Below are 57,671 nucleotides of genomic sequence, written 5' to 3'. Positions count from 1 at the left end.
GCGCAGATTTGTCCAGCTTCGAATCCATTGTTGCGGCTGCAGCCTCGCCGATCGTTCATGCCACGTCGGATCGACACCTATTCCGATGCGAAGGGCTGGACAGCATTCGCTGCCTGATCTCGTGTTACGATCGCGTGTCCTTGAAAGGGGGAACCTGGGCAAACACCGGCATCCCGTTCGGGCGGGCTCTCAGTCGCCGCATGATCAGCGCTCTTTGCGCGAGCGCCCGAGAGGGAATACCGTCAAACCGCTTCGGCCCGCATCACCGGTCGTGTGCTGCGCGAAGACGATGCCCCCCAAGAACGACCGCTTTTCCATGGGCCAGGGCCAGTTCGATATGAACATTCTTGCTGCGGTCATCGATGGCTTCGCTCGCGCGCCTTCGTTCTTGCTCAGCCCGGTCGCGATGATAGGCAACTCTTCCAGTCTCAGTCATCGACCCCTCGTCCCAATCCCACAATATATTCATTAACCAACATACGTGAGAGGCATGCCGAGGTTCCCTGTCATCGGATCTTTCAGTGATCGCAGCGGTCGCGATGCAGGAATTTCAGATCATGGAGCCATCGCCGAGGAACGGGAAAGAGCATAAGTCGCTGCGGGTGCCACAACCGGTCGGTTTCGACAGTTTAGGAACGACCAACGTTGAGCTTGGCGGTGACGATGCTACAGCACAGTGATCCGCTAAACCTTTGGAGTCCGATGACCGATCTCCCCGCACGCGAGAAGCAAAGATTGGCTGCACTCGCAGAATATGACCTGCTGGACACTCCGCGCGAAGCGGCGTTCGACGAGATCGCCGAACTGGTGGCGGCGATCTGCGACGCGCCAATCGCGATCGTGAATCTGATCGGGGACGGCCGCCAGTTCTTCAAGGCGGAAGTCGGGCTTGGCGTTCGTGAGACGCCGTTGGAGACGTCTTTCTGCGGGCGTGCAATCCTCGAGGATGAATTCCTGCTCGTCCCCGATGCGACAGACGACCCACGGTTCGACTGCAATCCCCTGGTCACGGGTGAGCCGCATCTGCGCTTCTATGCTGGCGCCCTGTTGAAGTCCCCTGATGGCTTTCCGATCGGCACGCTCTGCGTTCTGGACTATCGCCCCCGCGACCTGACCGAGGTTCAGAAGCAGACGATCCGCGTCATGGCGCGACAGGTCATGGTGCAGTTCGAGCAGCGTGTTGCAACGGGACGGCTGATTGCAGCCGAAGCGCGCCAGCGGGCGATCGTCGACAGCGCACAGGACTTCGCCATCGTAGCCTGCGATCTCGAAGGCCGTATCATCGAATGGAGCTATGGCGCGGAACGGGTGCTGGGCTGGTCGGAAGACGAGGTGATCGGTCAAAGCGTCTTCCTATTCTTCACGGATGAAGACCGCGCGGCCGGGGTTCCGGTGCAGGAGATGGCCTGCGCCCGTGAGACGGGGCGGGCCACTGATGAGCGTTGGCACGTGCGCAAGGGGGACAAGCCTTTTTGGGCCAGCGGTGAGTTATCCCTGCTCCGGGATTCGGCCGGCCGCCATACCGGTTACGTCAAGGTTCTGCGTGATCGTACTGAAGAGCATCTTGCCGGCGAAGCGCTCCGGAAAGCGCAGCAGCGCTTCCAGACAATCTTCGACACGGTCGATGCGGCTTTCGCCATCGTCGAGGTCAAGTTCGACGAGGATGACAAAGCCGTCGATTACCGGTTTGTCGAAGCCAACCCCGCCTTTGAACGCCAGTCCGGAGTCAACTTGCGCGGCAAGTGGGTCACGGAATTCGCACCTGACCTGGAGCAATTCTGGTTCGAGACCTACGGGCATGTGGCCAAGACCGGTGAAGCAACCAATTTCGAGAATTATGCCGAAGCATTTCAACGCTGGTTCGACGTACGGGCAGTACGGGTTGGCGATCCCGCAGATCGACAGATCGCGATTATTTTCAACGACGTGACCGCCCGCCGAGAAGCGGAGGAACGCCTGCGTGTCAGTGAATCCGTCGCGCGTCAGAACGTCGAGCGGGTGAAACTCGCGCTGGAAGCCGGCGCCATCATCGGCACCTGGCACTGGGACCTGCCGAGCGATCAGTTCACCGTAGACGAGGCATTCGCGCGTGCCTTCGGCCTTGATCCGGCGCTCGGCCGATCCGGCATCCCGCTCGCGCAGATTACAGCAACGGTACATCCCGACGATCAGGCAGGGCTGACGGAGGCCATCAACGCGGTAATCGCCCGCAGTGGGTCCTATGCGCATCAATACCGGGTCCGCCGTGCTGACGGTCGATATTACTGGATCGAGGCGAACGGTCGGGTTGACCATGCACCCGACGGAACGCCGCTGAGCTTTCCCGGCGTCCTGATCGACGTCGAGGAACGGCGGAGCATCGCAGCGGAGCGCGACCGTGCTGTCGCCGATCTGCGCGCGCTCGCCGAAACGCTCGAGCAGCGCGTTGCCGAGCGAACCGCCGACCTCGGCCAGGCCGAGGATGCGTTGCGCCAATCGCAGAAGGTGGAGGCGATCGGGCAACTCACAGGTGGGGTGGCGCACGACTTCAACAATCTGCTGACGGTCATCCGGGGTTCCATCGACCTATTGCGCCGGCCCGGTCTCTCCGACGAACGCCGACAGCGCTATATCGACGCGATCTCCGACACCGCCGAACGCGCGACCAAACTGACCAACCAGCTGCTCGCATTCGCGCGCCGCCAGTCGCTCAAACCCGAAGTCTTCGACGTCTCGGAAAGCGTGCGGACGGTCAGCGACATGGTGCGGACGCTGACGGGGGCACGCATCAAGGTATCGCATCGGCTGCCGACGGAGCCTTGCTACATCGACGCGGACCGCAGCCAGTTCGATACCGCGATCGTCAACATGGCGGTCAATGCGCGCGATGCCATGAACGGCGCGGGCGAGCTGTCCATCGTGGTTGCGGCAGCATCCGGCATGCCCGCCATACGGTCCCATCCGGCCACGCCGGGCGAGTTCGTGACGGTCTCCTTGACCGACAGCGGTCCCGGTATTCCAGCCGACAACATTGAACGGATCTTCGAACCGTTCTTCACCACCAAGGGGGTAGGCGAAGGGACAGGCCTTGGCCTCAGCCAGGTCTTCGGTTTCACGAAGCAGTCCGGCGGGGGCGTCGTCGTCACAAGCGAGGAAGGCGAAGGCGCAACGTTCACCATGTTCCTGCCCCGGGTCGACGGGCTGGACGGCGGAGCGGCCGAAGAAGGCGACAACTCCCTGCCGCTCGGCGAAGGCGCCTGTGTGCTGGTCGTCGAGGACAATGCCGAGGTTGGCATGTTCGCGACCGAGGCGTTGGGAGAGTTGGGCTATCATACGGTCTTGGCGATGGACGCCTCCAAGGCACTCGCCGAACTGGCGACAGATGCAGGCAGGTTCGACATCGTCTTCTCCGACGTGATGATGCCCGGCATGTCCGGTATCGAGCTGGGTCAGGAGATCGGCCGCCTTTATCCAAAGCTGCCGGTCGTGTTGACCAGCGGGTACAGCGAGGTTCTGGCGCAAAGCGGTACGCACGGGTTCGAACTGGTGCATAAGCCCTATTCGATCGACACATTGTCGCGAGCCCTCAAAAAGGTGTCACGCCGTCGATGAAGCGTAAGCGGTCGCGCAACCGGACGGTTGTGACATTGCGCTTGCTGCAAAGAGAGCAATCGCAGGAACCGCAGTTGATCATCGTTGGATGCCAGCCATTTTTCAACGGTGTCGCCAAGCATGAACGAACGTCCGCAACCGGTCGCGGCCAGGCATGGTCGATCAGTCTACGCTGCCCGGCATTCACCCGCGGCACGCTCAGTGCCGGCTCAACAAGGTTTGCAACGTGCGTCCAACGTCTTCGGCCGAGAACGGCTTGTTGAGGACGGGATGGCCGGCGAACCGCTCCGGCAGGACGGTGGCGCTGTCGTAGCCGGTGGTGAAGACGAACGGGATCTTGCGATCTTGCAGGATGGCAGCAGCATCCCACGACATTTCACCATCGAGATTGACGTCGATCAGAGCGGCATCGATCGCCGCCTCGCGCGAAAGCTTCAAAGCTTCCGGAAGCCGCATCGCGGGACCGACGATGTCCCAGCCCAGATCGATGACCACATCCTCGATGAGCATCAGCACCATGGCTGAATCTTCAACGATCAGGATGCGCGGCGGGTTGTCGGTAGGAATGTCGGTGACTTTCGCAGGAGCATCATGGGCGATAGAGGCGTGGGAGGCGGTGCCGCCAGACTGCGCCACCGACGCGGGCATGACGATCGCGCACGCCACCCCGCCCGGGTCGAACGTCAGAGTTGAAGATCCGCTCGTTTCCAGCGCCAAGGCCCGCTCGATCAAGGTCGATCCAAAACCGCGCCGTGTGGGCTTGCTGACCGGAGGACCGCCGCTTTCCTGCCATCGCAGCTCCAGTCCAGCCTGTGGGTCAAACTGCCAACGAATGTCGACATGACCGCCGGCGGCCGACAAGGCCCCGTATTTGCCGGCGTTGGTGGCAAGCTCGTGGATCGCCAACGACAGCGCCAGTGCCGCTTTGGGGAGAAGCATCACATCCGGACCGGTGATCGTGACGTTCGCATGCTCCGCCCGATACGCGTCCAGCTCCTGTTGGATCAGCACGTCGAGCGACACGCCTTCCCACCGGCTTTGCGTCAGCAGACTGTGCGCGCGCGACATTGACCGGATCCGCCGGTCGAGCCCGTGGGTGAAAGCAGCAAGCGAGGACGCACTCCGGCTCGTCTGCGCCACCATCGCCTGAATACTGGCCAAGGTGTTCTTCACCCGGTGGTCGAGTTCGGCCATCAGCAATTGTTCCTGCTGCCAGGCGCGCAGCCGTTCGCGTGCGGCAGCATCGATCCGCCGCAGGACGACCTCCAGCAGCGACACCCGCAGGTCGAACGCGGCATCGTTGTCGGACGGCGACCAGGGGGTCGACCGGCCGCGCACGGTTTCGGTCCACGCCTCGAAGGATTTTCGCGGCGTCAGCCGGATGCCGTTCGGACCGACCTCCATGGGCTTGGTCGGATCGCCGCCCCATTGCACGGTCTCGACGACCTCGGGCCTGAACCACAGCACGAAGTCGCGCGGTTCGCGCGAGACGGACACGGCAAGCAACCCGGAGGCGATCTCCGCATAGGCCTTGGCCGGCGGATAGTCTTCGCCCAGCCGATCCGTGGCATACACCCCTTCGAACGTGCCCATGCGCAGGGTCAGCCAGTCTGTCAGGGCCGCGATTTGGGCGTCATCGGGTGTATTGCCGAGCGCGGTAATGCCGCTGTTGACCCGGATGGCGACGCCGCCACGGGTCTGCCCCACCCGCAGCGCAAGACCACCCGCCTCTATGTAGTCGAGCAGCTGCTGCTGCTGCGCGACCAGCCCGGCCCCGTAATCATCCTCGCTCGCCAGCGCGTGCATGATGCCGGACAGTGCCTTGCGGGACAGCAACCGGGCCTCGAGCTGCTCGGCGCGCAGCCGCACTTCCAGTTGCAGCGAGAACATCGATCCGAACAGCTCGCAGACGCCGCGGAGATGACGCGGCAGGCGGCGCGGCGTATGATGGTGACAGGCGATCAGCCCCCAAAGCCTGCCTTCGAAGATGATCGAGATCGACATCGAGGCGTCGACGCCCATGTTGCGCAGATATTCCCGGTGGATCGGCGAAACGTCACGCAGGGTCGCGTGGCTCATGTCGAGCGGCAGGCCGCTGCGCGGATTGATCGACGGCAGCAGCGGCGCGGGCGTGTAATCGACTTCGGTGATCAGACGCAGCCAGCTGGTCAAATACAGCGTGCGGGCCTGTTTCGGGATATCCGACGCTGGGTAGTGCAGATCGAGGAATGGCGTGATGTCGTCGTGCCGGGCTTCGGCGAACACCCAGCCTGAATCGTCGGGCATGAAGCGATAGACCATCACCCGGTCGTAGCCCGCGACCGCCCGCACCCGCTCGGCAGCCAGTTGGCAATAGGCCTGGAGATCGGGAGCGTCGCCAAGTCCGTCGAACATTTCCTGGACGCAGGCGAGCGGATCGACGGCATGACGGTCGCTCAGGTCGGCATCCTCGACCTCAATCACCAGCGCGCCATCGCTCAGATGGACGCTGGCATCGATCGCGCGGTCGGGGACGACCCGCAGCAACGGATCCAGCAGGTGACGCGGGCGCGCGAGGCTGGAGCTTTGGAGCAACTCGCGAAGCCGCTGAAGCTGCTCGGCATTCAACACGTCCGCCAGGCCCTGCCCGGTCAGCGACGCTGCATCCCGGCCGAACAGACCGACGGTGTCGCCTGCGACCTGCTCGACCAGCATCGTTGCAGGATCGACCACGAGCATCGCACCATGGGGGAGGATCGAGCCGGGAATATGGATCGGCTCGCGATCGCAGTTGGTCAGATCGACGGCACCGTCCATTTGCTGCGTCATGCCGGCATCCATTCCTCATACGCCGCAAACATCGACACCGCCGCTGCCGTTGCAGCAGGTCGGTCCTGCACGGCAGCGTCGGGTAGGTTGGTGTCCAGCCCGACGGCACACCGGCTCCAGTCACCGGCACTCAGTCCTGGTTCGGGGAGGCCCCAGACAAGGCAGCCGATCAGTCCACCGCCGACACCGAGCATGGGGTCGACGACGGTATGGAAACCGTATGTGTGGCCGAGAAGCAGACGATATTCGTCCCGGTCGGCCGAGCTTGCCGCCCGACGCGAAAGCACGGGATGATGATGCCGGCGTTCGTGAATGTCGCCCGTGGCGGTTCGCAACCCGGAGCGGCCCCTCGGTGTCGGCACGCTGCCTTGGCGAGCAGGCATCGGGGCGTTCGGATGCTTGCCGCGCCGGGCGGTTCCGACCGCAGCGGACGCCTGTAACACTGACGCGCGCATTGGATTCCTCGATCAAGACGTACGGTCGATGATTGCCGTGGCATTCCTCGACGTCGCCGTATCCACACCATATTTTCGAAATCTTGCCTAGCGAATGTTGCTTATCGGTTTGCCGCTTCAACAATCATTGCAATTATTCCCGCAGCGCCGTGCTCATGCCCTCGAACGAATATGTCATAATTTTTGACATTTTTACGTACAAAATTCTCATCCAATTCAAAGCATTGACGGCCAGATACATCGATCGCACAAATGAATGCTCGTAAGCTCTCGCAAGGCAGAAAAGGAAAAACTATGTACCCAACACGCATTCCCGGCAACGAACCCGACCCTGCGATATGTCTTCGGTGCCAGGCTTCAAGACGCGACCGATAACCCGGCGGCGCATACGCTGCCTGACGATGATGCCGGTAACGTTGATGGCGTCGAGCTCACACGTGACGCTTGGTCGGCGACTGCGGAAAATTGGCTTTGGGGAGGCTCGGCGCTGATGCGTTCCCTAAAGGACCGGATTTCGAGAAGCGACACGGTTTCCCGAAACGCACTTCGCATCGAGAAATACGATACCCCGTGCTAGACCCGACCGGTTCGCAAAGGTCTGGACCAGTCGGTACGGGCATTCGCCTCGGCATCACGGGCCGCTTGTTCCCAATCATAATCGACGGACAGAAACTCTACCGCCCAGCCATCACCTTCGTTGGACAAGACGGCATAGCGCGCATGCGGCGATCCGCTTTCCACTAGGTGAGCGTGGGGTCGGTCATCGTCATATGCCGGAAGACCGACGCTTCCCGGATTTATGATCATGCGCCCGTCGTCGAGCGTCATCACCCGCTGGAGATGCGTATGGCCGCAGAGGATCACGGCCGCATCGACAGTTCCCGCACGGTGTCGAACTTCCTCGCGAGTGGCCTGACGAAGCCCCGCCTCCGTCACCGTCTCTAGAAAATAGGTCAGGTCGCTGTCCGGCGTGCCATGAACAAGCAGCACATCTTTGGACAGGCGCATGGTCGTGGGCAATGCCGTCAGCCACGCACGCTGTTCAGCGCTCAGCTGGTCGAAGGCGTGGCGATCGGACAATCCCATGCGCTCGCGAGGCTGCTCCGAGATCTGACGTTCGTGATTGCCGCGTATAGTGGGCAATCCCAGAGGCATCAGTCGATCGGCTGTTTCCCGCGGGAATAGGCCCCCTGAGCAAATGTCCCCGAGGTTCACGATCTGGTCCACGTGCCGGGTGGCGATGTCGCCGAGAACTGCGTCGAGGGCAGCGACATTCCCGTGAATGTCGGAAATTGCAGCGATCTTCATTACGGACCTATAACGATCTCGCCGTGTGATCGTAACCCCCGCGCTTCGGCAACGACAAGCATGAGGCCGGCTTCGGAACTGTCAGCAGCTTGGCGCCCCCGGCGGCACGGATTACTGGTCCCAATAGATCGTCTCGAAATCGCCGACCGGAGCTAGAGAATCGGGAATCATCGTACTAAACGGGCGGCCGCTCTCGACGATGCGAATTGCTTGCCAGAGCGTCCGGTCTTTTGACGTTGGCAGCCCGGCCGTTTGCAGCCGGGCAGAGCGGGGCGATGCGGGTTTACGCTAATCGCCCAACCACGCGGCGGTGATCTCGCCGCTATGCCCCTCCGGCGCCAGCACCGCGCGCAGCGCTTCGAGCATAGGCGGCAGCGCCTGCGTGAAGGCGTAGGGCGGGTTGACGATATACAGGCCCGCGCCATTGTAGATGCCGGACTGATCGGCATCGTACAGCCAATGCTCCACCCCCAGCACTTTGGGGATACCGAGCCTGCGCAACTGCCCCGTCCACCGCGTATGCGTGGCGCGGTCCTTCAGCGGATACCAGATCACCGTCACGCCATGCGCCCATTTGCGATGCGCGGCGGCGAGGGTCGCGGTGATACGGTCGCGGTCATCGGGCTGCTCGTACGGCGGGTCGACCACCACGACGCCACGCGCGGTCCGGGGCGGCAGCATCGCCAGCCAAAGCTCATAGGCGTCGCGCTCATGCACCGCAGCGGGCGTGCCGCGCATCACCCCGCGCAGGGTATAGGCGTCCTCGGGGTGCTTCTCGTTAAGGATCAGCAAATCCTGCGGGCGCAGAAGCTGCGCGAGGATCCGGGGCGAGCCGGGGTAGAATTGCGGTTCGGCCCCGGAATTCACCGCCTGCACGGCGGCGCGGTAGTCGTCCAGCAACGGATTCGGCTCGGCAAAGGCCCGCAGCACGCCCTGTAGGGACTCGCCGGTGCGTTGCGCGTCCTCGCCGGCAAGGTCGTACAGGCCGCAGCCGGCATGCGTGTCGATCAGCGTCAGTGCGCCCGGTTTCTGCTGCAGGGCCCGCACGAGCGCGATCAGCAGGCTGTGCTTCACGACATCGGCACTGTTGCCCGCATGGAAGGAATGGCGATAATTCATTGTGACGTAAGACCCTGACGCTCTGCCTGCATGCGGGCCGCCGGGCACGATTGCCGGGCGCGAGGTGACCGAAGTAACCGGTCCGGTGCCATTATAAAGTCGCGCGGAAACCTTCAACGCCGTTCTGATCATGGCACGGGCCACACGCCCTGGCCTTGTGTCGGACGATGATGATCCCGTCGCGATAATCGGTTATCGATCGTCGACGATGATGGATGGCATTGCAGATATGGCGCTCCGGCATGGCGATCGCCGCGCCCGGGCTTATGAACGGAATGAACCGGTGATCCGGTGCATCCAGGATGCGATCACCGCCTATCGCCGCGACGGCGGCGATCGCGACGGTCGCCCGACGATTGGCGCGCTGATCGCCGCGTGCAGTGCTTCTGGTCTCACGGCGGCCCGTGGCGGTCCGGTGACGCGCTATACGATCTGTCAGGCGCTGAAACTGACAGGCCTGTCCTGATGCGGGTCGACACGGGCGAAATGCACGAAGCGGCCGCGCAACGTACCGGCGGCCTCGTCTGTTCTCGCCGTTATGCCAATCGATCCTGACCAGACCGCCACGATCATCACCAGCCGGGCCATCCGTGCCGGCCATGAGCAGGATTTCGAACGCTGGGTGGAGGAACTGAACCGGCACGCCCGTGCGGCGCCGGGATATCGGGCTGCGATCCGGCTCGGTCAGACGGCGGGTTTTCAGCACCTGCTCTTTCGCTTCGACGATCGCGCCGCAGCCGATACATGGCATGACGACCCCAAGATGCGCGCGCATGTCGCTGTCGCGGACCGCTTCTCCACCGCGCTCCGCCAGCTCGAAACTGGCGACGGCGTCACCTTCGAGCTGCCGAGCGATGCGAGTGCCAGCAAGTGGAAGCGGTTCGTGACGACATGGCTGACGGTGTTCCCGGTCCTCCTCCTCATCAGCATGATGGTTCGCACGGTGTTGAAGGACGCACCGCTGCCGCTGCAACTCCTGCCCTCGTCCCTGCTGCTCACCGCGACCCTGCAGTGGATCATTCTCCCGCGCCTGCAACGCTATACCCGTTTCTGGCTGTTGCAGGACAGCTCGGGCCGGTTGCAGAGGTGAGGATAAGGCATGACGGCGCATTGCCGGACATCACGCGCGCCCTCACCCCATTCCCCAGCTTCGTACATTCATTCATCGTTGGGCTGACCGCTTCCGGCCTCTAGTCCCTCGTCATACGCGTCGTGATCCGGGAACGGATAAGGCCATCAGGCAGGCTGAGAGCGGATCATTTGTCCTTCTTCCAGCCGAATGCCGACAGCATGATGTCGAAGAGCCGCGTGTTGGGCATAAAACCCCGGACCTTGTCCGCACCGGGGCCGCTCGCCGCGACGACGACCTCTTCGCCGGTATGGCCGGGTTCGACGCTGATCACCGACTTCGCATCGGGATCATATTGCGTCGCGAGGGGCATCGTGCGCTTGCCGCCGGTCATCCGCAGGCCGAAGCTGTGGTCCGCGGTGAACAGGATCAGCGTGTCCTTGCCGGCAACCGCGCTGATCCGGCGGATCATGTCGTCCATCTCGACGACATGCCGCAGGCCTGCCTTGGGGTCGTCGGTGTGCATGTCCCATTCGACCATCAGGAAATAGCCCTTCGGGTTGCGGGCGAGCTGCGCGACGGTCGCCTCCACGGCGGGAAGCGGCGCGAAGTCGGCATCGCGCAGCACCGCGGTCCGGGGTGCCTGGGCGACCAGCGCGGGATCCTCGCCGAAGCGGTAGCCGGCGGTCCTGAACGCCTGTTCCGCGCTCGTGCCCGGGCCGGCGAATGTCGCGACGGCGTCCGCACGGCCCTTGCCGATCAGGATATCGACGCCGTCGCCGAAGCGGGGCTTGAGCATCTGGCGGAATATCTCAGCCTTGTCCGCGCGCGCGGCGACATGCGCAAAGGTCGCGGCCGGGGTCGCATCCCAGATGTTCATGTTGGTGACGACACCCGTCGACAGCCCGCGCTGCTCGGCATATTCGAGAAGGGTCTTGACCGGCATCGCGCGGCCGCCCGGTCCAGAAGGCGTCGTCGATACCATCGCGTTGTTCGTCTTGTTCCCCGTCATGATCGCGGTCATCCCGGCCGCGGAATCGGTCACCCATCGATCGAGCGCGGACGTATCCGACAGCGCGACGTTGGGCATCGACTGGATGAACAGCGATTGCGGCCGGTCATGCGCCAGGATCCCAGCGGCGCCGAGCGTCGACAGGCCGCCCGCATCGCCGAGGAAGAGGATGACGTTGCGCGCCTCCTGCGCTGCAGCGGGCGTGCTGCAGACTGTGAGCATCGCGCCAGCAAACGCCGTGCCGCCGAGGAATTTGTAGAACGCGGTTTTCATTGCAGAGGTCCTTGCATCGGGGCCGGTGCCGGGGGCGTTGCCGGGTCGTATTGCGGATTGGTCGGGTCGTGCGGACGGGGATCGCCAGCGTCCGGTCTTGCGCTCTCGATCCACGCCGGAACGAGCAGGTCACGTTGCAGCGATGCACCCGCCGTGCTGCGGCGATAGACGAAGTCCCGTCCCTCACGGCTGGCCGGGTCTGCGAACACGCCGCGCTTTTCGAGGCCGACGAACCAACGATCTATCGGGCGGACTTGGGGCGCGGTCACGACGAAAAACTCTGAACCAGACTAAAGACGCCCATCCTCTAACCGCAGTAAATGTAAGTTTGGCGACACCTTGATCATATCAGTTGCCGCAACGTCTGTCGGCCTGACGATGATGATGACCCGGATCATCGCGAATGTACGCGCCGTCAGACGACACGTTGACAGCTCTCTGTGATCGAGTGCGATGATAGCTGTCGCCCGTATAATCGATTGGACAAATGTACCCGAGATCCGGCATTTTACGAGCACGGTGGTAAAACTCATTAGGAGAGGACGCCAAGATGGCCGATTACGAACAGCCTAAGGCAAGCGGTTGCCCAATGGGCCCCCAGGGTGGCGGCGAGGTTAAGGCCCGCTCGCTCCTCGGTCGCACGAACAAGGACTGGTGGCCCGACGCGCTGCCGATCGACATGCTGCATCAGCACGGCGTCTCTCCCGACCCTATGGGCGAAGAGTTCGACTATGCCGAGTCGTTCAAGCAGCTCGACTATGCAGCGCTCAAGGCGGACCTGACGGCGCTGATGACCGACAGCAAGGCCTGGTGGCCTGCCGACTATGGTCATTACGGCCCGTTCATGATCCGCATGGCATGGCATGCCGCCGGCACCTACCGAGTAACGGACGGCCGCGGCGGATCGTCGTCGGGTCAGCAGCGCTTCGAACCGCTCAACTCGTGGCCCGATAACGGCAACCTCGACAAGGCACGTCGGCTGTTGTGGCCGCTCAAGCAGAAATACGGCAAGAACATCAGCTGGGCCGACCTGTTCATCCTCGCCGGCAACGTCGCGATCGAGAGCATGGGCGGGCCCGTGTTCGGTTTCGCCGGCGGCCGCAAGGACGTCTTCGCCTCCGAGGGCGATACCTTCTGGGGCGCCGAGGAGATCTGGGTCAACGAGGGTGCGCAGACGCGTATCAGCGAGGACATGCCCGAGCTCGAAGGGCCTCTCGCCGCGATCCAGATGGGGCTGATCTACGTCAATCCCGAGGGCCCGGGCGGTGAGCCCGACGCGCTCATGTCCGCACGCGACATGAAGGCGACGTTCCAGCGGATGGCGATGAACTCCGAGGAAACCGTGGCGCTGACCGCCGGCGGTCATGCCTTCGGCAAGGCGCACGGTGCCAAGGCCGCACCGCATTTCAAGGCCCCGTCTTCGGAATCGGTCCACATGCAGGGCCTCGGCTGGCTGACCGACAGCGAGGAAATCGGCCAGGGCCATATCACGACCTCGGGCATCGAGGGCGCGTGGTCGAACAACCCGACCAAGTGGACCGGCGACTATCTGCGCCTGCTGTTCAAGTACGATTATGAGCTGACTGAGAGCCCGGCCGGTGCGAAGCAGTGGCAGCCAGTCAACCCGGAACCGGAGGACATGGCCCCCGACGCGCGCGACCCAAACAAGCGTGTGCCGACGATGATGACGACCGCGGACATGGCGTTGAAGGTCGACCCCGAGTTCCGCGAGATCGCGCTGCGTTTCCGCGACGACCAGGCGGCGCTCGACGACGCGTTCGCACGCGCGTGGTTCAAGCTGACGCACCGCGACATGGGGCCACGGGTCCGGTACCTTGGGCCCGAGGTTCCCGAAGAGACGCTGATCTGGCAGGATCCGGTCCCCGAAGGCACCGTACCGTCGGACGCTGACGTCGCGGCATTCAAGGACGCCGTGCTGTCGAGCGGGCTGACGATCGGCCAGCTGGTCAAGACCGCCTGGGCTTCGGCATCGAGCTATCGCCGGTCGGACCACCGCGGTGGGGCGAACGGTGCGCGCATCGCGCTCGCGCCGCAGAAGGACTGGCCGGTCAACGAGCCCGAGCAGCTCAGCCATGTTCTGGCAAAGCTGAACGACTTGCGGGGCAGCATGTCGTTGGCCGACGCGATCGTGCTGGCGGGTTCGGCAGCGGTCGAGAAGGCGGCACGCGACGCCGGGCACGACGTGGCGGTCCCGTTCCTTGGCGGTCGCGGTGATGCGACGCAGGAGTGGACGGATGTCGAAAGCTTCGTGTGGATGGAGCCGCAGGCCGACGGGTTCCGCAACTACCTGAAGACGCGTCACCCGGTGAAGACCGAGGAGCTGCTGCTCGACAAGGCTTCGCTGCTCGGTCTGTCCGCGCCCGAAATGACCGTCTTGGTCGGCGGCCTGCGCGTGCTCGGCGCGAACTTCGGCGATGCGCCCGACGGCGTGTTGACCAAGCGGCCGGGGCAGCTGACGAACGACTTCTTCGTCAATCTGCTCGACAATGACACGTTCTGGGATCTGGTCGACACGTCGAGCGACGAGAAGTTCATCGGCTATGATCGCGGTGGTCGTGAGAAGAAGTGGCAGGCGACCCGCACCGACCTGGTCTTCGGCTCGAACTCGCAGTTGCGCGCGACGGCCGAAGTCTATGCCGAGAACGGCCACGAGGAAAAGTTCGTGCGCGACTTTATCCATGCCTGGGTCAAGGTCATGAACGCCGACCGCTTCGACGTCACCGCCAAGCCGGTATCGTCGAACCAGGCGACGTAAGCTCCGTCGGTGGGTGGATAGGCCGTGTCGATCGGGGGAAGTTTCCGAACGTACACGGCTTATCCGCCACTGGCCTGAGTTATAAGATATAGACTCTGATCATTCCGTGCCCTTTAGCCATGGGCTTCCAGGTCGCACTGCAGCCGCCGTTATCGCAGTTATAAGGGTGGCTGCTTGTGCCCTTGGCCCCAACGGCAGAGCGACCCGCGCTGAATAGCGTATGAGGCAATCCCGGTCGAAATCGTACGACCTGTGTACTAGTCCCGACGGCTGGGTGCATGGACCCGGGCCCGCACATTCGCGACGCGTTCGCCTCCCTCAGCTCCTACCATTCGATAGGGGCACCGACTTTCAATCCCGACCTTTGCGACGATCGCTTCCGAACACCGTCTTAACGATCCTTGTCGGCATACCGACCGGTTGGTATGCCGACACTATGACGAGTCGAGGATCTTCCAATAGCGCTCGCGACAAGCTGCTGGACGCAGCCGTGACGCTCATCCGCCGCAACGGCTTTGCGGCCACCAGCGTCGACCAGCTGTGTGGAGCTGCCGGGGTCACGAAGGGCGCCTTCTTCCACCATTTCGTATCCAAGGAAGCGCTGGGGGTGGCCGCCGCCGGCCACTGGCTGGCGATCACCACGCCGCTATTCGCCGATGCGGACTATCATCGCGCACCCGCGGCACTGGCGCGCGTGTTGGGCTATCTTGACCTGCGCGAGGCGCTGATCGACGGCGGCACTGACGCCTTCACCTGCCTGGCTGGCACGCTCGCGCAGGAGGTGCATCAATCACACCCCGCGATTGCGCGCGCTGCTGAGGCGGCAATCGTCGGCCATGCGCGCACGCTCGAAGGCGACGTTGCCGAAGCGCTGGCTGATCATGGCGTTGCCGACGTCGATGCAGCGAGCCTCGCGCTCCACTTTCAAGTGGTGCTCCAGGGCGGTTTCGTCGTCGCCAAGGCAACTGGTGATCCGCAAGCGGCGCGCGAGAGCGTGCGGCACCTGAAGCGCTACGTAACCCTATTGTGCCGAGGAGAGAAACGATGAGCAATATTCGTGAACTCAGCGTCGAGCGCCGCATCGCTGCCCCCGTCGAGGATGTCTGGCGGACAATGATCGATCGCTTCGAGGAATGGTTCTGTCCGCGACCGTGGCGCGCCGAAGCACGCGAGATCGAATGGCGGCCCGGAGGCCGTAGCCTGGTGTTCATGCATGGCCCCGACGGTGAGGAGATCCTTAACGAGGGCGTAGTCCTCGACTATGAGCCTAACCGCCGCTTCGTATTCACCGATGCTTTTACAGCGGGCTGGCAGCCCAGTGGGCCGTTCATGGTCGGCCTGTTCGGGATCGCGCAAGACGGGGACGGCACCCGTTTTACCGCCGCGGCACGCCATTGGACCGATGAAGCGTAGGAGCGCCACCGGTCGATGGGCTTCGAAGCCGGCTGGGGCGCGATGGCCGATCAACTCCAGACGCTGGCCGAGGGAGGTGCGCTGTAACCGCCATTTCTGTGTTCCATGCTTTCGCAGGTGTTAGAGGACCGCCTGGCAAGCGTGGGGCGGGCGGTTCTCCCGTGATCGCAAAGTTCGCGCTAGCGGGTGAACAAAAAGCCCACCGCGATCAGAAATGTCGCGCCTTCCAGCAGCCCGACAAGGACGTTCCAGGTCGCGCGCACCAGGCTGATCCCCAACACCTGCGCGAACCAGCGCGTTTCGACGATCCAGAAGTTCAGAATGCTCGATCCGACGAGCCAATGTCCAATCATGCGCGTCGCTTGATGGTGGTCCATCCCGAAACTGCTGCCGACGCTCAGACCCAGCGCAAAGACGGCCGCCGGATAACATTGCGCGTAAAATGGCTGCTGCAGGGAATTGCGATCGAGCTTGATCCTGCGTTGGCGCACCATGCGGGCGGCGAGGAAGAGTGGGAAACCCGCGAAAACGACGACGCGGAGGACCAGGGCGCTGGCATTGTCGTTGACCAGGTCGGCCAGACCATGATGATTGGCGATGATTTCGTCGGTCTGGCCCAACGCCGTAGCGACACTGTGCCCCAGCAACAGCGTGAGAGCCAGAAAAAGGGGCGGGCTAAGTATCGACGCATAGCGTTCATCGTCGGGCAGCGCGGCTTCGCGCTCGATCTCCTCCATCGTACGGATCGGTCGAAAGAGCGCCTGCCAAAGCGTAAGGGGGAAGAAGACCACCCAGCTCATCACTTCGTACAGAAGTTCGTCGAGCGAATTGAGCCACTTCATGAAGTCCATGCTGCATCATGTTCGATCCGGGCGTCGATCGCAACGGCCTGCCCTGTGCTAGACTCCGCCCCCTAGTGCTTGCCAAAGGCGCAATGTCGCGGGTCCTGCGGTATGTGATGAAGACCAGCACCGACCAAGCGGCTCTTCGGCCCAAGCGAGCATTCTCGCCCTCCAATTCCCAAGGGCATTCGGTGGCCGAACGCCGTTGACAGCGATGGACGCCGTCGCTCCCTTTTTATACAATCGTTCAACTGAGGATGAGGTGATTTCAAACGAACGGGAGAATCGCGATGCGTTGTCCGTCTGGCCTGTCCACGATCATGACCGCCCTTGTCATGGGCTCGGCATTTCCCATGATTGCCCACGCGCAATCCACGGGGCTCGAGGACATGGTAGGCGCCCGTGCAGGTCAGGCCGAGATGGAATTGCAACGACGCGGCTACGTCAACATCCGGGGCGAGCAAGGCGACGATCGCGTCTATACCTATTGGTGGAACGCCGATCGTCGCCAGTGCGTGAGCATTGCGACGATGGAAGGCCGCTACAATTCCATCCAGCCGACCACCTCCCCCGATTGCAGGAAGCCCGCGAACCTCCGCCCCGACCCCGGCTATGGTGGTCAGGCTGCGCCACGACCGCGTCCCGACTATGACCCCGATCTGGCCTATGGACGCTCGCCAGCTGGGTCCGGCGGCGGTCAGGATCGCTATCCTTCGGGAGGACCTGTTGTTGACGGCAGAAACGTGGAACTCGGGCTCGTGTGTTTTGGGGACGGATCGAAAACCGGCTTTGCGAACGGGACGACCTGGAACTGGAACCGTGATCGTGACCGCTATGAGTCCGGCACGTATACCGAAACCAGGAAGGAGGTCTTCGATGCCTCGCTCATGGTACAGACCTGGGCCGGTGGCGGACGTATCCGGCTACCGAAGTCGCTGATCCCGCCGATCAATTCCCGTGGCAATCAGGGATGGTGGGATTTGTACGACGTGACTGTCAGCCCAGATACGGTCCGCGCGAGTTACCGCCTGAACGGCCTGAACAAGCCACGGCTCGTGATCGATCGGCGCAGCGGCCGCATCACGGTCACGGGCATGAGTGATTATGGCTTTCGGGGCACGTGCGACCTGATCGGACACGAACCACGCCGCTTCTAGACTATGGCGCGGGCGGTGCGCTCCCAAATCGAACGGTCAGGCAGACCACGAACACGGACCATCGCGCACATCAGCCGCCATTGGCTCGGTTGGAAACCCCATGCTATCCGGCTCGCGCAACACGGGTCTGCGCGTACCCGCAACGTTGTTGGGGTACAGCGATGAAATTCAGGGCATTTCTGGCGCACATGGTGAAGGTCGCGGCAATCGCACTCGCGGTCAGCGCCGCGGCGCAAGCCCGGATCGGCCATGCCCCGTCGGCTGTTGCGGCCCCGCTTCGGTCGCCGATCATATCGTCGGAATTCATATATGCCGATGCGCCCTATCCGCAGGCGCATGCCTCGACGATCGTCGAACTGCCTGACCGGACGCTTGCGGCAGCCTGGTTCGGCGGTTCCGGCGAAAGCCAGCCTGACGTCCGTATCTGGTTCGCACGACGCGGCGCGACGCGATGGGAGACCCCGGTTGCGGTCGCTGATGGTGTGTCGGCGGACGGTCAGCGATTTCCGACCTGGAACCCGGTGCTGTTTCAGCCTGCAAACGGTGCCCTGCATCTCTTCTACAAGGTCGGGCCGAATCCGCGGGCGTGGTGGGGCATGGTCATCCGCTCGACTGATGGCGGACGACATTGGAGTCGGCCGCAGCGCCTGCCGGATGGCGTGTTGGGACCGATCAAGAACAAGCCCGTCGTTGCGCCGGACGGCAGCTGGGTGTCGCCGTCGAGCCGCGAGGAAGGCAGCGCAGAGGCCAATATCTGGTCGATCCGGATCGAGCGGAGCACCGATCGCGGGAGAAGCTGGCAGGTCGGCAACGCGGTGGCCTCACCGATGCACATCGAGGCGATCCAGCCGAGCATCCTGTTTCACCGCGACGGCCGACTGGAGCTGGTGGCGCGGATGCGGCAGGGTGCGCTTGCGATGAGCTGGTCACGCGACGCCGGGCGCAACTGGTCACCAATCGCGGCGATCGACCTCCCCAATCCCAATGCGGGTACCGATGCGGTGACGCTGCGCGATGGGCGCCAGTTGATCGTCTACAATCACAGCGCGCATCTGCCCGAGCGGCCGGGCGATGGCGCACGCTGGCCGCTCAACATCGGTTTGTCCGACGACGGCGTGCGGTGGCGCAACGCTTTAACACTCGAGAGCAAGCCGCTACCCGACGGCTATGCCTATCCGGCGGTGATCCAGACGCGCGATGGACTGGTCCACGTCACCTACACGCATAACCGTACCAAAATCCGTCACGTCGTGATCGATCCGACACAGCTGCGCTGAGTAGGAGGTCACGCTCCAGCCCCCCGTCACGAGGTAAGATCTTCCCGGCGCCGGTCGCTGAATGTGATCAACGCGGGGCTTGTTTTGCTTCGCACAGATGATCTGCGGACAGCTCGTGCGGAGCCGCCGGATCACCGCGCTGTTGTCGTCGTGGCTATTCGGCTACCAGCCAGCTGAAGGAGCGCTAAATGACGCAATGGACATGGATTTTGAGCCGGATCGTCCGGCAGGTCTGGTTCCGCGCAGCGATCATCAGCCTGCTCAGCGTCGCGCTGGCGATCCTCGCCGCTTTTGTCACGCCGTATCTGCCGTACACGTTCGATGCTGATATCGGGCAGCAATCTGTCGGTACGATCCTTCAGATCATGGCCTCGAGCATGCTGGCGGTCACGACCTTTTCGCTGACCGCAATGGTCAGCGCCTACTCCTCCGCGACGCAGCTGGCGACGCCGCGTGCAACCCAGCTGATGGTCAGCGATCCGACATCGCAGAACGCGTTGTCGACCTTCCTCGGCGCCTTCGTCTTCTCGATGGTCGGGATCGTTGGCCTGAACACCAGCGCCTATGGCCATGACGGCCGGATCATCCTGTTCGCAGCAACCGTGCTGATCATCCTGCTGGTGGTCGGCACGCTGCTGCGCTGGATCGGGCATATCACGGCGTTTGGACGGATGGCCGATGTGATCGACCGCGTAGAGGAGGCCGCGACCCAGGCAATGCAGGATTTTGCTGCACACCCTCATCTTGGCGGCCGTGCGGCTGTCGCCATCCCCGCCGATGCCGTCACAGTCACCGCGGTGCAGACCGGATATGTCACTCATATCGACATCACCGCACTTGGCACGATCGCTGACCGCAATGACCTGACGGTGTATGTCGATGTCCTGCCTGGCACGATGATGCATCCAGCTCGTACGCTTCTGCAGGTCTCGGGAAAGATCGACGACGGCATCCGGAGCGAACTGGTCAAGACGTTCACCATCGAACGGCATCGCTCGTTCGACCAGGACCCTCGACTGGGGCTGATCGCGCTGTCCGAAATTGCCAGCCGGGCCCTCGCACCGGCGACCAATGATCCAGGAACGGGGATCGAGGTTCTCAATGCCCTGCTTCGCGTGTTCCTCACGCTGAGCCCCGGCGCGGCGCGTATCGATAAGGAGCCGAACTCCCCACGGGTTCACATCGGCCAGCCGACCATGGAGGATATGCTTGGCGATGCCTTCGGCCCGATCCTGCGCGAAGGGATTGCAGAGGTCGAGGTATCGTTGCGACTGACGGCTACGCTTGCGGCGATGCACGCAAGCCTGCCGGCTGCGCGTCGGGAGATCGAGCACTGGGCCAATCGCCACGCGAAGCGGGTGGCGACGACCATGGAAGATCCTGACGACCTGACGGCATTCAATGAAGCCTATCACAGGCACTGGCCCGCCTGAGCCACGATCAGGCGGTATGCTGCCATCTGGTTCGACTACACCCATAGCCTCTGCCGACAACCTGACGTCATTCAAGGACATGAGCACGCATCACGTCCCTGTGGGCACGTGGCAGCCCCATCAACCCGGATCGCCGCGCAACCCTGTCGAAATACGGCGTCACCAGCAGATGCGGCATCGCCAGTGCCGCGACGCCGACAAAGAGTGACCGCACGCCCGGATGCAATGAACCGGTCGGCGATATTCACGCGACCGTCGTCCGCAGCGATCGCCCCGCCCGCGACACCGACGAGTGCGGTTGTGCCTAGCGCGACGGCGGCGATCATTGGACGTACAGTCAGGCGACGCTTGAATATCACGATCCATGTCCTTGTTCAGTTAGAAGCAGATGCTCCTTTCTGAACCCGGATGATGGGCGCAGCCTGTTTCGAACATTACATCCGTGCAATCTTGTCAGGATGCCTTGCGCGATATGGCAGCCGCAGCGCCTATGCGCCGCGTTCGCCTGTTTCCGCCGGAGATGAGTCCGTGTCGACCGACCATATCAGGCGCAAGCGACCGCCTGCACGCCCGGCGGCCGCCCTGCCCCCTCGCGCGACGATACCCTGTGCTATCGCTGTGCGCTGACGCAGGGTCCCGCCCAGCACGTCGACCGCCCGCGCGAACCGGGCGGATACCCAGGCTGCGTCGCCGAGCGCCTGATCGTCGATGACGCCGGATTTGATACCGACGTCCCGCAAGACGACATCGTTCGGCGGATTGAGACTGACATGCCAGTCGGCGACCACCGCGTCCGCACGACGTTCCAGATCACGATAGCCCGCAATGCCAAGCCCCGTCAGGGGCGCCGCCGTCGCGCGGATCGTTCGCGCCGCCGAATCCAGCTGCACCGATGAAACGGGAATGCCAGCGATCAGCGCAACGTCCGCGATCGCCCGATCGCGCTCGCGTGCGACGCGCAGCGCATCGCCGTTGCCCGCCCGCGCGATCTGCGCCGCCTCGACCGCGCCGGTCTCGGGCGAGATACGAACCTGGTCGACATGGACATCGACCGGCCGCGACAATCGTTGGCGAAGGTCCGCAGCGAGCTTGCGATCCGCCCCCGGTTCGATCCGCGGCGTCAGCATGACCGCGCGAACGCGGACCGGGTTCGCGCCATGGTCGATCTCGACCTGGCTCAGCCGCGCGCCGGGCGGAAAGTCCTCGCCCAGTGCATCGCGTACCTGCCGCTGGGCGACAGCCTCGAACGCAATGCGACGCAGACCGGCACCAAGGGGAATGGAAAGGACTCCGATCGCGACCGCGAACAGCACGAGCTGCCACCCGGTGTGGTGCGGCGACAGATGGCTGCCGAACCCGTAACAGCGCGCGACGAGTGCGGCGGTCAGCGCGATGGTGATGGCATTGGTGAGGAACAGCAACAGCGCGCCCGAGAACACCACCCAGTTCCACGTCGCGATGCCGAACCCGACCACCACCAGCGGCGGCATCAGGGCGATGGCGATCGCCACGCCGACGACCGTACCCCCGCGCCCCCGGATCAGCGCATAGCCGCCTGCGATTGCAGAGAGCAACGCGACGAGCAGGTCGAACAGCGTCGGCTGCGTCCGCCCGGCGATCTCGCTCGTGATCGTCTAGACTGGGGAGAGCAGGATCAGCACGACCGACAGCGCCACCGCGATGGCCGCCCCCAGCATCAACGCGGTCGCCGCGCGGCGTATCTCGTGGAAGTCGAGCGTCGCGATGCCGAAACCCAGGCCGATGATCGGCATCATCAGCGGCGACAGCAGCATGGCGCCGATCAGCACCGCGACCGAGGGCATCAGCAGCCCGAGCAACGAGATCGCGGCCGAAATGACGATCAGGAAGGCGTAGCGTCCCGACCACCCCGCTTCCTCGGCAATCTGTCGCAGGATGCCGTCATGGTCGACGCTTTCGGTGGCCTTGGCCATCCACGCCCGGGGGAGCGTTCCGAATTTTGCAGGGTTCAGGTGGATCGGGTCGTCTCCGTCATGGCGAAGGTCTTCGATAGACCATGGTACAGCTTCTCGCGGCATACCCACTGGCTGGCCGCATCGGCGATGAACGCGGTCGCGAACATCGGCAGCATGAGGCCGCGGCTCGCGGTCGTCTCCGACAGGATGATGACCGCGGTGAGCGGCGCGCGGACGACGCCTGCGAAATAGGCGACCATGCCCAGGATCACGATCGCGCTGGCGGGCTCGCCGGGGAAGATCTCGCGCAGCAGATTGCCGACGCCAGCGCCGACGGCGAGCGACGGCGCGAAGATGCCGCCCGGCAGGCCCGCAATCGCGGTCGCGGCGGTGGCGACCAGCTTGGCCGGCCCGAACCAGAGCGGCGCATCCACGCCGACGATCATCGCGCGCGCTGGGGCATAGCCGGTTCCCCATGTCAGCCCGGTCACGACGCCGAGTACCGCGACGACGCCCCCGCAGACACCGGCGAACGCGACGGGATGCGCGCGCGTCCACCCCGTCACGCGATTGCGGCTGACCGCCATCGCCAGGAGAATGCGCGAGAACAGCCCGCCGGTCATGCCACCCGCGATGCCCGCGACCGGCGCGACGATCAGCGCGGAGAGCAGCGGCATGTGCGCACCGATCGCGCCGAAATAGATATAGTCGCCCTGCACCGACTGCGCGACCATCCCTGCGATCACGATCGCGGCAAGGACGAGCAGCGTCACCCTCTGCTCATAGGCGGACGCGAGTTCCTCGATCGCGAACAGCAGCCCGGCGAGTGGCGTGTTGAACGCCGCCGCAACGCCTGCGGCACCACCGGCGATGAGGACCCCGCCCCGCAACGGCACGCGGACGAGACGGTGCGTAAATCCCATGACGGCCGCCGCCAGCTGGACGGTCGGGCCTTCCCGGCCGACCGATGCGCCACCCAGTACCGCGCCGATCGTCAGCACCGCCTTGGCCGCCACCGTCCGGATCGAGATCAGCGTCCTGGTGGCGTCGTTCGGATTGGCCTGCGCCGCGATCACCTGGGGAATCCCGGATCCCCGCGCGAACGGCGCATAGTGACGGGTCAGCCAGACCAGCCCCATGAACGTCAGCGGCGTCGTGACCAGCGGCAACCAATGCCATGTCTTTGCAAAGTCGCTGAAAACCTCGCCCGCCCAGTCGGCCGCCTCGGCAAACAGCGTCGCGACGATCCCGATCAGGATCGCCCCCGCCAGGATCGCACCCCGCGTCCGGAACTGCGTCGAGCGCGGCCCGCGCGCGCGCAGCAACGCCCGATACCGCGACGGCGTCCAGCGTTTGGACGGTAAGAGACGATTGAACAGGCCAGCCATCGGGCTCTTTTAGGTCACGGCGCCAGTTAGGCCACCCCTGACACCAAGCCGTTGAACCAGGACGTGGTGTATGGCGTCGACCCCATCTGTCAACTGAGCGCCCTCAGAATGCGTCATGCCACACCGCAGCAGATCAACCCGATGGTCGGCGTCGGGATGGAGGCTAAGGCAATATAGCTCGATACACGAACGCCGAAGCGGCGGGCGCAGAGGGAAGCGAGAACGGGAAATCGCCAATACCGCGGTATGTGCGGCCAACTCCAACGTCGTGCCATTCTCGAGGGGCGAGCGGACGTCACGATGCGGCCCTTCCACAGTCGCCCGATAGCGGTCTTATCCGGTGCCTCCTCCCTCAAGCGGACATTCTCGATAGGAGCGAAATGACACAGGTGCGAAGCTGCGCAAGACCGGCCGTTACGCCGACGGTCGTGATCTGGCTGCCTGCCGCAATGACTAAGCCTGACGCGCTTAAGGGTGAATACTTGACGGAGATGGGGCATGCCTGCCCTACAGACCACGAACGTGGCCTAACCTGCCAAGAATCGCGCTTGCAGCGGCCGGGATCAATGCGGCGGCGATTTGGCATCTCTGCCGTTTGCGAGGACGTGAGGCCCCCTAAATGGCACCAGCGCTTGCCAATGATCCAGCATGGAACGCCGCCAGCCCCGCTAACCGCCATCCCGGTCATTCCCGATGCAAAAAACCAGATGGCTTGCATCACGTTGAATTCCCATCATCGACAGCGCTTGAGTTATCGGCCGACATCTATGTGTGCCGGCCGTTCGACGGCAGCGCGTTATGGAACGTTATTATTCTTATACCAGGCTAGCAGATAGTACACGGTTCTGCATGACGCTGCATAACAACAGAGCAGCGGTCGTGCGTTCCCCTACGAGCGGACGCACAGGTCTCACCCCGATAGCGCTGCGATCACGACAAGAGTTGCATTGTCGCTGCCATCACGTTGCAGTGCGTTTTCGAGAATGCGGTCCGCCATGTCCCCGATCGCCGCGGGCATCGTCGCAAAATCGCGTGGATCAAGCGATCGCGAAACGCCGTCCGAGCACAGTAGAAGTCGATCGTTCGGCTGGACTAGTGTGGTGACGCTATCCAGCGCTACGGCCGGCGCAACGCCGAGCGCGCGCGTGACGACATTGGCTTGCGGATGACGGTCCGCCGCGGCTTCCGTCAGGACACCCGCGTCGATCATCTCCTGCACGACGCTGTGATCGTGGGTCAGCTCCTCTGCCCCGCCGCCGCTGCCGCCGCCGCGCATCAGATAGGCCCGACTGTCCCCCGCCCAGAAGATCGTCGCCTCACTGCCCTCGATCAACGCGATCACGATCGTCGCGCCGCTGGTCGCATGCACGTCGTAGATCGCGCGATTGGCATGCGACACCGCGGCGCGCACCGCTGCCGCGTTGATCGGCGCCGGATCATCCGCCAGTGCCTGCAAGACATCGACCACCGTTTCCGCGGCGGCGGCGCCGCCGCTATGGCCGCCCATGCCGTCGACGACCGCCCAGAGCCCACGGTCTGCCCGATCGAGAAGCCGATCCTCGTTGACGCTGCGCACCCGCCCGACATGGGATCGGTTTTGCGACACATAGACGGTTTTCTCAGCGAGCGACGGACCGCCGCGAGGTTTGCGTCGCAACAGGCTGGCGAGCTTCATGCGGGATCGCGGGCCATGGCCGTATCCGCGGCGTCATAGGCGAGGGCGAAGGCGCGATCGAGCGAGCCGGGTGCGGATGCCACGATCTGCCGTGTCAGGTCGGCATGACGGTCAGCGACTTCTGCCATCTGCAGGCTCGCACGACTTTTCAGCAGCGTCGCGCGGTCCGCGATCGCCGCATCGATCGATGCCGGCTCGAACGTGCCGATCGCCGCGCGCAGGCTCCCCTGCAGGCCTGCGAACGTGGCGACCAGATGCCGCTTCACGTCACGAAACGAGGCCTTCAGCGCCGCCGGGCCCGACAGGAACCCGGTCGAGCCCGCGAGCAGCAGGTCGATCGCCAGCCGCTGTGTCGGTGCCCATTTGAACGGATTATTGTCCGCACCGCTGATGGTCGTGCGCGTCAATTGATAGCGTCCGCGCGCATGGTCGCGCTCGGCCATCAGGTCGCCGATCCCCAGCACCATCTGCCGATACACCGCACCCGCCCGCCGCATGATCTCGGTCGGCTCCTCTTCGGAGAGCAGCGAACAGTCCAGCCCGGCGCCCTCGCAAAATGCCTCCAGCAACGACCCATCGCCCAGCGGTCGCGCCTCACCGGCATCGGCCCAGTCGCTCGGCACCTCCACCGACGATCCCAGCGGCGGCGTCAGCACCATGGTCAGCGCGCCATCGACTTCCAGGTCGCCATGCGGGGCCTGCGTCGCGACCATCTTGAACCGGCCGAGCCTCAGCGCGCTCGGCACCGGCAGCACCACGTCGACCGCATCGGGAAACCGTTGCCCGGTATCGGCATCGAATACGCCGTTCGCGCCGAGCGCCCGCAGTGTCAGCCCATCGCCGTCGACGCGCAGTTCACAATGCGCCCGCGACAGCGCGCAATCGGGGTCGGCGATCGGCCAGTCCGCCTCGGTATCGCGACCGATGCGGAGCAGACCCTCACGGATCAGCCGCGCATCAAGCGGCTGGACCATGTCGTCTCGGTCGAAAAGCTGGAGCATGTACATCGAACGGATCCTCAGGCGGCCAGACGGGCGGACGGCACGACGCGGGTAGCGCGCATCGCGATGTCGGCCTGCGCGCCGGTCCCCGCCAGATGCGGCTCGACTGCGGCGGCGGCGCGATTGAACGCGTCGAACGCGGCGCCGAATTCGTCGCGGCGGCGATGCGATATGCGCAGGGCGAAATCGGACTTCGCCGCCTCGTCCAGCGCCTTGCGCAGTCGGGCGAGCGGCCGGGCCACCATAGCGCCGCTCAGATAGCCGATCACCAGCACCACACCCATGATCACCAGCGACAGCACCGTCAGCAGCATCCGCGCATTGTCGATCGCGGCGTCCAGCGCGGTCCGGCGCAGCACCAGGTCGACCGTGCCGAACTCGGCCCCGGCATAGCGGATCGGCCGGACGAACCGCAGTCCTGCGCCCTTGCCCCGGTCGGGTGCCGCGGTCACGCCGGCGCCGCTGCCGATCGCCGCTTCGCCAACGGTGCGGCGATAGCGCGTGCCGATCAGCTTCGCGTCGTCTGCCGCGCGGACGATCCCGCCGGTATCGGCGACCACCATGTCGCGAATCTCCTGATCGCGCGAGGCCGAGGCGACGAAGGCCTGCAGCGCGGTCCAGTCCTGCTGCTCGGGCGCGAGGCCCGCATTATCGGCCGCCAGCACCGCGGTGTTGCCGGTGATGAACGCCGCGATCGAGCGACCCGACACGATCGCCATATGCTCAAGCGTGCGTTGCTGCCGCTCCAGGATCGACGACACGCTCGCGACCAGCGCGATCGCGGTTACTGTGACGAGCGCCAGCGGGAGCTTGATCTTCAGCGGCAGGCCACGGCGGCCGGGTGCTGCCTCGGCGGTCGCCGCGATCTCGCGGGTTAGCGCCTCGTACACCGCATGCCCGTCGGCGAACCGCTGCTCGGGCTTCTTCGCCAGAAGCTTGTCGATCACAAAACGCAGGCCCGGCGGGCAGTCCGCGGCGGAACGCGCGATCGGCTCGACACGCTCCTGCGCGATCTGGATGGCCAGAGTCGCCAGCCCCATGCCGGGAAATGCGACCTTGCCGGTCACCATCTCGTACAGCACCACGCCCAGCGAGAAGAGGTCCGACCGCTGGTCGACGGGGATGCCGAGCGCCTGTTCCGGGCTCATATAGCGCGGCGTTCCGATCATCTGGCCGACCTGCGTGCGCGCAAGGCGTCCTTCGGTGCCGGACACGTCGATATCGCCGATCCGCGCGACGCCGAAATCGAGCAGCTTGGCGGTGCGGCCGTCCGCCGACAGCAGGATGTTCGATGGCTTCACGTCGCGGTGCACGACGCCCGCCCTGTGTGCATAGTCGAGCGCCGAGGCGAGTTGCTGACCCAACGCCAGGACGCGTTCATAAGGCAGCCGGCCTTGCGCCAGCAGCAGCGTGTCGAGCGGCTGCCCCTCGATCAGCTCCATCGCGATATAGGCGACACCGTCCGCCTCGCCCACATCGTAGACGGTCGCGATATTGGGATGGTTCAGCGCACCCGCGGCGCGCGCCTCGCGCAGGAAGCGCTCGCCCAGTTCGGGGTCGCGACCATATTCCGGTTTGAGCACCTTGATCGCCACGGTGCGCCCGATCCCCGGATCGAACGCGCGGAATACGTCCGCCATCGCGCCCTCGCCCAGCCGACCGTCGATCCGGTAGCGTCCCAGCATCTCGGCCATCACTTACGCGCCTTCACGGTGGCGGCGATGCGCTCGGCACGCGTCAGGTCGCGCGCGATGACCGGGTTGCCGGGATCGAGCGCAGCGGCCCGGCGCAACAGTCCGACCGCGCGCACGACATTCCCCGAATTGAGCGCCGCCAGCCCCGTCGCGCGCGCCTGACGCGCGGCGACCCGATTGGGCGTGGGTGCGGTTGGCTTCGTCACCGCCGCCGGCCTGGGCGCGGCTGGCTTCACGCGGGTGGGAGCGGCCGGCACGGGTCGCGGCTCGGATCGCCGGGGCGGCTCGATGCGCGGGGGCTCGCCTGGAATACGGAGCGTCCGGCCAGCCGCCAGATCGGCAGGCTTGGCGATGTCGTTATAGCGGGCGAGCTGATACGCCTTCAGACGATTGCCCAGGAACCGCTGCGCCAGTCCCGACATCGTGTCGCCGTCCCGCGTGGTATAGGTGAAATTCGTCGGCCCCAGCAGATCCTTCGGATCGCGGTCGATCGAGTCGCGCAGCACCTGGACCGAAGGATTCATCGGATCGCGCTTCAACGCGGCGTTGATCCGCTTCTTCGCTGCACCACTATCGCCCTGATCCAGCAATAGCAGGATTGCGTCGATCTCGCTCGCCGACGTCATCTGCGGCGCAGACGCCAGCTGCGGTCCCGCCTTGGGCCCATGCGAACAGGCGGTAATCGCAAACGCGAGCGCCAGCGCGCCGGCCCGCGCGACCTGTCGAGGAGAGAAACTCATGCGGTAAGCCTTTCGGTGATCCGGTCCCGCATCGCGTACGGGTCGATGGCCAGCAACTTCGCGAGCCCGGCGGAATCGCGTGCGAACGCGACGAACTCCGCGCCCTTCAGCGGTGGCGAGAAATAATAGCCCTGGAAATGCGTGCAGCCGTGACGCAACAGCCACTCATATTCTGCGCGTCGCTCGACCCCTTCGGCGAGCACGCGGATGCCGAGCCCGCGCCCCAGCGCGACGATGCTCTGGCAGATCGCCTGGCTGTCGCGCAGCGTATCGACGTTCGTCACGAATTCCCGGTCGATCTTGATCTTGTCGAACGCCAGCGTGCGCAGCGTGCTGAAGCTGGAATAGCCGGTGCCGAAATCGTCGATCGCGATCCGCACGCCAGCCGCCCGCAACGCGTCGAACAGCTGGGTGGCGCGCGTACCGTCACTCATCGCGACACTCTCGGTCAATTCGATCTCCAGCGCAGCCGCCCCCAGCGAATGCCGCGCAAGCGTGCGTGCGACCAGTGCCGCCATGTCGTCGCGGTCGAGCTGATGCCCCGACACGTTCACCGCGACGCGCAGCGCGTCCAGGCCCTGTGCCTGCCATGACCGCGCCTCCCGCGCAGCGGCGTTGAGGGTCCACATCCCGATTTCATGCGCCAGCCCCATCGCCTCCATCACCGGCACGAACCGCGACGGCGAGACCTGCCCGAGGGTGGGATGAAACCAGCGGATCAGCGATTCCGCGCCCGACACCCGACCTTCCCCGGCATCGATCAACGGCTGGTATCGCATTTCCAGTTCGCCGCGCGCGATCGCCTGGCGAAGGTCCTGTTCCAGGGCATACCGCTCGCTGGCCAGGGCTGCGAGATCGAGGACAGGGCTGGCGACCGCGACCACGGCACCGGACTGTACTGTCAGTGACGCCAACGTGCGGGACAACATCGCCTGCGCGTTCACGCCGTCCGCCGGCATCCTGGCCTGTCGAACGCGAATTTCGGGCAGGATTTCCCGGTCGCCGTCGATCACCACGTCGCCCAGCGCGTATCGCAGCACATCCAGTTCGGTCTGCGCAGCATCCTCGACGATATCCGGGCCGAACCAGATCGCGACGCTGGCGCGATCGACATGCGCAATCAGTCGTTCATCGGGCAGCATCCGGGTCAGCCGGTCGACGATCGTCAGCAGCAGGCGTTCGCCCAGTCCCGGGTCAAACGCGCACAGCCGATCGAAGTCCATGAATCCGATGACACCGAGTACCCCGCGCCCGTCCGCCATCACTCGCTCGATCAACGGCTCGCGGGTCGGCAAGCCGGTAATCGCGTGGCGATGACTGGTGCGATGCTCGACAGCCTTCAGTCGATCCGCGATGGTCGCTATGCTTTGTGCCAGCCTTTCACCACGCGAGGCCGTCGGAGACGTCCCGGCGAGAATTTGCAAATGCCGGATCAGTCGCGACACCCGGCAATGCTGGGCAATCGAATACGCCATTGCTGCGAAAACGAGACAGACTGCAACGGACGCTATGGCGGCAACACTGCGATCGACGAACCGCCACGTGACGATAGCCGCCGCTATTGGTAGTAGCCCGACGCACCAACGCTGCGCAGGCGGAATCGCCGTTGAAAACCCCATAACGACCTGAATAGCGGCCATTATCATACGGATGTGTTAATATGGCTCTGCCTGTGCGTCAGACCTGATCCCCGGACGCCACGGCATTCGTAATCAGCTCGTCAGACGGAGCGGAGCGATGCGGCAAGGCCGATTTACCGAGGATCACATCATCGGGGCGCCGCGTAAGCATAAATCTGACGTGAAAACGCAGCTCGTGGCAGGCGTCGAGCGGTACCGCCGTTCTCGTGCCTGTTCCAAGCGACGGGTCGCGTTGGAGGCTATCAGAGCTTCACAATCCGATATCCGCCTTCCGCGAGCGCACGCCTAAACAGTCCCGGCTGGAGCCATCCGGCTGTCGGTGTTGGCGTCTTAAATCGGTTGATCGACCCAGTCCTGACGGAGCGGTGTCGACGCCAGCCACATCAGCAACGCGGCCACCAGATACAGCACGAGCCCCATGAGCATGGCATAGCGCAACGCTTCGTCGCCATAATGCGCGGCGAGACCGTCCGAGAGTGCGCCGAGCGCAAAACTGCCGCCGCCAAGACCGATGAGGTTGTTGATCAGCAGGAACGTCGCCGATGCGGTGGCGCGCATATGCCCGGGTACCAGATGCTGGATCGCCGTGATGACGGGCGCGAGCCAGACATAGGCGAGTGCCTGGGGCACGAGGAAGAAGACGAACGCCGCCGTCACCGAGGACGACAGGATTCCTGCGGCAAACAGGGGCACCGCGATGACGAACGCGATCGCGGGGACGCGCGCGTACATCCGCCGATCGCGCGCGCCCAGCCGGTCGCCGAGCACGCCGCCGAGCAGAACGCCGGCAACGCCCCCCAGCAACAGCACGCCGCCATAGAATTGCGCGGTCTCGATAAGGTCGAGCCCGAAGCTCCGCTGCATCAGCGACGGCAGCCAGAAGGCAAGGCCATAGCCCAGCATCGAGCTCGCCGAGGCGCCGAACGCGAGCAGCCAGAAGCTCGGCTTGCGCACGAGAATGCCGAACACGCGGCGGACGGGTTCGCGGTCGCGTGGATCGGACCCACGAACCGGCTCGCGTACGCACAGCCGAAACACCGGCGCGAGCACCAGTCCCGCGACACCGACCACGATGAACGCGGTCCGCCAGTCGATCGACGTCGCGATATAGCCGCCGAGCATCACGCCGGCTGCCGACCCGAGCGGGATGCCGAGCGAATAGACCGCCAGCGCGCGCGCACGGCGGTCGGGCGCGAACGTGTCCGCGATCACGGCATAGGACGGCGCGACGCCCCCCGCCTCGCCAACCCCCACGCCGATCCGGAACGCGAAGAGCTGCGCAAAATTGCTGGCCACACCGCACAGGGCAGTGAACGCGCTCCACACAGCGAGCGAGAGCGTGATAACCCAGGTGCGGCTCGTTCTATCGGCCAGCCACGCCAGCGGGATCGCAAGCGTCGAATAGAGCAACGCAAACGCCAGCCCGCCAAGCAGGCCCAATTGCGTGTCGGTTAATGCCAGGTCCACCTTGATCGTCGGCGCGAGGATGCCAAGGATCTGCCGATCGACGAAGTTGAATGTGTAGACCAACAACAGCATGATGAGCGCCGTCACGCGGTAGCGGCGGCCCTCGCGCGGGGTCGCCGGGATATCACTCGCCATATTGTGCTCCAGTAACCGGGGGGCGATCACCCGCCCCCCGGTTCCGCTCCATCAAAATTTCGCGGTGAGGGTCGCAAAGACCTGACGCGGGTTACCGTAATAGGCCGTCAGTACGCCGTCACTGCCGAGCGATGGCCGCAACGCGCCCGCTGCCGTGCGCAGATAGTCGCCGGTATCGGGGTTCTGCAGCAGGAAGTTGTAGCCCGACACGACATAGCGCTTGTTCGTCAGGTTCTTGCCGTGCACCCCGATCGAGAAGCGCGCGTCGATCGTATAGACGAGGTTCGCGTCGAGAAGCGCATAGGCCGGCTGGTCCAGCAGCGGCGTGCGCAGTTCGAACTGCTGTGAATCGCTGCGATAGGACAGCGTCGTACTCGCGTCGATCGCACCCGCGGATCCGACCGGGACATGATAGGCGAGCGTCCCGCTCGCGGTCAGGTCGGGCGTGTTCTGGAACTTGCGATTGGCGGCGACATTGATCCCGCGGGAATCGATGAAGCGCGTGTATTTGGCATCGAGATACCCGATCGTTCCCGACAGGTTGATGCGGTCGCCGACGCCCGCAATGCCCTCCGCGACCGTCAGATTGGCCTCGCCTTCGACACCGTTGATCCGGGCGCGGCCCGCATTGGTCGTGATGCCGATAAAGGTCTGGATGCCGCCGACGGTGGCACCGACCGATCCGGGGACCTGGACATCGGTATATTTGGAATGGAACCCCGCAATCGCGAGCGTCAGCCGGCGGTCGAACAGCGACGCCTTGTATCCCGCCTCATAGCTTTCGACGCTCTCCGGCCCGAACGACAGGAAGTTGTAGATATCCTGCCGGTCGCCACCGGCGCCGGTGATGCCGTTGCCGTTGAGGTCGGGCGCCGCGGTGCCAACGCCGCGCGGGTCGAACCCGCCGCCCTTGAACCCCTTCGACCAGCTCGCATACAGCGTGTTGTTGGCATCGGGCTTGAAGCTGACGGACGCGCGCGGCGTGAACTTGGCAAAACTTGCGGTCCCGCGGAAGTCGGTTTGTCGCGCGATCGGCGCGCTCGTGCCGCCGAAGAAGGGGGAAGCGCCCAGATATACGTTGCGCTGGATCTGCGACATGCGATCGTCCCAGGTATAGCGTCCGCCGACCGAAAGGCTGAGCATCGGCGTCACGTCGAGCGTGGCATCACCGAAGACCGCCACCGTATTGGTCCGCACGTTCCCGAAGGTCAGCGCAGTGACTGTCCCCGGCAACCGTACGTCGAACACGGTGCGCGCCTTGGCATCGAGATAATAGAGCCCCGCCAGCATGTTGAACGGCCCGGCATCGACCAGCAACTGCACCTCCTGGCTGAACTGCTCGTTATTGTAGAAGGCGGGGACGTCGACATCGACGGCGGGCAGCGCGTCGAAATCGATCGGCGTCGCGCTGTCGTCCTTGCGATAGCCGGTGATGCTGCGCAGCGTCAGATATGCGGCGGGCTTGAGTTCAGCGAAGAGCGACCCGCCATAGGCCTCGACCGACTGTTTCGGTGCGACCAGTCCCCCGCGGCTGTCGAACACGTCGGACAGCACCGGCGTGCGCGACACCAGCCCCGGGAGCAGCCGATGCCCGCCGCGCGGGTTGCTGTCATCCTTCGTATAATCCCCCGACAGGCGGAAGAACGCGCTGTCGCCCGCCTCATATTGCAGCGTGCCGCGCGCACCCCAGAAATCCTTGTTGTAATTGTCCTGCCCCGTGGTGAGGTTCGTGCCGAACCCGCCCCGGCTCAGTCGCGCGACCGCACCGCCGATCCTGAACCCCGTATCGCCGATCGGCGTGCTCGCGCTGATGACACCGTCCGCCTGGTCATAGCTGCCATAGGTTGCGCGGATGCTCAGCGTCGGGTCCGAGCCGATCCGGCGGGTCACGTATTTCACCGCGCCGCCGATCGTGTTGCGGCCATAGAGCGTGCCCTGCGGACCGCGCAGCACCTCGATCCGCTCGACGTCGTAAATGTCGAGCACCGCGGCCTGCGGGCGGTTGAGATAGACGTCGTCGAGATAGATGCCGACGCCCGCCTCGAACCCGGCGACGGGGTCCTGCTGGCCGACGCCGCGGATGAAGGCGGTGAGCGTCGAATTGGTGCCGCGCGACGTCTCGAGCGTGACGTTCGGCGTGACAGCGGCAAGATCGGTGACGTCGAGCGCCCCCGACGCCTCGAGCTGCGCGCCGGTAAACGCGGTGATCGCGATAGGCACGTCGAGCAGCCGTTCCTCGCGGCGGCGTGCGGTGACGACGATATCGCCATCGATCCCGGCCTCCTCGATGACGGGCCCGGCCTGAGCCGCGTCTGCTGCCGGCGCGACGGGTTGCGTCTGCGCGGACGCGGATCCCGCCAGCAGCGCGCCGAGTGCAACACCGGCGTTCAACAAGATCATGACGGATTTCGGCTGTGCCACGGTGTCATCCCCTCCTGCGGCGCCCGCTTGATGCGCCCGGTATGATCCGGGTTGTGCGCCTTGGTTCCAGTCTATACTGAAACCTGAACCAGTATTCAACTTGTGTATCGAGGCAGACAGAATGGCGAAGGCGCAGGAGACGACGCCGTCAGACCCGGCGGTCATCGGCGACAGCAAGGCACCGCGGACCGAGCGTGGCCGCCGGACGATGCGCGCGATCCTCGACGCCGCCGCGATCGAGTTCGGCGACAACGGGTTCCACCAGGCCTCGATCAGCGACATCACGCGCCGCGCCGGGGTCGCGCTCGGCAGCTTCTACACCTATTTCGACTCAAAGGACGCGGTGTTCCGCGCGCTCGTCCGCGACATGTCCGACCAGGTTCGCGATCATGTCGCCCCGGCGATCCTGTCCGCACCCGATCAGATCGCGGCCGAGCAGGCGGGGCTTCGCGAATTCATCAGCTTCGTCCGTGACCACAAGGAAATCTACCGGATCATCGACGAGTCCGAATTCGTCGATCCAGAGAGCTTTCGCCTGCATTATGCGACCACGGCGGACCGGATCACGCGTCGCCTGCGAAAGGCCGCAGACCGCGGCGAGGTCAAGGGCGACGTCAGCGAGGTCCATGGCTGGGCGATCATGGGCATGAACGTATTCCTCGGACTTCGCTACGGCGTCTGGAGCGAAGACGAGACACCAGATGAGATCGCGAAGGTCGTCGCGAGAATGCTAAAAGATGGTATTTTACGCAGCCCTGATGACCGAGCCTTGTCCGAGGTCGAGACTTGATGGGCCGATTGGATACACGACCCAATTCCAGACGTCCAAACCGCCGTGCCCGCTTCCCAAAAGCAGCCGCCCGTTCATCTCGCCTCGAAGCGCCTTTAGGCGACCTTCGCGCGTTCGACGTTAGGCTTTCAATCGGGGAAATAAGATTTACCCCCATCGGCAGGATCGACACATGGCAGAACCCTTCTTCATAGCGGTACTCGACGACCGCCTCGCCGCCATCCGCGCAAAGGTCGAGGCGTTCGACTGGAGCCTTATGCCGGACGCGGGAAGCTGGCAGTCAGGCGTCGGCCTCGCCGATCTCAAGCGGCTCGTCGACTATTGGTTGGCGGACTTTGACTGGCGCGCGCAGGAGCGGCGGCTCAATGTGCTGCCGCAGTTTACGGCCGACGTGCAGGGGCAGCGCCTCCACTTCATTCATGCGCGGGGCGATAACTCACGTCCCCCGCTGCTGCTGCTGCACGGCTGGCCGGGGTCGTTCCTCGAATTCGAGGCGCTGATCGCGCCGCTCGTCGCCGACGGTCACGACGTCGTTGTTCCCTCGCTCCCCGGCTACGCGTTTTCGGGCCGCCCCGCGTCCCCGATCGGACCGAAGCAGACCGCAGAACTCATGCACGGCCTGATGGTCGAGCTGTTCGGCACGCGACGCTATCTCGTGCAGGGCGGGGACTGGGGTTCTGCGATCGGTGGCTGGATGGCGCACGCGCATCCCGATGCGATCGCCGGACTCCATCTGAACATGGTGCTGCTCCAGGCCAAGGACGCGGTGCCGAAAAAGCCCGACGAGGTCGCCTGGGCCGCGAAACGCGCCAAGCTCGCCAAGGAAGAAACCGGCTATTCGCAGGAACAGGGCACGCGCCCGCAGACGCTAGGCGTGGCGATGTCGGACAGCCCGGTCGGCGTCGCGGCGTGGATCCTGGAGAAGTTCGGCGCATGGGCCGATGTGCCACGCGACGCACGCGGCCGCCCCGACCTGTGGCAGGCGTTCGACGAGGACCTGCTCCTTACCAACATCATGCTGTATCTGGTCGAGGGATCGTTCGTAACCTCGACCTGGATGTACCGTGGCCGCATGCTGGAGGATTCGGGCACTTTCCCCGCGGGAGCGCGGATTACCGTACCGACCGGAGTCGCGGCATTCCCCGACCCGGTCTTTCCGCCGCCGCCGCGCTCGCAGGCGCAAAAGACCTATGACATCGCCCAGTGGACCGAGATGCCCGCGGGCGGCCACTTCGCCGCGCTGGAGCAACCCGATCTGCTGCTCGCCGACATGCGCCGCTTCTTTGCGTCCAAATCGGTTTCCGATGACGCCCCGAAACGCTCGATCGCACTTCGCTCGGCTGGGATCATCGCTGCGACGCTGGCAGCGGCCGCGGTTTACACTCGGGTGGCGACCAAGCAGATCGAGCAGGACGTGCCCGCCGACGGCCGTTTCATCACCGTCGCGGGTGCACGGATCCACTATGTCGATCGCGGTGCGGGACCGCCGATCGTCCTGATCCACGGGTTGGGCGCGCAGCTCCGCAACTTCTCCTACGGTGTCGCCGATGCGCTGGCCGACGAGTACCGTGTCATCCTGGTCGACCGGCCCGGCTCGGGCTACTCGGTGCCGACCGGCGAACAACCCGGTATCCTAGGCCAGTCGGCGATCATCGCAGGGTTCATCGACACGCTCGCGCTCGATCGTCCGCCGCTGCTCGTCGGTCATTCGCTGGGCGGTGCGGTCGCCCTCGGCGTGGCCACGCACCGCCCTAGTTCGGTCGCAGGCCTCGCGCTGCTGGCGCCGATGACGCAGCCGCCTGGATCGATGCCCGTCCCGGTGGCAAACGCGATCGAAAGTAACCCTGGCGGGCGCGCGCTCTTCGCCAATCTGCTTGGCACGCCGATCAGCCGTGCGGCATATGGCCTGCGCTGGGGTAAGATCTTCGCTCCCGATCCGGTCCCGGCCGATTTTGGCACGCGCGGTGGCGGCGCGCTTGGCGATCGCCCGGTTGCGTTCAATGCTGCGCTAGTTGAATTGGCCAGCGCCGACGTTGACCTTGCCGCGATCGTCAGTCGCTATGCCAAGCTGACGGTCCCGGTCGCGTTGCTCTATGGTCGTGATGACCAAGTGATCGCCCCCTCGATCGATGGCGAGCAGGCAGTAGCCGCAATTCCTGGCGCGACGCTGGAGATGACCGGCGGAGGCCATATGCTCCCGGTCGCGCATCCACAGGCCAGCGCCGCGTTCGTCCGCCGATGCGCCAAACACGTCTTGCAGTAGCGCCAAGGGGGTTAGGGGGCTCGGCGCCCGCTGGCCCCCTCAGAGATCGTACCTTTCTGATCTGTCAGTGACCGGCGACCTGCCCACCGTCGACGTGGAGTATTTCGCCGGTCACGAAACTGGCATCCTCGAGGTACAGCACCGCGCCGACCACGTCCGCGACCGTGCCCATCCGACCGAGCGGGTGAAACGCTCCGAGCCCGGCGCGCGTCTCGGGAGGGTGCATCGGCGTTTCGGTGATGCCGGGCGACACCGCGTTGGCGCGTACGCCGCGGGAGGCATATTCGATCGCCAGGCTGCGCGTCGCCGCAGCCAGCCCGCCCTTGGTCAGCGACGCCAGCACCGAGGGGAATTCGACATTGGCGTGCTCCGCCAACGTCGTGACGATCTGCAGGATATGGCCACTGCCCTGTTCAACCATCAGCGGCAGCGCCGCCTGCGTCATGTGGAAGAAGCCGTCGAGATTGGTCTGCGTGATCTGGCGATACTGCTCCGCCGTGTAATCGGTAAAGCGCTCGCCGATAAAAACGCCGGCATTGTTGACGAGCGTATCTACTCGCCCGAACCGGTCGCGCGCGGCCATCACGACGCGCCTCGCGGTTTCGGGATCGGCAACGTCCCCCGCAACGGTGATCCAGTCGTCCGATTGCGACGCTGCGATCGATCGTGACACGCCGACGACACGCCAGCCGCGCGCGCGATACGCGTCTGCGATCCCCTCCCCCAAGCCTTGCGAGGCACCGGTGACGATAGCAACCTTGGGCGCGTCAGACATCGATGGCGCCAATCTGCGCGGGGAGGTTAACGGGGGTTGTCATTGCCGAATGGACTCCGAAAAGAATCGACAGCGCGTTACTGCGCTCTCGCGATGTCAGGACAGCGGGGGTTGGCCGTTGGACGCGGTCAGTCCGCCGTCGACCGGCAGGTTGACGCCCGTCACGAAGCGCGCATCGTCGCTCGCCAGGAACGCGATCGCACCCGCGATGTCGACGGGCTCGGCACCCCGTCCGATCGGGATCCGCTCCTCGAACTTGGCGATCAGGTCAGGTTGTTCCTTCATTCCCGCGGTCAGCGCGGTATAGGTCAGCGACGGGTTGACCGCATTGACGCGCACGCCGTTCCTGGCCTCGTCCATCGCCAGTGCGCGTGTGAAATTGCTCACCGCACCCTTGGCCGCGCAGTAGAAGCTATGGTTCCAGTCGCCGCCGAGCCCCGACACCGACGACACGTTGATGATGCAGCCCTTCGACGTGCGCAGATGTGCGATCGCCGCGCGGCTCATGTGGACGACGCCGTACAGGTCGGTCTCGATCACCTTGGTGAATTCGGCGAAGTCGCCTTCGTCCAGCTTGCCGAGATGATCGACGCCGGCGTCATTGACGAGCACGTCGATCCGACCGAAGCGATCGATTGCCGCCTCGACCAGCGCCTCGCACGCGGCGCGGTCGGTAACGTCGGTTTCCCGCGTCTCGACGGTGCCGCCCAGTTCGGCTGCCAACCTGCCGAGCGCACCGGTGTCGATGTCGCCCAGCACCAGGATCGCGCCTTCCTCGGCGAAGCGGCGCGCGGCCCCCTCGCCGATGCCCGAGGCGGCACCGGTGATCACGACGACCTTGTCGGCAAAACGCGCCATCATGCGTTCTCCGCCTGCGCCTCGTGCTGGCCCTCGTAGAACTCCTCGACCAGCTTTGCACAGAACGCAGGCAAGTCATCCGGGGTGCGGCTGGTGATGAGCCCCTGGTCGACGACCACCTCTTGATCGACCCAGGTCCCGCCCGCGTTGCGGATGTCGGTGGCGAGCGTCGGGTACGACGTGAGCGTACGACCGCGTACCTGATCGGCCTCTATCAGCGTCCACGGCGCGTGGCAGATCGCCGCGACGGGCTTACCGGCGGCGAAGAAATCGCGGACGAACGCCACGACCTTGTCCGACGACCGCAGCGTATCAGCGCCGACGCACCCGCCCGGAATTACCAGGCCATCGAAGTCGGCGGCCGACACGTCGTCGATCGCCTTGTCGATGGCGAACGTCTTGCCGGGATCGAGGTCGTTGTTGAACGTCTCCGCGTCGCCGGTTTTGAGGCTGATCACGGTCACTGCGCCGCCCGCCTGCTCGACCGCCGCCTTGGGCTGCGCGAACTCGGGTTCCTCGGTGCCGCGGGGTGCGATCAGGATCGCGATTTTCTTGCCTTGGAGCTTCATGTGTATCCTTTCGAAATCAGAATTGCTGAGCTCGGCATCAGGCCGGAATATCGGCGATGGCCGCGGTGTTCGCGGCGGCGATGCCGGTCTCGCGGTGGCGGAAATCGCTGAGCGCGCGGTACACCTGCATGCGTGCGCGCATCACGCCACCGAGCGGGCGGTGCGCTTCAAGCGCGTGCGCCGGACGAAACGTCATGACCTCGTCGAAATAGCGGACGCGATCCGGGCCATAGGCGGCCTGCCGCGGCAGACGGATCGTCGCGATCGTGCGGTATTCGCTGACCCGCGTCGGCCAGTCGACCGACGTATCTTCGATCGGCTGCGTCTCGGCATCGGCCCAGAGTTGCGCGCGCAGTTCAAACACCGCGTCATTGCCGTCGAAATACGCGATCGCGGCGTGACGGAAGCCATCCTCGTCCTGATGCGGATCGAGCCGCCAATCATCCAGCGCACGGTGCTCAGGCGCGACCGGAAACACGCCTAGTTTCGCGACATGATCGCCGTAGCGGATGGGGCACTGGCTGAAATACGTCTCGACGAGCGGATGGCTGAACGGATGGCCGTAAAAGTCCAGCGTCGGGCTCGGTTCGGCACCGACCGCGTTCAGGACCTTGTTGATGTTGCGCGCGATCGATGCGGCCGCACTTTTGACACCTTCGGGCATCGGCACGGTCATGCCGATCTTCTTTGCTTGCGCTAGAAACCCGGCGGCGGTGCCGGCGGGGAACGTCGTACCGCTCGCCAGGACGAAATCCTGCGTCGGCGCGTCATGACCAGACAGCTTGGCGCCTTCGACCCCGAAGACCTTGATCGCCATGCCGCGGTGCGTCGAGACCCGGTCCCCGAGCTTCTCGCCCGGCCCCTGTGCAAAGCGGACCGCGACGTCGAACGTCTCCGGGTTCGCGAACAGCCCCTGCGCCAGTTCCGGCGGCAGATCGTCAGCGACGACCATCGTTCCGATGACGCAGGCCGTGCTCTTGGCATGACTGGCGCGCACCGCATGGCCGTCGCGCTTTTCGACCGTCTCGCTCTCCTGCGTCATCCCCTTGATGATGCCGTCGATACTCTCCTGCTCGCCGGGCTCAGGCGTCTCGATGTCATCGCGATAGGGTAGATAGGGCATGGGAAGCTCCTGCTGGATCAGGATGTTAACACCCGAATGCCCTGCGACGTTTCGGTACGGTTCCGTGCATACCCGATCAGTCGAGCGCAGGCAGCGACCGTGGCTCGTGCATCGGGCAGCCGTTCAACTGGCTGCGCAGATCCTGGATCACTGGATACACCGCACGGCGCGCGCGCATGACCGACCCGAGCGGCCGATGTGGCTCGACGCCGTGCCAGGGGCGGAACGCGGTCTGTTCGTTGAGCACGGTAACGCGCTCCTCGGACCAGCTCTTCTGCGGCTTCACCGTGATGGTCGCGACCGGGATGTAGGGATTGCCCTGCTCGGGCCACGGCGTCGCGGCGTCCTCGATCGGGTTCTCCTCGAGGTCGCGGCAGAGTTGCGCGCGCAACGTCCATGCACCACCCTCGTTCGCGAAGATCGCCATCAGTTCTTCGCGGATCGAGTCGGGGCTCTTGCTCTCGTCGAGCTTGTGATCGGTCAGTGCACGAAAGTTGGGCGATTCCGGCACGATGTCGAACTTGGCGATATAGTCGCCAAAGCGGAGCGGCGCCTGCGTGCCATAGCGATCGCCGATCGGATTGGTGTCCGGATAACCGCCAAAACCCTTCAGCAAAGCACTCTCGCCGCCGACGGCTTCCAACGCCTGCTCGATCGGGCGCAACACCTTCGACAGCGCCGCCTTCGCCCATTCCGCGCGGTTGGTCGTCGCGGCGAGCAGCTTGGTGTTGCGCAGGAACCCGACCGGCGTCGGGTTCGAGAAGGCGACCCCGGAGGCCATCAGAAAGTCCTGCGTCACCTCATCCTCGGCGCCCGGCAGCCGCTCGCCGTCGACACCGATCACCTTGATCGAGAAGCCGCGCGGCAGGGAGACGCTGTCGCGGATCGGATCGCCGGGGATCGCCGACATGCGGATGATGATCGGGTAGCGACGCCCGCGCTCGAAAATGCCCTGCGCCTGCTCGTCCGCAAGGTCGTCGTGGACCACCATCTCGCCTTCGAGCAACGCATGGCTCTTGGCATGGACGCCGCGCTGCGCGTGGCCGAGGTCCTCGTGCGTCTTCTCGACGATGTAGCTGAACGTCTTGTTGAGGCCGTCGATCGTTTCCTGCTCGTCGGAACCGATCGTCTCGACGTCGGGGCTGTAGCGGATCGGGTTCTTCAACATGGGAAATCCTTTTGGTTCAGCGCAGTAACGCGCGGTTCGCGCTTTGGGGGCGTCGGTATTCCGGAATGGTCAGGCGTTGGCCGCTGCCTTCGCGCCGGCCGCGGTCGCGACGCCGAAGACGAGGTGGACCATCGTGTGCGTACCAATCGTCGCCGCATCGGCCTGCCATTCGGGCTTCTTCAGCCCCAGCAGCGGCCCGGTGATCCAGTGCATCGCGGCGTAGAATCCCAGGCCGAACATGATTCCCGACGGCACTATGCCTGCATCCTCGTCGACGGTCGCCGCATAGACCGCGCCGGCTGCCGCAGACAGCAGGAGGTGGCTACCCTGCACGATGGCCTGCTCGGCCGCATCCGGCAGGTCGCTCGACGGTAAGGAGCGAACGCCGAATTGCCGCGCGCCGGCCCGTTCGAGATCGGTGAGCTCGGACGGGATGCCGCTCTTCTTCTCGCCCGCCATCATCATCGCGGTGATGCCGAGGCCTGCCACCAACCCACCGGCGATCGCGCCGGCCATCCGCTTGCCGTTCATGCGCGCTCTCCCTCTTCCTGGGGATCGTCGGGCAAGCCCTCCTCGCGACCGGGGACCGACATGTCGTAGGCGTTGAGCAGCAGTGACACGAGGCAGTAGCCGCCGACCAGATAGACGAGTTCCGCTGTCCGATCCTCGCCGAACGCGCGCACGGCACGGTCGTAGGTCGAGGCTGGCAGCTGCCGCCCGCCCGCCAGCGTCACCGCGACGTCATAGGCGGCCTGCTCTTCTTCGGTCAGGTCGGCGGGACGCTGGCCGGCGGCGATCGTCGCGACCTTCTCATGCGACAGACCCGCCGCCTCGCCGACCCGCTCGTGCGCATAGAGTTCGTAGCGCGAGTTGAAGACCGCGCCGGTCGCCAGGATCGCGACCTCATGCGCCGCTTTCGGCAGCGTCGCGTTGTCGATCAGCGCCTTGGTATACGTCCAGGCAGCGCGACCGAACGCGGGAAAGCGCAACATCGGCGCGAACGGCCCGACCAGCGCCCCATCCGCTCGGTGCGAGACGAAGCCCTTCAGATGCTCGGTGATGTAGGCGTCCATCTCGTCGTGAAGCGGACGCAGAGCCGCGGGCATGTCCGCGGGCGGATAAGGTGGGGTACGCATCGCTTGCTCCGTTGTCAGGCCGCGCCGGCCGGATGCCGGTCACGCATTGATCGACGGGGCGGCACCGGCCACCCCGTCGAACCGATCAGCGGCGGGGCGCCTTTGCGAACGCTGCCTTCAGGCGCGCGACCGCCAGTTCGTTGGCGTCCTTGGCACCGCGAACGACCTTCGCCATGCCGAAGAACTCATGCGTGACGCCTGGATACGTCTTCTGCTCAACCTTCACGCCCGCCGTGCGCATCGCCGCGGCCAGCGTCTCGCCGTCCGAGCGCAGCGGATCGATCTGCGCATTGATGATCGTCGTCGGCGGCAGGCCGCGCAGATTGGCGGCGACCAGGTTCAGCCGCGGATCCTGCGCATCGGCGGCGCTGGTCTGGTAATAATAGCCGAACCACTTCAGCATCGCGGCATTCAACGGCTTGGCATTCGTCGAATCCTTACGCGACGGCAGCGTCATGCTGCTGTTGGCGATCGGATAGACCGAGACGATGTAGCGCGGCACGGTCAGGCGATTGTCACGTGCGTAGATCGCGGTCGCGACTGCAAGGTTGCCGCCCGCGCTTTCACCGGCAACTGCGAACTTCGCAGGGTCGCCGCCCCAGCTCGCCGCATTCTGCAACGTCCAGCGATAGGCCGCCGCGGCGTCGTCATGCTGCGCCGGGAACTTGAACTCGGGAGCGTGGCGATACTCGACCGACACGACGATCGCGTTCAGCGCCTTGGCCATCGCGCGAGGTGCCGAATCATACGTGTTCACGTCAGCAATCACCCAGCCGCCGCCATGATAATAAACGACGACCGGCATCGGCTTGCCATTCGCGGGCGCTGCCGCGGGCTTGTAGATCCGCGCGAATTGCTGGGCGTCCGAGCCATACGGCACGTCCTGCGTCGTTACCGAAGCGTCGGGCGCGGTTGACATGCCCTGCTGGACCATCGCCGCCTTGGCGCCATCGGCGGCCGAAGGCTGCATCCGCGCCTGCGCCGGGGTCAGCGTCTCGATCGGCTTGCCGCCGAGACCCGCCAGCGCGTCGAGCACCTTCTGCATGTCGGGTGCCGCCTTGGGGGGCTGCGTCGCGCTTGCCGGCGGGGCGGCGGGTGGCGGTGCGCTCGGCGAGCGGGCCGATTGCGCGAGCACGCCGGCCGATGCCGTCAGTAGCGCCGCCGCGAAAAGGCTGCGCGCGACGGGGCGCTTCGAGATGGAAACCATGTGATCCTCCTGTTTGATCGCTCATGAACAAAGCAGGATGGTCGACGTTGCTGTACGGAACCGCGCAAAGTCCGCCAATTAGAGGGGAAGACGGATATGTCGACGATCGTATCTTTCGCGCGCGGAGCGGCCGTCGCCACGCCCCGTCGCGATGACGCCCCGCTTGGCAATCGACTGCTGACCAGTCTCTCGCCGGAGGATTTCGGTCTGCTGGCGCCACACCTCGAGCCGGTATCGTTCGCGGTCGGCGACTGCATCACCCGAGCCGGCGATCCGATCGACAGCGTGTGCTTTCTCGAACAGGGCATTGCCGGCGTACTCGACTCGCTCGATGACGATCGTCGCTACGCCGTCGGGCTGGTCGGCGCGGAGGGCTTCATCGGCTGGCCGCTGGTGATGGGCGACGATCGCTCGCCCTACGATGTCACCATGCGCGCCGAGCGCGGCCAGGCGCTGCGCATGCCCGCTGAGGCGTTGCTGGCAGCGGTGGACCAAAGCCCTACGCTGCGCCTGACACTGCTCCGCTTCGCCCACGTGTTCATGGTGCAGATGGGCCGGACCGTCGTGTCATCGCTGGCGCATTCGATCGAACGCCGCATGGCCCGGTGGATCCTACTCTACCACGACCGTGTCCAGGCCGACGAGATCTGCATGACGCATGAGGAGTTCCGGCTGATGCTCGGTGTTCGCCGTAGCAGCGTTACCGACGCACTCCACCGGCTGGAGGAGGAGCATGCCATCCGAGCCGTCCGGGCCAAGGTTCTGGTCCATGATCGGACAAAGCTTATGGCCCTGGCGGGCGATACATATGGCCAACCAGAACAGGACTATGTCCGTCTCCTACAGATGGACCGGAACCGCTAAGGCCTCGCGCTAGGTGACCCAAATTCGGTCATTCGCGCGGACTTCCCCGCTCCCCAGCTTCAGTCATTCGTTCATCTCCGCGCTGACCGCTTTCGTTGTCCGGTGTTCGACCATGAACGTCATGATGGGGAGGATTGCTGGCCGTCCGCTTACGGGAAGGCCCGTGGCAATAACCGATATCGCGAGACTGCCGCTTTCTGCAAAGAGGATCGTCGATCAGGAATAAAATTGCCAAGCGATCCGCACGCCGATAACATCGTGCCAGCAACGATGGGGGGAGCTAATGCTGTGCCGACTATCCGCAGGCTACTATCAGTCGTTGCCGTCTTGGCCGCGTTAACGCCCATGACTATCTCCGCAGAACCGATCGGCAGAGTTACCGGTATAGGTGGCATCTTCTTCAAGAGCAAAGCGCCGAAAGCCCTCATGGCGTGGTATCGCGACGTTCTTGGCATCAAAGTTGAAGTGTGGGGTGGAGTCGTGCTGCCCTATGACGCGCCAGAGCACCCGCCAGTACTCACTTTGAATGTATTTAAGGAGGGATCCAACTACATGGAACCCTCAAAGCGCGAGTTCATGCTGAATTTCGCGGTGGATGACCTGGACGCGTTCGTTGATCGCCTGAAAGTAAAGGGCGTTGCGATAATCAAAAGGGATGACACCGACGCAATCGGGAAATTTGCGTGGATCGTTGATCCGGACGGGACCAAGATAGAGTTGTGGGAGCCGAAGGCCGAGACTGCATCAAAGTAAGCCCTTCTCGCCAGAAATGGGAAGTTTCGGACGCTCGCCGAGAATTGCGGTGGCGCGTAACCCGGCTCCGCGAACGCCAAATCGCGTCCTGCCGTGCGATTCTACCGCAACTAACAGCCGCGGAACGTACGCTATGAGAGAAGAACGGCCATTTGTTCAGGCTCAACGTCAGCAGCGCGGCGGTCAGGTTCGATCCACCGCCTCCAATCGAAGCCTGATAGGCTAAATAGCCACGAAATCGGGAAAATCGATGGTCAGGATCGCACCTCGCTCCGGAGCTTCGCGCGATCTGATGCTGATCTTTCCGCCGATTTCCATGACGATCTGCCGGGAGATATAGAGGCCAAGACCTGTCCCGCGATCCGTCTCCTTGGTGGTCATGAAGGCATCGAATGCCCGGTCCGGATGACTCAAAGACAGCCCGGCGCCATTGTCCACAATACTGATGCGAACGCCGCTCTCTGAGATAGTTACCTCCAGTTCGACGGCACCGGTTAGAGCCGCGTCCTCGGCTTCGCGGCGCGTTGCGATGGAGTCGACCGCGTTCTGAATGGCGTTGACGAGCACCTGCTCGAGACCGACGCGCGGAGCAAGGAGCAGAACCGGCGGCCCGTCTGGCAACGTCATTTTCACGCCGACATCGTGCTGGATCAGCAACGGCCGCATGAAGGACAATGTTGTGCTGACGACATCGCCCAGATCAAGCGGTTCGGGGCTGTCATTCTCGATCCGAGCGTAGCGCGAAATACGCGCAATGATATCGCGTGCGCGGTTTACCTGTTCGCTGATCCGATCAAACTTGTCGCGAGCACGCGCCGCACCATCGGGACTCGCCTGATCGAGCAACAATCGGCCATTCTCGGCAGAAAGCGAGATGGTGAAGAGAGGTTGTTTGAGTTCATGACTCAGGGCTGAGGCCATGCCCCCGAGCTCGACGAGACGCGCCTGCTGAAGCATACGATTCTGCGCCAGCTTCGACTGTCGGAGGCGCACCAACCACCCCGAACGCCAATGGCCGGGAGCCAGGAGGTCGCGACCGACGAAGAGATACCAATCACTCGATTCCTGGTCTGCGAGCCGAAACTCGACAAACGCCTCGGCATCATCGCAGATGTCCGCAAAAGCTAGACAATCATTGGTATGGATCGCTTCGGACCGTTCCTGTGCAACCCGTTCGATGTTCATGTCCAGAAAAGCGAGGGTGCCCGTAGCAGCGTCGAAGCGGATATCCGCCGCAAGGCTCAGGTCCATTTCCTTTTTGAGTTCGATGAATGCCCGGGCAATTCGCAAGCGCTCTTGCACCAACTCGGCAAAGCTGTTGTTCGCGGTGACGATAGCTGCGATCGGGCGGTCGAACTCGTTGAACGTAAGCTTTTGAGGCAGCGAAAGGCCAGGTTGGCCGAACCCTTCCGCGACTTCCTTCCAGGCCTGCAGCGAACGACGCAGGGCGCGCGTGATGAGCAGCTGCAGCAAGATCGACACGACGAGAATGACACCCAGGCCGAGCATCTCTAGAAGCACCACGCGATAGGCACTCTCGGCAGCTGGTCGGGTTGAGTAGAGATAGAAGTATTTGCGGTCAGGAAGAGTGTAACGGCCGAGCTGACACGCGGTAACCCAGTAGGCAAACGTATTGCGGTCGTTCGGCCCCGTCACTTGCAATCCATCATCGATCCGCGTGCAGCCGAAAAGCTGCATTGCTTGTGCGGAGCGCAGACTGCTTTCTTTGTCTGAGATAAGCATTTTTTGGGGATGCCTTCCTGTATTGCGCGTTTCTGCCACGCCCAAGAACCCATTTCCGGTCACAAGCCCGCGACCGATCCGCACCTCAGCCAGACGCGCGGTTTCGGCCATGAAGGATTTGAATTCTTCCGGAAAGCGCCGGACACTGCTGACAAACATGACGAGCGCGCACGCGAGCACGATGAGTGTAATGGATGCCGGCAGGAGCTGGGCGAGGCTGATCGTTTGGCGCAGCGAGACCCGACCGGCTGGAAGGTTCACGACGAAGAGTGACAGCGCTAGATCGACCAGCGCTGCCATCAACACATCGTTGAGAAGCTTGCGGATCATCGTCAGCGCGAAAATCGTTAGCGACGCATCGTAGTTGATGCGCAGGAATAGAAACGCCGCCGCCGTCCCGATGGTAAGCAAAAAGACGGCGGTGGCGATGGCAAGTGAAGAGCCAGCGAAGCGGGTCCAATTGATGAAAACTACATGTCCCAGCGCCAGCGCAATGGTAAAGATATGGCCCCACCAGAACCAGGATGATGCCATCGTTAGCAATACCATGGGAATGGCTAGCCGCAGCCCGCCCAACCTGTATGCGAGAAGGTAGAAAAGGGGGCCGAGATACATTTCGAACCCGGGCGCAAGAATAATGCGGAAGGAACTCGCGCCGATGGCCACGGCCAAAAGGACGATCGTCAGAGCCCATCCCTGGACGGTCATGTGCCGTAGCGGCTCTGCGGCTAGTTGAGACTCGCCGCCGTGGCGTAAGCGGTTGACGATGTCATTCATCAACCCCGCCCGTCTTGTGTAAGCAGTGACAAAAGAAATTCGATGTCGACCGGCTTGAAAAGGACATGAAGATCCTTCTTCCTGGTTTCATGCTCTATTTGTTCGGTCAGATCGGTGTGGCCTGTCATCAGGATTATGGTGTTCACCTTTGCCCGCAGGTCAGGGTCGGCTCGGATTGCGCGGACCAGGTCAAGGCCACTGCCGTCTCGCAAGCGGAGGTCCGTCAACAGGGTTACGTGGCTGGAACCTTGCTTTAAGCTCTCCAGGGCAAGGGCCACACACGCTGCGCCGCTAACCGCGAACGAGCGCAATTCCAACATTTCAACCAACTCCTCCCGGACGTCGGTCTCGTCCTCGACGACCAAGATCATTGTTGGGCACTTTCAATGGTGACGCAAGCTCAAGATAAGAACGCGAAGTTTTCAACGTGTAAATGGCGACGTGAATAAACGTCGACCTTGATGAGCCTGCGCCTTAACCGCGACGTTCCGGATCGTCCGCCGCCGCCGCCGCCGCGACACCTCTCTCGCAACCCGTATCAACCTTGGTGACGGATATAGGGGGACATTCGAGCGGCTGTTGCTCCCCTTCTCGTCGGACGGCATCGTCGTCGATCATATCGTCGGTGCGGTTGTCATCGAACGTGAAGCGGTGGGGGAACGATGATGGTCGACGCCCATCAGCTACCCGATTTCAACGAGCGCCAGCTGGCGATGGTGATCGAGGCGCTGCCAAGCGAAACGGTCGATGAATTGCCCTATGGCGCAATCCGGATCGGTGACGATGGCAAGGCCGAATATCATAGTGCGGCAGAGCGGCGCCTGTCGGCTCCAGCAATCACGACCGCCTCGGCCTCGACTTCTTCAGCAGGATCGCGCCCTGTATGGACAATCCCGACTTTCGCGGCCGCGTCGAGCGTGCCCGGGTTCGGGAATGCTCGATTTGAAGTTCAGCCACGTCGGCGACTTCGAGGACCGCGACCGGGAACGGGGTCCGATCGGTGAACTTTTCGGTGTCGTTATCTCGATCGATTCACGCTGTCCTATAATGCGCGCATGCATGTCGGCGCTTTTCCCTACCATCACGATCGGCGGCACAGGACTACGCACTGCCCCTGCGACCGAATTCGCCCAATCCTGGCTGTGCTGGCATCAGGGAACAGGTGATCATGCCCCGCGGTCTGATATCGCGTGGTTGGCTGGAACGACTGGGAGACCATCGGCTCGATGGGGCGGCGCTGGACGGGCTGAAAACGCTGTTGCCGCGATTGGTAATCGCCGCTCTGGCGAGTTTGCTGTTGCTCACCCATCTGGGCTCTCGCGCTGCGATACAATGGATCAGCTTTGTCGGATTTGCGGAGCTGTGGTGCAGGCAATGCAGTATCATGCTGGCGCGACCGGATGGCGGGCGCCTGCCGCTGCGGCTCAATTATATTGCCTCCGCACTCATGACGACGATCGCGTGGACGAGCTTGCCGGTTTTGCTGTGGTGGAGCAGGGTACCTGATATAGGTTCAGCGGTTATCGTCATGCTGATCTCGCAGCTGATCCACGCTCAAGCCTTTGCCTTCCGCGCCCCGTCGATCGTGGCGTTCACGGTTGGTGTTCCCGCCAGCGCAATGCTCGCGCTGCCTTGGCTGGTCGAACCAGCAAGCTATTTTACTACTCTCACGTCGACAATCGCGTCGGGTCTTTGCATCAGTTATATCTTCGCAAGCGTGCGAGCAAACTGGCGGAGCGATGCGGCGCTACGCAAAGCTCATGACGAGCTCGAATATCTGGCCTATTTCGACGGACTTACCTCCCTTGCCAATCGTCGACAGTTCACACGACACATGCGCAATCTCATCGAACTGTCCGATCGTCAAAGGTCCCGGTTCGCCTTGCTCCTGATCGATCTTGACCATTTTAAGGTCGTCAACGACACGTTCGGTCACGATGCTGGCGATGCGCTCCTCGTCGCGGCAGGAGAGCGTCTGCGTGCAGCCGTCGGCGAGTTGAGCCATGTCGCGCGGCTCGGCGGTGACGAGTTTGCCATACTCTTACCCGACATCGGCAGCACCGCCGATATCGATGCGGCATGTGGTCGCATCGTCGATGGCGTCCAGCCTGCTGTCGACTTCAACGGAGGACAGATGAGCCTAAGTTTCAGCATCGGCATCGCGCTTTATCCCGGCGACGGCGACAGCATACAAACAATCCTGAAATCCGCTGACATTGCGCTTTACGACGCGAAGCGGAGGGGTCGAGGCACGTGGCGCTTCAGTGAAGGGTTCGGCAAGGTCGTATAAGTCAAGTTTGAGACCTGCGGACGGTGCGCGTCTGATTCATCGCTTGCACTACACTGACACATTCGACCCAGATCCGGCCATTTCTGCCACCTCCCCCGCTCCCCGATTTCAAGCATTTCCCTGTTCGCGCTGGCGGCTTTTGGCGGCGGATATTTCCTCATAGACGCCGTGATCGAGAAGAAAGCGGGACGTCCGATTTAGGGCAGTCGGTAGGAGGCAGCCGCCGGTTCAAACGGCTGCGAGAATGATAATCGGCGCCTTTCGGCTTGATCGCGGCGTGCACGTATTCATACAAATGCTCGGTAAATCTCAGCCACTCTTTTTGAGCGGACAAGCCCTTCAGTACGATGAGGTGAAGAATTACCGTCCAGACTCCTTAATCCATGCGGACTCTAGATAACTCCCTAATTCGCAATAATCTGCAGTTGGCTAGGGCCACCGGTAATGAATCCCCGCATATAAATGGTGACGTTTTTCCTGAGGCTGACGCCCTTCCTTTGGCGGGCATTCTATAATTGCCTGAGAAAGGTCGCCGTCTTATGATTACGCAGAACTTGGCCCGGCATATTGCGTTACTGCGCATAGGTCGGCCGTCGCTTCACACCACTACAGCCTTTTTCAAAACGCAGGCTCGCGTTCTGAGCATTCCCCTATGCATGGTTGTGGCGAATGGCTCGGCAAGCGCATCGACGGCGAACACGACGTTCAATGTGACGGCCAATGTCGTGTCGAGTTGCCAGATTTCGGCGACCGCGCTGACGTTCGGAACCTATACCGGGGCCCAAACCGACGCGACTTCGACGATCACCGCGACCTGCACGGATACCACCGCCTACACCATCGGCGTCAGCGCAGGCTTGGGCACGGGGGCGACCGTAACGAACCGGTACATGAACGGCCCCAGCGTCGATGTGCTCGCCTATGCCGTCTATCGCGACAGTGCGCGTACCAATAGCTGGGGCACGACGATCGGTACGGACACTGTCTCGGGCACCGGCAACGGCGGCGCTCAGGCCATTACCGTTTATGGGCGCCTTGCAGCGGGTCAATTGCCCGTCCCCGGAGCCTATTCGGATACTCTGACCGCAACGATCACCTACTGATGGCCCGGGGAAGTTTTTTGCGCTTCGAGAGGCTTCGTCGCTGGTCGATGGCGGGTGGATACGGGGTCGTCCTGGCAACGGGCATCGCCCCACTTCAGGCACAATCCCTGTCGGTGAGCCCGGTCACGTTCAATCTTGCCGCCTCGCAGCAGGCGACGAGCCTGACGGTTCGCAACGATGGCGCTGAGGAAACGGTGGTCCAGATCCGGCCCTTCGCCTGGACGCAACAGCCCGAGGACGTCCTTGCACCGGCCGGCGATGTCGTCGTCAGCCCCCGCATCGTGACGATCCCACCCCATTCGAACCAAGTCTTCCGGGTTCTCGTGCGGCATAAGGCGACGTCCAAGGAACTGACGTACCGGTTGATCCTCGATCAGATCCCGCGCGCGTCCGAACCCGGGGCCGTGCGTATGGTCCTGCGCATTTCCATGCCGATCTTCGTGGAGCCCGTCGCTCCGGCGAACCCCGGCGTTCGAATTCGGCTGGCGCACCGGGACGGTGACACGGTGCTCGTGCTCGAAAATCCGGGAGCGCGCCATGAGACGCTGCGCAACGTTGTCCTGCGCGACACGAACGGCGCGCCGATCGCCATCAAGAACGGTGGTTCACCCTATCTGCTGGCTGGCGCGACGCGGGAACTTCCGGTCCAGGACATGCTCGTCCAACCCGCCGTGGATGGCCGCTATCGACTGACGATGGAGGGCGGAAAGGGCCCCATCACCGTTGCCCTCGCGCGGTAGCGGGGACGGGACCGTGCGATGCGCGCCAAAGCCCTCCGATCGACCTGTCGATTTCTCCTGATGATCTGCCTCGCTGACCATGCCGGGGCCGCTCCCGCACCGACGCTGCTGGAGGTCTGGATCAATGGGCGCCCGACCGGGAAAATCGGCGAGTTTGTTCTGCGCGGCGACGGACTGGCGGCAACCCCCAAGGAACTCGCGGAACTCGGCCTTTCCCCGCGCACCACGCCCGGCGATGAACTTGCGGACATCGTCGCCGACCGTGATTTTCGGTGGCACGTCGACCAGGCTACAGGCCGACTCTACGTGACCGCCTCCGAGGCGCGTTTGGTGAGAACGACGATCTCGGCCGCTGCCGAGCCGGCCATGGCCGGAGCGGTGGAGAGCGGGACCGGTTCCACGCTGAACTACGATACGACAGTGACCGGCGATGCTCGTCGCCAGGCCTTTTCCGCGTACCTCGATGCCCGCGTCTTTTCAGGCCATGGGGTTGCGGCTGGCCAGGCCTTGATGACCGCATTCCGTTCGGGGACGACGACGACCTATCGCGCGACCAGGCTTGATTTCAACTACACCGTTTCGCTGCCCGACCGCCTGCTGCGGCTCAGGCTGGGCGACTTCATCACGTCGGGCGCGGACTGGCAACGGGCGATCCGGCTCGGCGGCATTCAATTCGGTTCGGACTTCGCGCTGCGCCCCGACCTGATCACGATGCCGCTGCCCGATTTTCGTGGCAACGCGGTCGTTCCCACCATCGCCGACATCCTTGTGAACGACGCATCCGCGATATCCCTGCCTATCGGCGCTGGTCCCTTCGAGATCCTCAACGTGCCGGTGCAGACGGGCAGCGGCAAAGTCTCGCTGAACCTCCAGAATTCCCTGGGACAATCCGTCAGGACGACGGTGACCTATTATGCGAGCAATGCTCTGCTGGCACCCGGGTTGCACACGTTCGCTGTCCAGGCTGGCGTTATCCGGCACCAATTCGGGAGCCAGAGCAACGCCTACGGACAGTTCGCGGCAAGCGGCAGCTACCGCTGGGGCGTATCGCCACGGCTGACGGCGGCGCTCTATGCCGAAGCAACCCGCAGCGCGGCGCTCGTCGGGTCGGGCGTGTCGGTAAACCTGGCCAATTTGGCAATCGCCACGGGTGACTGTGCGGCCAGCAGCGGGCGGGACGGGAACGGTGTGCGCTGCGTCGCGCAAATCGAACACCGCGACCCACTGGTGTCGCTCCGGCTGTCCCACGGATTTGCAACGAAGGACTTTCGCGACATCGCGGCAAGCGATGGCTATCCTGCCATTCGCCAGCAGACCGACGCCAGCATTGCGCTTGCAATGGGTCCGGCCGGTACGATGTCCCTCGGCTATACCGCCCTCGATCAGGCAGGCGAAGTCGCCTGGGAAAGGCTGAAGGGCGCGCCGGCGATGTTTGGCCGCGGTTCCGCGGTCCGTCTGGCGTCCGTCACCTACAGCGTGCAGCGGGGACCGGTATCGATCTACGCGAACGGCTCGCACGACACCACCGCACGCGGCGGCCGCAGCATCATGTTCGGCGTGTCGCTTCCCTTCGGACGCCGCAGTCAGGCGAGTGTTGATCGGCAGATGCAAGGCGGCCGCTGGCAAAGCCAGCTGCAGGCGGCGCGCGGCACGAGCGAGGCCGATTCCTGGGGCTATCAGGCGGCGATCGGACGCGGCGCGATCGACAGCCAGTTTGTCGAAGTACAACATCGGTCCCGCATCGGATGGCTGGCCGCCGGAATCGATCGGACCAACGGTGCAACGACGATCCGTGCCCAGGCGCGCGGGTCCGTGTCCGCAATCGATGGCTCGGTATTCCTGTCGAATACGATCAACGACAGTTTCGCGATTGTCGACACGCAAGGGTTGGCAGGTGTTCGGGTGCTGCACGAAAACAGGGTCGCCGGCCGAACCGGCCGGTCGGGCAAGCTGATGGTTACGGACCTGCGGTCGTTCCAGGTCAATCACCTCGCCATCGAGCCGACCGATCTGCCGCCCGATGCCGTGATCGCAACCGGGGAACGCGATGTCCGGCCACAGGATCGGGCAGGCGTCGTGCTCAGGTTTCCGATCAAACAACCAAATGGCGCAGTGCTGGTCCTGGTCGACGCAAGCGGCAGACCCCTTCCACCGGGAAGCACCGTCACGCTGGAAGCGTCCGGGGCGACGTTTCCCCTGGGCTTTGACGGGGAGACCTTCGTCGAGGGGCTCGACCAGCACACCGTCCTGAACGTCGCGCGCCCCGACGGCACGCGCTGCCGTGTTGGACTGTCCGTCGCTGCGCGGGAGCGGGGTCTCGCCCGGCTTGGCCCGTTTTCCTGTGTCGAGACAGCCCGGTGATCGCCCGCGTGCTGTTCGCGCTTTTATGCCTTGCGATACCGGCTGCCGCGGATGCGGGATGCTCGGTATCGGCAAGCGGGGTCGCGTTCGGGAACTATGACGGGTCTGCCACGTCGGCGGACGACGCGACGGGCACGATCACGATCAACTGCTTCATACTCTCCGGTCTCGGCGGGTACACGATCGCGCTCAGCCCGGGACGAGATGGCAGCTATACGGCGCGACGCATGATCTCTGGAACGGCGACCTTGCCCTATCAGCTTTATGCGGATCCGGCACGAACGCAGATCTGGGGCGACGGGTCGGGCGGGAGCTCCACCGTGCGGTCCTTCGATATCATCCCGTTGCTTGGCGGGAGTTCGACCTACCAGATTTACGGAAGAATCCCCGCCAGGCTCTCGCCCCGCCCCGGAGCCTATAATGATACGATCATAATTACGGTAAGCTATTGATTGATCGCGTATTTACTACATTTGAAAAGACGTCCGATCTGGGGAAGGGTCAGACGACTAAACCCGTAGCCCATCGTCTGAACGAACGGCTGTTCGCGGCAATCGCCGCCCGTAAGCGGCCGTTCCGCTTTCCACCACAATCGGTCATTCATTGTGCGCTGCCCGTTTCTCAACTTTTGCCGATTGTTCATCTCGATCTATTTTGGCTGCCCGCGACCAAGTTCAGCGATCTGAACGGTTCAAAATGGCCGATCCACGTCGGCCACGCCGTCACCGCATGTTCCGCAGCTGGGCGCTAGGTGACGTACGGTCCACAGACCCGTCGCCCCGCGCTGACCGCCAGTGCGCCGGCACCAACGTTGAAAGGCCGCAGCAGGTCGATACTGACTGCTCGGCAATTGACAGATAACTCTACTTAGGTTGAGTAGCGGCATGGGCCGTAATCGTCGACCATCGAAGCAGATGCTCCTTCTGTTGGAGGCGCTGTCTGCGCGCACTCAGCAGTGGCGCCACGGCTACGATCTGATGAAAGAAACCGGGCTCCTGTCGGGAACGCTATACCCGCTACTGATCCGCATGACCGACCAAGGGCTGGTTGAGGCCGAATGGCGCGAGCCGGAACACCCTGGCCGCCCTGCGCGCCATGCGTACCGTTTAACGAATGCTGGAGTGGCATTTGCGCGGGCGGCGATACCTGACCGTCGCGCCCCCTCTGCCGAGGTTGCCTTCGCATGACGTTGGCCCTGTCACGGGCTGTCATGTCTCTGGCCAGCCGATCGCTTGGCACCCGTCGCCGCACGTGGGCGATGGCCATGGAAGCGGAGTTCGGCGCAGCGGTCGAAGATGGGCGTCCATTACTGTTCGCTCTCGGTTGCCTGATCGCGGCGTGGCGTGAGATCGGGAAGCAGAGCGAAGGACGCCTGATCGTTGCGAACTACGCGCTCTCCCTGGGATTACTCATTCCGATGGCAGCTCTGCAGTTCCAGCAGGCGACCGGCTTCCTGTCCGCGGCCGAAGGTCAGCCGTTCGGCGTGCCGGGAGCCGGCGCCGGACCTAATCCTTATCTGATTTGGTCTCACAACAGCGCCATCCCGATATTGCTGATCATCAGGCTTCTGCTCGGCACGGCGCACCTTTGTCTTGCGTGGATGCTCGTGGAGGGAGACTGGCCGCGCGTCGTTAAGTGCGGCACGCTGATCGGGGCGGCAATGATCACGCTGTCGCTGTTCACGGGCGTATTAATGCTCGATCTGTCGCCACTGAGGGCGCAATTCGCGGAGTTGGCGATCGAATTAGGGGCCTTGGTGGTTTTTTCGCGGTGGCACATTCGGGTTTTGTCCGACGCCACGCCCGAACCGCTTACCCCGTAGCTTATAAGCACCTTCGATGATCCAGGCGACCGGCTGGAGCTGGGCGGACCCACTTGACTCTTAAATCTACATATGTTGCTCTCTACCTGCGAAGATTGTGACGAGGAACCGCCGGCTAGGTTTGTGAAAGCCGGGAGGGGTACAGCGTCAGACTTGGCGAAAGGGAAGCAAGATGCGGCGTGTTATCAGTATAGCTATCGCTGCGGCCGGCACTGTCTTGCTCATTGCTCTTCTCATCTTCATGCGTAAGCCGGTCGTTGGCGCCGGTGAGGACGGCCTATTCGCCAACGACTGCTGCGGCACGGTAAAGCTCGCCAATGGCGAGATGCTCCTCAACGATCAGACGACCGTATCCTACAGCGTCGCTAAAGATGCAGATGGTCCGTACATCCTGCCCCGCGTTGACGTCGGCGTTATGGCCGATCAGGGGCTCGACGTGGATGGAACCCGCTCGGTGCGCAAGCTGCGACTTGACAGGCTACCTGCGCCGACCAGGATTACGCTACATGAGGGTTTGACACCCTATGTTTTTAAACGGTCGACGCCACGTCTTCGCAAATAACTTCGAAGTGGCCGTTCATCAGCTTGAATGATTTGGTCACAGCCACCCTAACAGGACTCATAAATCTACATATGTTTCTATAACGTTGAGCGAGGCCTGCTGAAGGTCACGAGCAGTTGTTCGGCAGCGAAAGGTGAAG

The 57,671-nt window shown here is 63.8% G+C and carries 48 protein-coding genes and 1 pseudogene; 24 read left to right on the top strand and 25 right to left on the bottom strand.

The window, feature by feature from the left end; translation table 11 throughout:
• The first annotated feature begins 521 nt into the window (after positions 1–521).
• Together ASE89_RS20730 and ASE89_RS03995 are read left to right on the top strand one after the other, a co-directional pair.
• Complete coding sequence (locus tag ASE89_RS20730; protein WP_168427549.1) at positions 522–680, top strand: hypothetical protein; 159 nt, start codon at positions 522–524, stop codon at positions 678–680.
• A gap of 22 nt (positions 681–702) precedes the next feature.
• The gene (locus ASE89_RS03995) at positions 703–3,591 is read left to right on the top strand and encodes a PAS domain S-box protein (protein WP_082451222.1); all 2,889 of its coding nucleotides are present in this window, start codon (positions 703–705) and stop codon (positions 3,589–3,591) included.
• Between the two features lie 198 nt (positions 3,592–3,789).
• On the opposite strand, the gene ASE89_RS03990 is transcribed toward ASE89_RS03995, so the two are convergent.
• From ASE89_RS03990 to ASE89_RS03975, 4 genes are all read right to left on the bottom strand, one after another.
• Entirely contained in the window at positions 3,790–6,399 is a 2,610-nt protein-coding gene (locus ASE89_RS03990; RefSeq protein ID WP_056675305.1) for an HWE histidine kinase domain-containing protein, read from the bottom strand.
• Positions 6,396–6,854, bottom strand: a complete 459-nt coding sequence (locus ASE89_RS20175) for a hypothetical protein (protein ID WP_156363264.1) — start codon at positions 6,852–6,854, stop codon at positions 6,396–6,398. The genes ASE89_RS03990 and ASE89_RS20175 overlap by 4 nt, the downstream gene beginning before the upstream one ends.
• 573 nt (positions 6,855–7,427) lie before the next feature.
• Positions 7,428–8,162, bottom strand: a complete 735-nt coding sequence (locus ASE89_RS03980) for a metallophosphoesterase family protein (protein ID WP_056674259.1) — start codon at positions 8,160–8,162, stop codon at positions 7,428–7,430.
• A gap of 288 nt (positions 8,163–8,450) precedes the next feature.
• Positions 8,451–9,281: a 23S rRNA (adenine(2030)-N(6))-methyltransferase RlmJ gene (locus ASE89_RS03975; RefSeq protein ID WP_056674255.1), complete on the bottom strand. Its 831-nt coding sequence runs from the start codon at positions 9,279–9,281 to the stop codon at positions 8,451–8,453.
• 157 nt (positions 9,282–9,438) lie between these two features.
• Between ASE89_RS03975 and ASE89_RS03970 the strand changes: the two genes are divergently transcribed.
• Together ASE89_RS03970 and ASE89_RS03965 are read left to right on the top strand one after the other, a co-directional pair.
• Entirely contained in the window at positions 9,439–9,747 is a 309-nt protein-coding gene (locus tag ASE89_RS03970; protein WP_056674252.1) for a hypothetical protein, read from the top strand.
• Positions 9,748–9,819: 72 nt separating this feature from the next.
• A complete protein-coding gene (locus tag ASE89_RS03965; protein WP_037533177.1) occupies positions 9,820–10,371 on the top strand; it encodes a hypothetical protein in 552 nt (183 codons plus the stop codon).
• A 166-nt stretch (positions 10,372–10,537) separates the two neighbouring features.
• On the opposite strand, the gene ASE89_RS03960 is transcribed toward ASE89_RS03965, so the two are convergent.
• The gene (locus tag ASE89_RS03960) at positions 10,538–11,635 is read right to left on the bottom strand and encodes an alkaline phosphatase (RefSeq protein WP_082451221.1); all 1,098 of its coding nucleotides are present in this window, start codon (positions 11,633–11,635) and stop codon (positions 10,538–10,540) included.
• 550 nt (positions 11,636–12,185) lie between these two features.
• On the opposite strand from ASE89_RS03960, the gene katG reads away from it, so the two are divergent.
• The 3 genes from katG to ASE89_RS03945 all read left to right on the top strand — a co-directional run bounded on the left by katG (position 12,186) and on the right by ASE89_RS03945 (position 15,824).
• Positions 12,186–14,411, top strand: coding sequence for a catalase/peroxidase HPI (gene katG, locus ASE89_RS03955; protein WP_056674249.1), 2,226 nt, complete (start codon positions 12,186–12,188; stop codon positions 14,409–14,411).
• A gap of 220 nt (positions 14,412–14,631) precedes the next feature.
• Positions 14,632–15,459 (top strand): TetR/AcrR family transcriptional regulator, encoded by an 828-nt coding sequence (locus tag ASE89_RS03950; RefSeq protein ID WP_443024334.1) that lies wholly within the window; start codon positions 14,632–14,634, stop codon positions 15,457–15,459.
• Positions 15,456–15,824: an SRPBCC domain-containing protein gene (locus ASE89_RS03945; protein WP_156363262.1), complete on the top strand. Its 369-nt coding sequence runs from the start codon at positions 15,456–15,458 to the stop codon at positions 15,822–15,824. The genes ASE89_RS03950 and ASE89_RS03945 overlap by 4 nt, the downstream gene beginning before the upstream one ends.
• A gap of 179 nt (positions 15,825–16,003) precedes the next feature.
• Here ASE89_RS03945 and ASE89_RS03940 read toward each other — a convergent pair whose 3' ends face one another.
• On the bottom strand, positions 16,004–16,675 hold the full coding sequence (locus ASE89_RS03940) for a hypothetical protein (RefSeq protein WP_056674245.1): 672 nt from the start codon (positions 16,673–16,675) through the stop codon (positions 16,004–16,006).
• Between the two features lie 311 nt (positions 16,676–16,986).
• Here ASE89_RS03940 and ASE89_RS03935 point away from each other — a divergent pair, with 311 nt between their 5' ends.
• The 3 genes from ASE89_RS03935 (at position 16,987) to ASE89_RS03925 (ending at position 20,533) form a co-directional block, all read left to right on the top strand.
• The gene (locus ASE89_RS03935) at positions 16,987–17,823 is read left to right on the top strand and encodes a hypothetical protein (protein WP_082451220.1); all 837 of its coding nucleotides are present in this window, start codon (positions 16,987–16,989) and stop codon (positions 17,821–17,823) included.
• 161 nt (positions 17,824–17,984) lie between these two features.
• A complete protein-coding gene (locus tag ASE89_RS03930) occupies positions 17,985–19,100 on the top strand; it encodes a sialidase family protein (RefSeq protein WP_197979330.1) in 1,116 nt (371 codons plus the stop codon).
• A gap of 188 nt (positions 19,101–19,288) precedes the next feature.
• The gene (locus ASE89_RS03925; protein ID WP_056674239.1) at positions 19,289–20,533 is read left to right on the top strand and encodes a DUF2254 domain-containing protein; all 1,245 of its coding nucleotides are present in this window, start codon (positions 19,289–19,291) and stop codon (positions 20,531–20,533) included.
• A gap of 488 nt (positions 20,534–21,021) precedes the next feature.
• Here ASE89_RS03925 and ASE89_RS03920 read toward each other — a convergent pair.
• From ASE89_RS03920 to ASE89_RS03875, 9 genes and pseudogenes are all read right to left on the bottom strand, one after another.
• Positions 21,022–22,326: pseudogene (locus ASE89_RS03920) on the bottom strand (DUF389 domain-containing protein).
• Between the two features lie 194 nt (positions 22,327–22,520).
• Positions 22,521–23,855 (bottom strand): chloride channel protein, encoded by a 1,335-nt coding sequence (locus ASE89_RS03910; RefSeq protein ID WP_056674233.1) that lies wholly within the window; start codon positions 23,853–23,855, stop codon positions 22,521–22,523.
• Between the two features lie 910 nt (positions 23,856–24,765).
• The gene (locus ASE89_RS03905) at positions 24,766–25,530 is read right to left on the bottom strand and encodes a PP2C family protein-serine/threonine phosphatase (protein ID WP_056674229.1); all 765 of its coding nucleotides are present in this window, start codon (positions 25,528–25,530) and stop codon (positions 24,766–24,768) included.
• The gene (locus ASE89_RS03900; protein ID WP_056674226.1) at positions 25,527–26,537 is read right to left on the bottom strand and encodes a type VI secretion system-associated FHA domain protein; all 1,011 of its coding nucleotides are present in this window, start codon (positions 26,535–26,537) and stop codon (positions 25,527–25,529) included. The genes ASE89_RS03905 and ASE89_RS03900 overlap by 4 nt, the downstream gene beginning before the upstream one ends.
• 11 nt (positions 26,538–26,548) lie before the next feature.
• Positions 26,549–28,225, bottom strand: coding sequence for a serine/threonine-protein kinase (locus ASE89_RS03895; protein WP_236701609.1), 1,677 nt, complete (start codon positions 28,223–28,225; stop codon positions 26,549–26,551).
• A complete protein-coding gene (locus tag ASE89_RS03890; RefSeq protein ID WP_056674222.1) occupies positions 28,225–28,965 on the bottom strand; it encodes a LysM peptidoglycan-binding domain-containing protein in 741 nt (246 codons plus the stop codon). The genes ASE89_RS03895 and ASE89_RS03890 overlap by 1 nt, the downstream gene beginning before the upstream one ends.
• The gene (locus ASE89_RS03885; protein ID WP_056674219.1) at positions 28,962–30,260 is read right to left on the bottom strand and encodes a putative bifunctional diguanylate cyclase/phosphodiesterase; all 1,299 of its coding nucleotides are present in this window, start codon (positions 30,258–30,260) and stop codon (positions 28,962–28,964) included. The genes ASE89_RS03890 and ASE89_RS03885 overlap by 4 nt, the downstream gene beginning before the upstream one ends.
• Positions 30,261–30,935: 675 nt before the next feature.
• Positions 30,936–32,207: a spinster family MFS transporter gene (locus ASE89_RS03880; protein ID WP_056674216.1), complete on the bottom strand. Its 1,272-nt coding sequence runs from the start codon at positions 32,205–32,207 to the stop codon at positions 30,936–30,938.
• Positions 32,208–32,258: 51 nt separating this feature from the next.
• Complete coding sequence (locus ASE89_RS03875) at positions 32,259–34,607, bottom strand: TonB-dependent receptor (protein WP_056674212.1); 2,349 nt, start codon at positions 34,605–34,607, stop codon at positions 32,259–32,261.
• 142 nt (positions 34,608–34,749) lie between these two features.
• On the opposite strand from ASE89_RS03875, the gene ASE89_RS03870 reads away from it, so the two are divergent.
• On the top strand, positions 34,750–35,418 hold the full coding sequence (locus ASE89_RS03870; protein WP_056674208.1) for a TetR/AcrR family transcriptional regulator: 669 nt from the start codon (positions 34,750–34,752) through the stop codon (positions 35,416–35,418).
• Positions 35,419–35,590: 172 nt separating this feature from the next.
• Positions 35,591–37,681, top strand: a complete 2,091-nt coding sequence (locus ASE89_RS03865) for an epoxide hydrolase family protein (RefSeq protein ID WP_056674204.1) — start codon at positions 35,591–35,593, stop codon at positions 37,679–37,681.
• A gap of 64 nt (positions 37,682–37,745) precedes the next feature.
• Here ASE89_RS03865 and ASE89_RS03860 read toward each other — a convergent pair whose 3' ends face one another.
• The 8 genes from ASE89_RS03860 to ASE89_RS03825 form a co-directional block, all read right to left on the bottom strand.
• On the bottom strand, positions 37,746–38,456 hold the full coding sequence (locus ASE89_RS03860; RefSeq protein WP_056674202.1) for an SDR family NAD(P)-dependent oxidoreductase: 711 nt from the start codon (positions 38,454–38,456) through the stop codon (positions 37,746–37,748).
• A 96-nt stretch (positions 38,457–38,552) separates the two neighbouring features.
• Positions 38,553–39,314 (bottom strand): SDR family NAD(P)-dependent oxidoreductase, encoded by a 762-nt coding sequence (locus tag ASE89_RS03855; RefSeq protein ID WP_056674199.1) that lies wholly within the window; start codon positions 39,312–39,314, stop codon positions 38,553–38,555.
• The gene (locus ASE89_RS03850) at positions 39,314–39,883 is read right to left on the bottom strand and encodes a type 1 glutamine amidotransferase domain-containing protein (RefSeq protein ID WP_056674196.1); all 570 of its coding nucleotides are present in this window, start codon (positions 39,881–39,883) and stop codon (positions 39,314–39,316) included. The genes ASE89_RS03855 and ASE89_RS03850 overlap by 1 nt, the downstream gene beginning before the upstream one ends.
• Positions 39,884–39,920: 37 nt before the next feature.
• Positions 39,921–41,006 (bottom strand): catalase family protein, encoded by a 1,086-nt coding sequence (locus ASE89_RS03845; RefSeq protein ID WP_056674194.1) that lies wholly within the window; start codon positions 41,004–41,006, stop codon positions 39,921–39,923.
• A gap of 76 nt (positions 41,007–41,082) precedes the next feature.
• Positions 41,083–42,174 carry a catalase family protein gene (locus tag ASE89_RS03840; protein ID WP_056674191.1) on the bottom strand — a complete coding sequence of 364 codons (1,092 nt, stop codon included), beginning with the start codon at positions 42,172–42,174 and terminating at the stop codon, positions 41,083–41,085.
• A gap of 69 nt (positions 42,175–42,243) precedes the next feature.
• The gene (locus ASE89_RS03835; protein WP_056674188.1) at positions 42,244–42,705 is read right to left on the bottom strand and encodes a hypothetical protein; all 462 of its coding nucleotides are present in this window, start codon (positions 42,703–42,705) and stop codon (positions 42,244–42,246) included.
• Positions 42,702–43,310, bottom strand: a complete 609-nt coding sequence (locus tag ASE89_RS03830; protein ID WP_056674186.1) for a carboxymuconolactone decarboxylase family protein — start codon at positions 43,308–43,310, stop codon at positions 42,702–42,704. Before ASE89_RS03830 ends, ASE89_RS03835 begins: the two co-directional genes overlap by 4 nt.
• Positions 43,311–43,395: 85 nt before the next feature.
• A complete protein-coding gene (locus tag ASE89_RS03825; RefSeq protein ID WP_056674182.1) occupies positions 43,396–44,517 on the bottom strand; it encodes an alpha/beta hydrolase in 1,122 nt (373 codons plus the stop codon).
• A 96-nt stretch (positions 44,518–44,613) separates the two neighbouring features.
• Here ASE89_RS03825 and ASE89_RS03820 point away from each other — a divergent pair, with 96 nt between their 5' ends.
• Together ASE89_RS03820 and ASE89_RS03815 are read left to right on the top strand one after the other, a co-directional pair.
• A complete protein-coding gene (locus tag ASE89_RS03820) occupies positions 44,614–45,381 on the top strand; it encodes a Crp/Fnr family transcriptional regulator (RefSeq protein ID WP_056674179.1) in 768 nt (255 codons plus the stop codon).
• A gap of 228 nt (positions 45,382–45,609) precedes the next feature.
• Entirely contained in the window at positions 45,610–46,134 is a 525-nt protein-coding gene (locus tag ASE89_RS03815; protein ID WP_236701608.1) for a VOC family protein, read from the top strand.
• Positions 46,135–46,356: 222 nt separating this feature from the next.
• Here the strand turns inward: ASE89_RS03815 and ASE89_RS03810 are convergent, their stop codons facing one another.
• The gene (locus tag ASE89_RS03810; RefSeq protein ID WP_056674173.1) at positions 46,357–48,654 is read right to left on the bottom strand and encodes a sensor histidine kinase; all 2,298 of its coding nucleotides are present in this window, start codon (positions 48,652–48,654) and stop codon (positions 46,357–46,359) included.
• A complete protein-coding gene (locus ASE89_RS03805) occupies positions 48,654–49,025 on the bottom strand; it encodes a response regulator (RefSeq protein WP_056674170.1) in 372 nt (123 codons plus the stop codon). Before ASE89_RS03805 ends, ASE89_RS03810 begins: the two co-directional genes overlap by 1 nt.
• A 291-nt stretch (positions 49,026–49,316) precedes the next feature.
• Between ASE89_RS03805 and ASE89_RS20170 the strand changes: the two genes are divergently transcribed.
• The 10 genes from ASE89_RS20170 to ASE89_RS03765 all read left to right on the top strand — a co-directional run bounded on the left by ASE89_RS20170 (position 49,317) and on the right by ASE89_RS03765 (position 57,532).
• Positions 49,317–49,658 (top strand): hypothetical protein, encoded by a 342-nt coding sequence (locus tag ASE89_RS20170; RefSeq protein WP_156363258.1) that lies wholly within the window; start codon positions 49,317–49,319, stop codon positions 49,656–49,658.
• 164 nt (positions 49,659–49,822) lie between these two features.
• The gene (locus ASE89_RS03800; protein ID WP_056674167.1) at positions 49,823–50,944 is read left to right on the top strand and encodes a GGDEF domain-containing protein; all 1,122 of its coding nucleotides are present in this window, start codon (positions 49,823–49,825) and stop codon (positions 50,942–50,944) included.
• Between the two features lie 539 nt (positions 50,945–51,483).
• A complete protein-coding gene (locus ASE89_RS03795; protein WP_235516418.1) occupies positions 51,484–52,047 on the top strand; it encodes a Csu type fimbrial protein in 564 nt (187 codons plus the stop codon).
• Entirely contained in the window at positions 52,047–52,787 is a 741-nt protein-coding gene (locus tag ASE89_RS03790) for a fimbrial biogenesis chaperone (RefSeq protein ID WP_082451216.1), read from the top strand. The genes ASE89_RS03795 and ASE89_RS03790 overlap by 1 nt, the downstream gene beginning before the upstream one ends.
• A gap of 18 nt (positions 52,788–52,805) precedes the next feature.
• A complete protein-coding gene (locus tag ASE89_RS03785) occupies positions 52,806–55,148 on the top strand; it encodes a fimbria/pilus outer membrane usher protein (protein WP_082451215.1) in 2,343 nt (780 codons plus the stop codon).
• Positions 55,145–55,600: a Csu type fimbrial protein gene (locus ASE89_RS03780; protein WP_056674156.1), complete on the top strand. Its 456-nt coding sequence runs from the start codon at positions 55,145–55,147 to the stop codon at positions 55,598–55,600. The genes ASE89_RS03785 and ASE89_RS03780 overlap by 4 nt, the downstream gene beginning before the upstream one ends.
• A complete protein-coding gene (locus ASE89_RS20165; RefSeq protein ID WP_156363256.1) occupies positions 55,597–55,899 on the top strand; it encodes a hypothetical protein in 303 nt (100 codons plus the stop codon). The genes ASE89_RS03780 and ASE89_RS20165 overlap by 4 nt, the downstream gene beginning before the upstream one ends.
• Positions 55,900–56,032: 133 nt before the next feature.
• Entirely contained in the window at positions 56,033–56,335 is a 303-nt protein-coding gene (locus tag ASE89_RS03775; protein ID WP_330219040.1) for a PadR family transcriptional regulator, read from the top strand.
• Entirely contained in the window at positions 56,332–56,970 is a 639-nt protein-coding gene (locus tag ASE89_RS03770; RefSeq protein ID WP_056674150.1) for a hypothetical protein, read from the top strand. The genes ASE89_RS03775 and ASE89_RS03770 overlap by 4 nt, the downstream gene beginning before the upstream one ends.
• A gap of 172 nt (positions 56,971–57,142) precedes the next feature.
• Positions 57,143–57,532 carry a hypothetical protein gene (locus tag ASE89_RS03765; RefSeq protein ID WP_056674147.1) on the top strand — a complete coding sequence of 130 codons (390 nt, stop codon included), beginning with the start codon at positions 57,143–57,145 and terminating at the stop codon, positions 57,530–57,532.
• Positions 57,533–57,671 lie beyond the last annotated feature (139 nt).

The sequence above is a fragment of the Sphingomonas sp. Leaf30 genome (assembly GCF_001422525.1).
Lineage (GTDB): Bacteria > Pseudomonadota > Alphaproteobacteria > Sphingomonadales > Sphingomonadaceae > Sphingomonas > Sphingomonas aerolata.
The sequence above is the reverse complement of the archived record's forward strand: the minus strand, read 5'-3'. Positions and strand labels throughout refer to the sequence as shown.

Excerpts from the sequence above, each read along its gene's own strand:
- ASE89_RS03910 (WP_056674233.1), bottom strand. The coding sequence starts at position 23,855 with ATGGCTGGCCTGTTCAATCGTCTCTTACCGTCCAAACGCTGGACGCCG.
- ASE89_RS03850 (WP_056674196.1), bottom strand. The coding sequence starts at position 39,883 with ATGAAGCTCCAAGGCAAGAAAATCGCGATCCTGATCGCACCCCGCGGC.
- ASE89_RS03980 (WP_056674259.1), bottom strand. The coding sequence starts at position 8,162 with ATGAAGATCGCTGCAATTTCCGACATTCACGGGAATGTCGCTGCCCTC.
- ASE89_RS03965 (WP_037533177.1), top strand. The coding sequence starts at position 9,820 with ATGCCAATCGATCCTGACCAGACCGCCACGATCATCACCAGCCGGGCC.
- ASE89_RS03900 (WP_056674226.1), bottom strand. The coding sequence starts at position 26,537 with ATGTACATGCTCCAGCTTTTCGACCGAGACGACATGGTCCAGCCGCTT.
- ASE89_RS03895 (WP_236701609.1), bottom strand. The coding sequence starts at position 28,225 with ATGGCCGAGATGCTGGGACGCTACCGGATCGACGGTCGGCTGGGCGAG.
- ASE89_RS03810 (WP_056674173.1), bottom strand. The coding sequence starts at position 48,654 with ATGAATGACATCGTCAACCGCTTACGCCACGGCGGCGAGTCTCAACTA.
- ASE89_RS03775 (WP_330219040.1), top strand. The coding sequence starts at position 56,033 with ATGGGCCGTAATCGTCGACCATCGAAGCAGATGCTCCTTCTGTTGGAG.
- ASE89_RS03935 (WP_082451220.1), top strand. The coding sequence starts at position 16,987 with ATGACCGCCCTTGTCATGGGCTCGGCATTTCCCATGATTGCCCACGCG.
- ASE89_RS03875 (WP_056674212.1), bottom strand. The coding sequence starts at position 34,607 with ATGATCTTGTTGAACGCCGGTGTTGCACTCGGCGCGCTGCTGGCGGGA.
- ASE89_RS03845 (WP_056674194.1), bottom strand. The coding sequence starts at position 41,006 with ATGCCCTATCTACCCTATCGCGATGACATCGAGACGCCTGAGCCCGGC.
- ASE89_RS03825 (WP_056674182.1), bottom strand. The coding sequence starts at position 44,517 with ATGGTTTCCATCTCGAAGCGCCCCGTCGCGCGCAGCCTTTTCGCGGCG.
- ASE89_RS03820 (WP_056674179.1), top strand. The coding sequence starts at position 44,614 with ATGTCGACGATCGTATCTTTCGCGCGCGGAGCGGCCGTCGCCACGCCC.
- ASE89_RS03880 (WP_056674216.1), bottom strand. The coding sequence starts at position 32,207 with ATGGCGAGTGATATCCCGGCGACCCCGCGCGAGGGCCGCCGCTACCGC.
- ASE89_RS03945 (WP_156363262.1), top strand. The coding sequence starts at position 15,456 with ATGAGCAATATTCGTGAACTCAGCGTCGAGCGCCGCATCGCTGCCCCC.
- ASE89_RS03805 (WP_056674170.1), bottom strand. The coding sequence starts at position 49,025 with ATGATCTTGGTCGTCGAGGACGAGACCGACGTCCGGGAGGAGTTGGTT.
- ASE89_RS03795 (WP_235516418.1), top strand. The coding sequence starts at position 51,484 with ATGATTACGCAGAACTTGGCCCGGCATATTGCGTTACTGCGCATAGGT.
- ASE89_RS03995 (WP_082451222.1), top strand. The coding sequence starts at position 703 with ATGACCGATCTCCCCGCACGCGAGAAGCAAAGATTGGCTGCACTCGCA.
- ASE89_RS03925 (WP_056674239.1), top strand. The coding sequence starts at position 19,289 with ATGACGCAATGGACATGGATTTTGAGCCGGATCGTCCGGCAGGTCTGG.
- ASE89_RS03800 (WP_056674167.1), top strand. The coding sequence starts at position 49,823 with ATGCCCCGCGGTCTGATATCGCGTGGTTGGCTGGAACGACTGGGAGAC.
- ASE89_RS03835 (WP_056674188.1), bottom strand. The coding sequence starts at position 42,705 with ATGAACGGCAAGCGGATGGCCGGCGCGATCGCCGGTGGGTTGGTGGCA.
- ASE89_RS03765 (WP_056674147.1), top strand. The coding sequence starts at position 57,143 with ATGCGGCGTGTTATCAGTATAGCTATCGCTGCGGCCGGCACTGTCTTG.
- katG (WP_056674249.1), top strand. The coding sequence starts at position 12,186 with ATGGCCGATTACGAACAGCCTAAGGCAAGCGGTTGCCCAATGGGCCCC.
- ASE89_RS03860 (WP_056674202.1), bottom strand. The coding sequence starts at position 38,456 with ATGTCTGACGCGCCCAAGGTTGCTATCGTCACCGGTGCCTCGCAAGGC.
- ASE89_RS03905 (WP_056674229.1), bottom strand. The coding sequence starts at position 25,530 with ATGAAGCTCGCCAGCCTGTTGCGACGCAAACCTCGCGGCGGTCCGTCG.
- ASE89_RS03840 (WP_056674191.1), bottom strand. The coding sequence starts at position 42,174 with ATGTTGAAGAACCCGATCCGCTACAGCCCCGACGTCGAGACGATCGGT.
- ASE89_RS03975 (WP_056674255.1), bottom strand. The coding sequence starts at position 9,281 with ATGAATTATCGCCATTCCTTCCATGCGGGCAACAGTGCCGATGTCGTG.
- ASE89_RS03855 (WP_056674199.1), bottom strand. The coding sequence starts at position 39,314 with ATGGCGCGTTTTGCCGACAAGGTCGTCGTGATCACCGGTGCCGCCTCG.
- ASE89_RS20170 (WP_156363258.1), top strand. The coding sequence starts at position 49,317 with ATGATGGTCGACGCCCATCAGCTACCCGATTTCAACGAGCGCCAGCTG.
- ASE89_RS03930 (WP_197979330.1), top strand. The coding sequence starts at position 17,985 with ATGAAATTCAGGGCATTTCTGGCGCACATGGTGAAGGTCGCGGCAATC.
- ASE89_RS20175 (WP_156363264.1), bottom strand. The coding sequence starts at position 6,854 with ATGCGCGCGTCAGTGTTACAGGCGTCCGCTGCGGTCGGAACCGCCCGG.
- ASE89_RS03950 (WP_443024334.1), top strand. The coding sequence starts at position 14,632 with ATGAGGCAATCCCGGTCGAAATCGTACGACCTGTGTACTAGTCCCGAC.
- ASE89_RS03890 (WP_056674222.1), bottom strand. The coding sequence starts at position 28,965 with ATGAGTTTCTCTCCTCGACAGGTCGCGCGGGCCGGCGCGCTGGCGCTC.
- ASE89_RS03870 (WP_056674208.1), top strand. The coding sequence starts at position 34,750 with ATGGCGAAGGCGCAGGAGACGACGCCGTCAGACCCGGCGGTCATCGGC.
- ASE89_RS03785 (WP_082451215.1), top strand. The coding sequence starts at position 52,806 with ATGCGCGCCAAAGCCCTCCGATCGACCTGTCGATTTCTCCTGATGATC.
- ASE89_RS03960 (WP_082451221.1), bottom strand. The coding sequence starts at position 11,635 with ATGAAAACCGCGTTCTACAAATTCCTCGGCGGCACGGCGTTTGCTGGC.
- ASE89_RS03990 (WP_056675305.1), bottom strand. The coding sequence starts at position 6,399 with ATGACGCAGCAAATGGACGGTGCCGTCGATCTGACCAACTGCGATCGC.
- ASE89_RS03830 (WP_056674186.1), bottom strand. The coding sequence starts at position 43,310 with ATGCGTACCCCACCTTATCCGCCCGCGGACATGCCCGCGGCTCTGCGT.
- ASE89_RS03865 (WP_056674204.1), top strand. The coding sequence starts at position 35,591 with ATGGCAGAACCCTTCTTCATAGCGGTACTCGACGACCGCCTCGCCGCC.
- ASE89_RS03770 (WP_056674150.1), top strand. The coding sequence starts at position 56,332 with ATGACGTTGGCCCTGTCACGGGCTGTCATGTCTCTGGCCAGCCGATCG.
- ASE89_RS03790 (WP_082451216.1), top strand. The coding sequence starts at position 52,047 with ATGGCCCGGGGAAGTTTTTTGCGCTTCGAGAGGCTTCGTCGCTGGTCG.
- ASE89_RS03940 (WP_056674245.1), bottom strand. The coding sequence starts at position 16,675 with ATGGACTTCATGAAGTGGCTCAATTCGCTCGACGAACTTCTGTACGAA.